Origin of the sequence: Kitasatospora papulosa (genome assembly GCF_000717245.1) — a bacterium.
Classification (GTDB): Bacteria; Actinomycetota; Actinomycetes; order Streptomycetales; family Streptomycetaceae; genus Streptomyces; species Streptomyces papulosus.
Genome location: NZ_JNYQ01000004.1, coordinates 1 through 57,671, shown reverse-complemented (window position 1 = coordinate 57,671; position 57,671 = coordinate 1). Strand labels below are relative to the sequence as shown.

The following is a 57,671-nucleotide window of genomic DNA, read 5'->3' as shown; positions in this document are numbered from 1 at the left end:
AAGAAGCACCCGGCGCTCAACGGCAACGGCATCCCGTACGACGGGATCGCGGTCGAGGGCGAGAAGGTCGTCCTGACCTTCAAGGAATCGCAGTTCGTCAACCAGAACAAGATCATCACGACCTTCGTCGTGCCCAAGCACGTCTGGGAGAAGGTCGAGAACCCGGAGACCTGGCCCAACCGCACCCCGGTCGGCTCCGGACCGTACAAGCTGAAGACCTTCACCCCGCAGACGACCACCCTGACCGCCACGCCCACCTACTGGAAGGGCGAGACCAAGGTCAAGGAGCTGCGCTACACCGCGTACAACGACAACAGCGCGGCGACCACCGCTCTGGCGAACGGCAAGCTCGAATGGTCGTTCGTCTTCATGCCGAACTACAAGCAGCTGTACATCGCCAAGGACGCCAAGAACCACAAGCTGTGGTTCCCCTCCGGCCTCGGCATCCACGGCCTGTGGTTCAACACCGCCCGCAAGCCGTTCGACAACCCGGCCCTGCGCAAGGCGATGGCCATGGTCGTCGACCGCAAGGCGATCCACGTGCAGGCCCAGGCGACGCTCTACCCGGAGATCAGCAACCCCACCGGCATCCCGCTGCCCGCCGGTGCGCCCTTCCTCGCGCCGGAGTACAAGAACGCGACCACCAAGCCCGACGTGGACGGTGCCAAGGCGCTCCTCATGGACGCCGGGTTCAAGCTCAGCGGCGGCGTCCTCAAGGACCCCAGCGGCAAGCCGGTCGAGCTGACCTTCACCGACCCGGCCGGCTGGAACGACTACATCACCGGGCTGTCCATCATCAAGGACAACATCAAGCAGATCGGCATCGCGGCCAAGGTCAAGACGCAGACCGCCGAGGCCTGGGGCACCGACGTGGCCACCGGCAACTTCGACGCCACCCTGCACTGGACCAACAGCGGCGCCACGCCCTACGACATGTACCAGAACATCATGGACGGGGCGATCCTCCAGCCCGTCGGCAAGACCTCCCAGCTCGGCAACTTCGGCCGCTTCAAGAGCCCCGAGGCCACCGCCGCGCTCAAGGAGTACGCCAACGCCACCGACGACGCCGCGCGCACCAAGGCGATGAACACGCTCCAGAAGATCATGGTCGAGCAGGCGCCGGTCATCCCGACGGCCGCGGCCCCGATCGGTGCCGAGTACTCCACGAAGAACTGGAAGGGCTGGCCCACCGCGGAGGACCCGTACGCAGCACCGCAGCACACCCAGCCCGACGCGCTGGAAGTCGTGCTGAACCTCGAGCCCGCCAAGTAAGTACAGGGAACCGGCCATGACCACCGAACAGTCCGCAGACGTGCGCACCGGAACCGATGTGGTGCTGGAAGCACGCGGAGTCACCAAGCACTTCCCCGTGCGGCGCACCGCCGGCGACCTCGTCGCCCGCAGGCACCGCACCGTCCACGCCGTCGACGACGTCACGCTGGAGCTCCGGCGCGGCACCGTCACGGCCCTGGTGGGGGAGTCGGGCTCCGGCAAGTCCACCGTCGCACGGCTGCTCGCCCAGCTGTACCCGCTCACCGCGGGTGAGATCCGCATGGGCGGCACGGCGGTGAAGGCCGGGCGTGGCCGGTCCTTCCGTACGTACGTCAAGCAGGTCCAGCTGATCTTCCAGGACCCGTTCGCCTCGCTCAACCCGGTGCACACCGTGCGCTACCACCTGACCCGCGCCCTCAGGATCCACGGCCGGGCGGGCAGCGGGGACGCGGAACTGGAGACGAACCTGGCCGCCCTGCTGGAACGCGTCCAGCTGACTCCTCCTCATCAGTTCCTGGACAAGTTCCCGCACGAGCTGTCGGGAGGGCAGCGCCAGCGCGTCGCGATAGCGCGCGCGCTCGGCGCCGACCCCCAGGTCCTGCTGGCCGACGAACCGGTCTCGATGCTCGACGTGTCGATCCGGCTCGGCGTCCTCAACCTGCTCCGCGACCTCAAGGAGCGGCTGAGCCTCGCGATCCTCTACATCACCCACGACATCGCGTCCGCACGCTACTTCGCCGACACCACCCTGGTGATGTACGCCGGCCGCATCGTCGAGGGCGGTGACAGCGAGACCGTCACCCAGCACCCCGCACACCCCTACACCCAGCTGCTCATCGCCTCGGCGCCCGACCCGGACCGGGTCGCGGACGAGGCCGACCAGGGGGAGACCGGGAGCGGCGAGCCGCCCTCCCTGATCACCCCGCCGGCCGGGTGCCGCTTCCACCCCCGCTGCCCCAAGGCCATGGAGCGCTGCCGTACCGCACTCCCGCCGCGCTTCGACCTGGCCGACGGCCAGTGGGCGGCCTGCTGGCTGTACGACGGCGCGACCGTCCAGGCCGCGGACGCGCCCGAGAAGGAGGCGGCGAAGTGAAGTACGTCCTCCAGCGCCTCGCCTTCTACGCGGTCACCGCGTGGGCCGCGATCACCATCAACTTCCTGATCCCCCGCCTGATGCCGGGCGATCCCGTCGAGGCCCTGATGAGCCGGTACCAGGGCCAGCTCGACACCACCGCGATCGCCTCCCTGAAGGCGCTGTTCGGGCTCGACGAGAACAAGTCGCTCTGGGCGCAGTACACCGACTACTGGGCGCACCTCCTCGACGGCGACCTCGGACTCTCGTTCACCTTCTTCCCGACCCCGGTCGGCGAGGTCATCTCCCAGGCGCTGCCCTGGACGCTGGCCCTCGTCGGCATCACCACGCTCATCAGCTTCCTGCTCGGCACCGGGATCGGCGTCTACAGCGGCTGGCGGCGCGGCTCCTGGCTGGACGGGCTGCTGCCCGTCACCACCTTCATCTCGTCCGTGCCCTACTTCTGGCTCGGCCTCATCGCCATCGCGGTGTTCGCGGTGAAGTGGCCGCTGTTCCCCTTCGAGGGCGGCTACGACAACTCCCTGGTCCCGGCCTTCGACTGGCCGTTCATCTCCAGCGCCCTCTACCACGGGGTGCTGCCCGGGGTGACGATCGTGCTCAGCGCGGTCGCCGGCTGGATCCTCGGCATGCGCAACATGATGGTGACCGTCTCCTCCGAGGACTACGTCATGGTGGCGCAGGCCAAGGGGCTCTCCGAGCGGAGGGTGATGTTCGCCTACGCCGCCCGCAACGCGGTCCTGCCCAACATCTCCGCCTTCGCGCTCTCCCTGGGCTTCATCGTCAGCGGCACCCTGCTCGTCGAGATGGTCTTCAACTACCCCGGAATCGGCTTCCAGCTCCTCCAGGCCGTCGGGGCGAAGGACTACCCGCTGATGCAGGGCGTCTTCCTGATCATCACGCTCTCGGTGCTCGCCGCGAACCTCCTCGCCGACATGGCGTACGCCCTCCTCGACCCCCGCACCCGCAAGGAGGCCTGACACCATGTCCGTCGCCGCCACCGACCCCGCCGCCCTGGACGAGGTCCCCGCCCCCGCCCCGGCCGGCCGGGCCAGACTCCGCTTCCTGCGCGGCGGGAAGACCCGCACGGGGCTGCTGATCCTCGCGTTCTTCGCCCTCATCGCCGTCATCGGGCCCTGGATCGCCCCGTACGACCCCGACGCGATGAGCGACCAACTGCTCCAGCCGCCCTCCGCCGACCACTGGTTCGGCACCACCCACACCGGTCAGGACGTGCTCTCCCAGATCCTGGTCGGCACCAGGGGCGTGCTCCTGGTCGGCTTCATCGCCGGGTTCCTGGCCACGGTGCTGTCCGTGCTCATCGGGGTCAGCGCCGGATTCCTCGGCGGTGCGGCCGACGAGATCCTGTCGATGTTCTCGAACGTCTTCCTGGTCATCCCCGGACTGCCGCTGATCATCATCATCGCCAGCTTCGTCGAGAACACCACGGACCTGGTGATCGCCTCCGTCATCGCCCTCACCTCCTGGGCCTGGGGCTCACGCGTGCTGCGCGCCCAGACCCTGTCCCTCAGGCGCCGCGACTACGTGGAGGCGGCCCGTGCCACCGGCGAGTCGACCTGGCGGATCATCATCTTCGAGGTGATGCCGAACCTCACCGCCGTCATCGCGTCCGGTTTCGTCGGCACCGTCATCTTCGCGATCCTCTCGGAGATCACCCTCGCCTTCATCGGTGTCGCCGACATCTCCCACTGGAACTGGGGCACCGTCCTCTTCTGGGCCCAGTCCAACCAGGCCCTGGCCCAGGGCGCCTGGTGGTGGTTCGTCCCCGCCGGCCTGTGCATCGCCCTCCTGGGCACCGCCCTGGCGCTGATCAACTTCGGCATCGACGAGTTCGTCAACCCGAGGCTGCGGACCGCGAGCGGCGCCTCGCGGAAGGTCCGGATGCGGGTCGGCTTCACCCCCGTGGCCCGTACGGGCACGCCCACGCAGTCCGGAGTCCCCGGCACGCGCAGCAAGGAGCAGTCCGAATGACCGGCGAGCCGATCCTCACCATCAGCGGCCTCAACGTCGACTACGGCACCGGCACGAGCGGCGTCCACGCGCTGCGGGACATCGACCTCACCCTGCACCGCGGTGAGGTCCTGGGCCTGGCAGGAGAGTCGGGCTCGGGCAAGTCCACCCTGGCGTACGCGGTCACCCGGCTGCTCTCCCCGCCCGGTGTGATCACCGGCGGCGACGTCCGCTACCACCGGCCCGGCGCCGAACCCGTCGACATCCTCTCGCTCACCCCGGACGAACTGCGTGCCTTCCGCTGGCAGGAGCTGTCCATCGTGTTCCAGGGAGCCATGAACTCCCTCAACCCGGTGCACACCGTCCACAGCCAGCTCACCGACGTCCTCAGGGCGCACCGCCCCGGCATGCGCAAGGCCGAGCGGACGGCGCGCGCCGAGGAACTGCTCAACCTCGTCGGCATCTCCGCCGACCGGCTCGCCGCCTACCCTCACCAGCTCTCCGGCGGGATGCGCCAGCGCGTGATGATCGCGATGGCGCTCGCGCTGGAGCCCGAGATCGTCATCATGGACGAACCCACCACGGCCCTGGACGTCGTGATGCAGCGCCAGATCCTGCGCAAGCTCGTCGAGCTCAGGGAGCGGCTCTCCTTCTCGGTCGTGTTCATCACCCACGACATCTCCCTGCTGATCGAGTTCTCCGACCGCATCGCGATCATGTACGGCGGCCGGATCGTGGAGCAGGCGGGCGCCGCCGAGATCTACGCCGACCCCCGGCACCCCTACAGCGACGGCCTGCTGCACTCCTTCCCCGCACTGCACGGCCCCCGGCGCGAGCTCACCGGCATCCCCGGCTCGCCCCCGCACCTCTCGGCGATGCCCGCGGGCTGCGCCTTCCACCCCCGCTGCGGCAAGGCCTTCGAGCCCTGCTCCCAGCGGGTCCCGGTCCTCGCCGCACCGGACGCGGGCCAGGGCCGCGAGGTCGCCTGCTGGCTGCACCACTGACCGGCCACCGGTCGCTCATCACACCCCACAGCACAGGAGTCACGGAGACCCATGAACCTCGTCACGCCCCGCAGCAGCCTGCAGCCCGTTGCCGTCCAGGGACTCCCCGCCGGCTTCCGCTGGGGCGTCGCGACCTCCTCGTACCAGATCGAGGGCGCCGCCTCCGAGGACGGCCGGACCCCGTCGATCTGGGACACCTTCTGCCGTGTGCCCGGTGCCGTGCACCACGCGGAGCACGGCGACGTCGCGTGCGACCACTACCACCGGATGCCCGAGGACGTGGAGCTGATCGCGGGCCTCGGCGTCGACACGTACCGCTTCTCGCTCGCCTGGCCGCGCATCCAGCCGGGCGGCCGGGGCCCCGCCAACGCCAAGGGCCTCGACTTCTACAAGCGGCTGGTCGACGAGCTCCAGGGGCGGGGTGTCACCCCCTGGGTCACGCTCTACCACTGGGACCTGCCGCAGGAGCTGGAGGACGCGGGCGGCTGGCCGGCCCGTGACACCGCCCTGCGGTTCGCGGACTACGCCATGCTCGCCTACGAGGCGCTCGGCGACCGGGTCGAGCACTGGACGACCCTCAACGAGCCGTGGTGCTCGGCGATGCTCGGCTACGCCTACGGCGCGCACGCCCCGGGCCGCACCGACATGGGCGACGCCATGGGCGCCGTCCACCACCTGCTCCTGGGCCACGGGCTGGCCGCCCGGCAGATGCGGGAGGCGGCGGGCAGCGACCCGCTGGAACTCGGCATCACCCTCAACCTCGGCACCGCCACCCCGGAGACCGGCAGCGACGCCGACCGGGAGGCCTGCCGCCGCGCCGACGGCATGGGCACCCGTCTCTACCTCGACCCCCTCGTCCACGGCCGCTACCCCGAGGACGTCGTCGACGACCTCGCGGCCCAGGGCATCGAACTGCCCGTCCGGGAAGGCGACCTGGCCGCCATCGCCACCCCCCTCGACGTCCTCGGCGTCAACTTCTACCGCGGCGCCCTGTTCTCCGGGGTGACCGAGGACGGATCGCCGACCGACGCCGACGGCCTCCCCGTCGTGCGCGGCGTGGAACGCGACCTGCCCCGCACCGCCATGGACTGGGAGATCACCCCCACCGAGCTCACCGACCTGCTGCTGCGGCTCCAGCGTGACTACGCGCTGCCCACCGTGATCACGGAGAACGGGGCCGCCTTCGACGACACCGTCGCCGCCGACGGGTCCGTCCCCGACTCCGACCGCACCGCCTATCTCGCCGACCACATCGAGGCCGTGGCCGAGGCCCGCCGGCAGGGCGCCGACGTCCGCGGCTACTTCGCCTGGTCCCTCATGGACAACTTCGAGTGGGCCTACGGCTACGACAAGCGGTTCGGCATCGTCCGCGTCGACTACGACACCCAGCTGCGGACGCTCAAGGACAGCGCCAAGTGGTACCGCGACACGATCCAGCTCACCCGGAACGCCCGCACCGACTGACGTGCCGACCTGTCACCGGACCAGAGAAGAGCCGTAGATGCCCAGCATGCCGCACCACCGCCCACGTCACCGCGCGAGACCGGCCACGGCCGCGCTCGCCGCCGCCACCGTCCTCGCCTCACTGCTCGCCGGGGCCGTCCCCAGCGCGGCGGCCGGCACCGAGGACCCCGCACCGGTCCTCGTCGACCGCTTCGAGGGCGAGGTCCCGTTCGGCAACCCGCCCGCGGACTCCCTGTTCACCTGGGGCGGCGACGCGGACGACCACCCCGCCCTGACGTTCGAGGAGCGCGCCGACGCCCCCGAGGGCGGCAAGGTGCTCCAGGGCACCTACGACATCAGCGCCTGGGGCGGGCTCAGCCATGAGTTCGCCGTCGACCAGCCCCCGAAGGACTGGACCGCCCACAAGGGCATCCGCTTCTGGTGGTACGGGCAGAACAAGGCGCCGCTGCCGCCCGGTTCGGGCAAGCGGATCAACTTCGAGATCAAGGACGGCGGAGCCAACGGCGGCGCCTCCGAGCTGTGGACCACCTCCTTCACCGACGACTGGGAGGGCTGGCACCAGGTCGAGATCCCCTTCGCGGACTTCGTCTACCGGGCCGACTACCAGCCCGTCGGCGGCATCGACCAGGTCCTCGGCCTGAACGAGATGTGGGGCTACGCGCTCACCCTCCCGCCCGGCGCCCCCGGCTCCTTCGCCATGGACGCCGTCGAGCTGTACGGGAAGGCCGACCCGGCCCTGAAGTCCAGCGTCGTCGTCGACTCGGCCGTGCACACGGTCAAGGAGGGCGGCCGGGCGGACATCAGGATCTCCGTCGCCACCACCGGCTCGGTCCCCACCGAGGAGCCCGTCACGGTCGCGTACACGACCAAGGGCGGCACCGCCGGGGCTGGCAAGGACTACACCCCGGTCACCGGCACCCACACCTTCCCCGCGGGGACCGCGTCCGGCACCACGCACACCGTGACCGTGGCCACCACCAAGGACAAGGGGGCCGAGTCCGCGGAGACGATCCCGCTGGAGCTCACCGTCACCGGGGCCAAGGCGCCCAAGGAGAACCCGCTGGTCGTCATCGACGCCCACGGGCTGCCCTACCAGAACGCGAAGCTGCCCGTGAAGCAGCGCGTCGCCGACCTGCTGGCCCGGATGTCCCCGGCGGAGAAGGCCGGCCAGATGACGCAGGCCGAGCGCAACGCGCTGAAGTCGCAGGGCGACATCGCCGCCTACGACCTCGGCTCCCTGCTCTCCGGCGGAGGCTCGGTGCCGACCCCGAACACGGCGGCGGCCTGGGCGAAGATGGTCGACGCCTACCAGCTGCGCGCGCAGGCCACCCGCTTCCAGATCCCGCTGATCTACGGCGTGGACGCGGTGCACGGCCACAACAACGTCATCGGCTCGACGATCATGCCGCACAACATCGGCATCGGCGCGGGCCGCGACCCGAAGCTCGCGGAGAGGACCGGAGCCGTCACCGCGAACGAGGTGCGCGCCACCGGCATCCCGTGGGACTTCGCGCCCTGCGTGTGCGTCACCCGCGACGAGCGCTGGGGCCGGTCCTACGAGGCGTACGGCGAGGACCCCGCCCTGGTCGAGGCCATGGAGACGGTCATCACCGGCATGCAGGGCAGCCCGTCGGGCAAGGACCTGGCCCGCAACGACAAGGTGCTGGCCAGCGCCAAGCACTTCGTCGGCGACGGCGGCACGGAGTTCGGCTCCTCCACCACGGGGTCGTACACCATCGACCAGGGCGTCACGAAGGTCACCCGGCAGGAACTCGAAGCCGTCCACCTCGCGCCGTTCGCCGAGTCCGTGAAGCGCGGCGTCGGCACGGTCATGCCGTCCTACTCGTCGCTGGACGTCCTCGGCGACGACGCCGGGCCGGTGAAGATGCACGCCAACGCCGAGATGATCAACGGCGTCCTCAAGGACCGGATGGGCTTCGAGGGCTTCGTCATCAGCGACTGGCAGGCCATCGACCAGATCCCCGGTGACTACGCGAGCGACGTCCGCACCTCGGTCAACGCCGGACTGGACATGATCATGGTCCCGACCGCGTACCAGGACTTCACCAGGACGCTCCAGGCCGAGGTCACCGCGGGCCGGATCAGCCAGGCCCGCATCGACGACGCCGTCGCGCGGATCCTCACCCAGAAGTTCCGCCTCGGACTCTTCGAGAAGCCGTACGCCGACACCTCGAACCTGGACAAGGTCGGCTCGGCCGAGCACCGCGCGGTCGCCCGTGAGGCGGCCGCCAAGTCCCAGGTCCTGCTGAAGAACGACGGCTCGGTGCTCCCGCTGAAGCCGTCGCAGAAGGTCTACGTCGCCGGTTCCAACGCCGACGACCTCGGCAACCAGGCAGGTGGCTGGACCATCAGCTGGCAGGGCGCCTCCGGTGCCACCACCCCGGGCACGACGATCCTGAAGGGCATCGAGAAGAACACCTCGTCCGCCACCTTCTCCAAGGACGCCTCCGCCCCGACCGAGGGCTACGACGCCGGAGTCGTGGTCGTCGGCGAGAAGCCGTACGCCGAGGGCGTCGGGGACGTCGGCAACGGGCACGACCTGGAGCTCACCGATGCCGACAAGGCGGCCGTCGACACGGTCTGCGCCGCGATGAAGTGCGCGGTCCTCGTCGTCTCCGGCCGTCCCCAGCTCGTCGGGGACCGCCTCGGCGACATCGACGCCCTGGTCGCCTCCTGGCTGCCGGGCACCGAGGGCGACGGCGTCGCCGACGTCCTCTACGGCAAGCGGGCCTTCACCGGGCAGCTCCCGGTGACCTGGCCGAAGTCCGAGTCGCAGCTGCCGGTCAACGTCGGCGACGCGACGTACGACCCGCAGTTCCCGTACGGCTGGGGACTGACCACCCTGAGGAAGGCCCCCTCGGGCGGCGAGGCCACGCTCACCGCTCTCGCCGTCGCCGCGCAGCTCGCCGAACGCGCGGGTCTCGGGAGGACGGCTGCGGGCAAGGAGATCGTGGACCGGGCCAGGCTCCTGGTCCAGCAGCGGACCGGCGGAAAGCTGACCGCGGCGGTGTCCAAGCCGTTCGCCGAGGCCGACCACCTGCTGCTCACCGGCGATCTCACCGGTGCGGTGGCCAAGCTGCGGACGGCGTACCGCGCCGTGTAAATGCGGAAACGGAACCCGGGCGGGCGACGCACTCGTCGCCCGTCCGGGTTACTTTCGGAGTATGCGGAAGAGGCTGTTCGCTCCCCTGTGGGCCTGCCTGCTGCTGATACTTTCGGCGGCTGTGCTGGCGACGACCCCCGCTGCCCAGGCCGCCCCCTCCACGATCGGCGACGCGGCGAGCGCCCTGCGCCAGGGCCCCGTGTACGTCGACCCGGCGGCGGCCGGACAGCTCTCGGCGTCCCAGGAGGCCGCCCTGGAGAAGAAGATCAAGGACGCCGACAAACCGGTCTTCGTGGCCGTGCTCCCGGCGACCTCCCAGTACCCGCCGGAGAACCTCCTGCAGAACCTGCGCACGGACACCGGGGTCACCGGCGTCTACGCGGTCCGCCTCGGCGACGGCTTCGACGCGGGCGCCGACCCGCAGGTGATGCCGGTCCGTGCCGTCGACAACCTCGTCACCGCCGTGAAGGCGCCCGGCACGGACACGGACGCCGTACCCCAGCTCAACGCCTTCGTCGACCGGGCCGTCGAGCAGGCCAAGGGCAGCGCCCCGGCCTCCTGGTCCGGCGGCAGCGGCGGTGACGGCTCCGCGAACGGGGCCCCGGTCACCGGTCTGGTCGTCCTGGGAGGCCTGGTCCTGCTGGGCGGAGGCACCGCGTTCGCGGTCGCCCGCCGCAACCGGACGCGCAGGGAGGAGGAGGAACGGGCCGCACTGGAGAGGCTCCGGGTCGTCGTCGACGAGGACATCACCGCGTACGGCGAGACCCTGGACCGGCTGGACTTCCATCCCGGGGAGAAGGGCGCCGACGACGCGATGCGCATCGACTACGAGCGCGCTCTCGACTCGTACGAGGACGCCAAGTCCCGGATGGGCAACGCCCGCCACCCCTCCGACGTCCGCGGAGTCACCCAGGCGCTGGAGGACGGCCGCTTCTCGCTCGCCGTCCTGGAGGCCCGCCGCACGGGCCGCCCGCTGCCGGCACGCCGTCCGCCCTGCTTCTTCGACCCGCGGCACGGCCCCTCGGTGGCGGACGTCCGGTGGACGCCGTCCGGCGGGGCGGCCCGCGAGGTCCCCGTCTGCGGCGCCGACGAGGTCCGGCTGCGCGAGGGCGAGGACCCCATGAGCCGCACCGTCGACGTCGGCGACGGGCGCCGGCGCCCCTACTGGGAGGCGGGCCCGGCGTACGGCCCCTGGGCCGGGGGCTACTTCGGCGGCGGCCTGCTCCCGGGCCTGCTGGTCGGCACCATGCTCGGCTCGATGCTCTCCACCCCGGCGTACGCGGCGGAGTACGGCGGCGGCGACTTCGGCGGAGGCGGAGGCGGCGACTGGGGCGGCGGCGACGTCTCCGGCTCCGACTTCGACTCCTCCGGCTTCGGCGGAGGCGGGTTCGGCGACGGCGGAGGGTTCGGCGGCGGTGGCTTCGGGGGCGGCGGCGACTTCGGGGGCGGCGGCTTCTGAGGAGGTGCTACCGGGCCGTGCCGCCCGTGCCCTCCCACGTCTTCGGCGCCCACATCCCCGAGCGCTTCAGGGACGCCGGGCAGTGCAGATAGATCTCGTCGATGTCCACGACCAGCGCCAGGTCGGGGCGCCGGCCCTTCACCGTCATCTCGTCGAAGAGGGGCGCGTCCGTGAGGATGCGGGCCCGCCCGTTGATCCGCAGCACGGTCATCGCGCCGGGTATCAGGTACAGCAGGCCGACGTGCGGGTTGGCCAGGATGTTGTGGAAGCTGTCACCGCGGCGGTTGCCCGGCAGATCGGGCATCACGAGGGTCCGGGAGTCCAGGACCCGGGTGAAGCCCGGTTCGCCGCCGCGCGGGGAGGTGTCGCAGTTGCCGGCGGCGTCGGACGTCGAGACGGCACAGAACGGGGCACGGGCCAGCAGGTCCAGGTCGTCCTCCGTGAGCTCGTCGTGGACCTTGTCGATCACGAGCGGCCAGGGCGTGCCGAGGATCTCGCGCAGCTGCTCCGCGTCCCGCAGGGGCACCGCCCCGGCCAGGGGGTCGCCGGCGGGGGAGGGCGCGTCGGCGGGGGCTGCCACGGGCGCGGCGTTCGACAAGGGGTTCTCCGAACCTTGCGGGGCACTGCAGCGGATCGCTGACCTGGCACTGTTAGGCTAACCTTACTTATGCTCGCCGGTGCGCCCCGTCCCGGGGGCGACAAGCAAGGGTGAGGAACAGTGCACGACCGCATGTCGCCGCCTCGGGTGCACCGGCTGTGAGCGGCCCGGCTCTCCGGGCGACGAAGGAACCGACGGAGGCGGCCCCCGGACGCCGCCGTGTGCGCAGCCGTCCCGTGCTGGCCCTCGGCCTGCTCGTCGCCGTGGCCGTCCTGCTCCTGACGGTGCTGGCGAGCCTCGCCGTCGGCTCGGGGGACGTGGCCCTCGCCGACGTGCTGGACGGCGTGTTCCACCCCGACCTCGGGGTCAAGGGCCAGCTCATCGTCCAGGAGGTGCGCGTCCCCCGCACCGTGGCCGGACTGCTGGCCGGCGCGGCGCTCGGCCTGGCGGGCACGGTGATGCAGGGCGTCGCCCGCAATCCGCTCGCCGACCCCCAGCTCCTCGGCGTCAACGCGGGCGCCTCGGTCGCCGTGGTGTGCTCCATCAGCTTCTTCGGTCTCACGGCCGCCACCCAGTACATCTGGTTCGGCTTCCTCGGCGCGCTCCTGGCCGCCCTCCTCGTGTACGGCGTCGGCTCGCTCGGCCGCGAGGGCGCCACCCCGGTGAAACTCGCGCTGGCCGGAGCGGCGACGAGCGCCGTGCTCACGTCCGTCACCAGCGCGGTCCTCCTCCAGGACCGCGAGAGTTACGACCGCTTCCGCTTCTGGCAGCTCGGCGCGCTCACCGCCAGGGACGCGGACGTGCTGTGGCAGGTGTCCCCGTTCGTGGTGGCCGGAGCCGTCCTCGCGCTGCTGCTCGGCCCGCAGCTCAACGCCCTCTCCCTCGGCGACGACCTGGCCCGCGGCCTCGGCCAGCGCGTCGGCACGGCCCGGCTGGTCTCGGCGCTCGCCGTGGTGCTGCTGTGCGGCTCGGCGACCGTCGTCGCGGGCCCGATCGGCTTCGTCGGTCTCGCCGTTCCGCATGCCGCCCGGCTGATCACGGGCCCCGACTACCGCTGGGTGCTCCCGTACAGCATGGTGCTCGCCCCGGTCATGCTGCTCGTCGCCGACATCGTCGGCCGGGTCGTCGCCCCGCCGGGCGAGGTCCAGGTGGGCGTGGTCACCGCCGCGATCGGCTGCGTCCCCTTCATCTGGCTCGTCCGGCGCAGGAAGCAGGTGGAACTGTGACCGGCACCCGGCTCCGGGAGGCCCCAGACCCCCGGCTCGCGGACGCCGTGCGCACGGTGGCACGGGTGCGCGGCAGGGGACGGCGACGTTCCGTGGTGGTGGCGGGAGGGCTGCTGGCCGCTGTGGCGACGGTGTTCGCCGTCTCCCTGAGTCTCGGCGACATGGTGCTGCCGCTCCGCACGGTGGTGGACACCCTGTTCGGGGGCGGTGACGGCGGTTCCCGGTTCGTCGTGCTCGAACTCCGCCTGCCCCGCGCTCTCCTGGCGGTCCTCGTCGGCGTCGGCTTCGGGCTCTCCGGCGCCGTATTCCAGTCCCTGCTGCGCAATCCGCTCGCCAGCCCCGACGTCATCGGGATCAGCGCCGGAGCGAGCGCGGTCGCGGTCACCGCGTCGCTGCTCTTCCAGGTCAGCGGCCTCGCCCTGTCCGGGAGCGCCCTGTCCGGGGCGGTGGCCGCCGGCGCGGCGATCTATCTGCTCGCCTGGCGCCAGGGCGTCGCCGGCCAGCGCCTCGTCCTGATCGGCGTCGGCTTCGGCACCGGACTGAGCAGCGTGGTCTGGTACGTCATGGCACGCTCCGACACCGCCGACGCGCAGGAGGCGTACCTCTGGCTGACGGGCACCCTCAACGGACGCTCCTGGGGCCAGGTCTGGCCGCTGCTGACCGCCCTCGCCGCGCTCGTCCCGCTCACCATGCTCGCCGCCCGCGCGCTGGGCCCGCTGCGGCTCGGGGACGACGCGGCGGCGGGTCTCGGGACCCGGGTCGAGCCCGCCCGGCTGGCGCTGCTCGGCTGCGCGACCGCCCTCGCGGGCGTCGCGACCGCGGCGGCGGGGCCCGTCGGCTTCGTGGCCTTCGTCGCCGGGCCGATCGCCCGCCGGCTGGTTCCGGGCCGAGGCGCCGCCCTGCCCCACGCCGCGCTGACGGGAGCCCTGATCGTCCTGGTCGCCGACCTCGGTGCCCAGCACCTGCTGCCGTCGGTCCAGCTGCCGGTGGGCGTCGTCACCAGCATCATCGGCGCCCCCTACCTGCTGCTGCTCCTGGCGCGCGCCAACCGCGGGGGCAGCAGTGGCTGACCCGAGGGCGTCCGGGACGCACGAGAGACGACCGACGACAGGAAAGGCGGGCCGCGCCGTGGCCGAGCACACTCTCCGGGCCAGGGGCGTCCGCCTCGGCTACGGCGACCGGGAGATCGTCTCCGGGCTGGACGTGACCGTCCCGCCGGGGCGGATCACCGTCATCGTGGGCCCGAACGCCTGCGGGAAGTCGACCCTGCTGCGGGCGATGGCGCGGCTGCTCGCACCCTCGGAGGGCGCCGTCCTGCTGGACGGCCGGAGCATCCAGGACATGCCGACGAAGGAGGTCGCCGCGGTGCTCGGCATCCTGCCGCAGAGCCCGTCCGCCCCGGAGGGCATCACGGTCTCCGACCTCGTGGGGCGCGGCCGCTATCCGCACCAGGGCTGGTTCCGGCGCTGGGCCGCCGAGGACAACGAGGCGGTCGCCCGGGCGCTGCTCTCCACCGGCACGCTGGACCTCGCCGACCGGCCGGTGGACGAGCTCTCGGGCGGGCAGCGCCAGCGGGTGTGGATCGCCATGGCGCTCTCGCAGCGCACGGACATCCTGCTGCTGGACGAGCCGACCACCTTCCTGGACGCCAGCCACCAGTTGGACGTCCTGGACCTGCTCACCGACCTGAACCACGAGCACGGCGTCACCATGGTGGCGGTGCTGCACGACCTGAACCTGGCCTGCCGTTACGCCGACCACATGATCGCCATGAAGGACGGGCGGATCGTCGCCGAGGGCCGGCCCTCGGACATCGTGACGGAGCCGCTGGTCGGTGAGGTGTTCGGGATGCGCTGCTCGGTCATGGAGGACCCGGCGTCCGGCACGCCGATGGTGGTGCCGCTGGGCCGCCACCACGTGAGGGAAGCGGGCGTCCACCCCGCCGCCCGCTCATGAATTAGGTTAGGCTAACCTAACTGACATGAACGATTCCGCTCCACGTGTCCGCCGCGTCCGCCGCACCCGTCGCACCCCGGTCCTGATGGCCGGAGCCGTCGCGGCCCTCCTCGTCGGCCTGGCCGCCTGCGGCTCCTCCGGCGACACCGCCGGTTCCGGCTCCTCCGCCTCCGGAAAGGCAGCCGAGGGCGGCTTCCCTGCGAAGGTCGCGACGAAGTTCGGCGAGATCACCGTCGACAAGGCCCCTCAGCGCATCGTCGCGCTCGGCTGGGGCGACGCCGAGACGGTGCTCGCGCTCGGCGGTCAGCCCGTCGGGGCGAGCGACTGGCTGGCGTTCGGCGGCGAGGGCGTCGGGCCGTGGGCCGAGGGCAAGTACGACAAGAGCCCGCAGCTGATCGGCACCCTGGAGCCCGAGTACGAGAAGATCGCGGCGCTCCGGCCCGACCTCATCCTCGACACGAAGTCCAGCGGGGACCGGACGCGGTACGACACGCTCAGCAAGATCGCTCCGACCGTCGGTGTGCCCGAGGGGGGCGAACAGTACAAGCTCTCCTGGGAGAAGCAGACCGAGATGGTCGCCGCCGCCATGGGCGTCCCGGAGAAAGGCGAGAAGCTGATCGCCGGCACCGAGGCGAAGTTCGCCGCCGCCGTGAAGGCCCACCCCGAGTTCAAGGGCAGCACGATCACCCTCGGCTCCCGCACCTCCGAGGGCTACGGCGCGTACGTCTCCGGCACCGGCCGGGTCGACTTCGTCGAGCGCCTCGGCTTCGAGAACAACCCGGCGATCGAGGCCAAGGCCGGTAAGGGCTTCTCGGTCTCCGTCTCCAAGGAGAACCTGGACCTGCTGGACGCCGACCTGACGGTCATGGCCCCCATCGGCATCCCGGCCACCGACATCAGCGACGACCCGCTGTACCAGGCGGTCCCGTCGGTGAAGGCCGGTCATTCCCTCGTCTTCGACGACAAGCGCATCAGCACGGCGTTCGCCACCGACTCGGTGCTCTCCACCGGCTACGCGCTGGGGAAGGTCGTCCCGCTCTTCGCGGAGAAGATGAAGTAGTCCGCCCCGCATCCCTCATCGCGCCCCTGCCTCCGGTTTGCACGGGCGCGATGAGGTGACAGGCTTTGTATGGTGAATCGTGACCGGGTGGAGAAGGAACTCCTGCACGGCCTGACCGTCGACACCAGCAGGCCGGAGCAGCCGATCCTGCTGGACGAGGACGGCAGGCCCATAAAGACCTGGCGGGAGAACTACCCGTACGACCGCAAGATCCGCCGCAGGGAGTACGAGCGGATCAAGCGCATCCTGCAGATCGAGATGCTCAAGCTGCAGCGGTGGACCAAGGACACCGGCGCGCGCGTCGTCGTGGTCTGCGAGGGGCGTGACGCGGCCGGCAAGGGCGGCACCATCCAGCGCTTCACCGAACGCCTCAACCCCCGTGGCGCCCGCATCGTCGCCCTGGACAAGCCCACGGACCGTGAGCGGGGCCAGTGGTACTTCCAGAGGTACGTCGCCCACCTGCCGGCGCCCGGCGAGCTCGTCTTCTTCGACCGTTCCTGGTACAACCGGGCCGGAGTCGAACGCGTCATGGGCTTCTGCACCCCGCCCGAGTACGAGCTCTTCCTCAGGCAGTGCCCCGACTTCGAGCGGATGCTCGTCGACGACGGGATCATCGTCGTGAAGTTCTGGTTCTCCGTCTCCCGTGCCGAACAGCGCACGCGCTTCGCCATCCGCCAGGTCGACCCGGTGCGGCAGTGGAAGCTCTCGCCCACGGACATCGACTCGCTCGACCGCTGGGACGACTACACCACGGCGAAGATCCACATGTTCCGTGCCACCGACACCGGTCACGCGCCGTGGACCGTCGTGAAGAGCAACGACAAGCGCAGGGCCCGTCTGGAGGCGATGCGCAGCCTCCTCGCGCGCATCGACTACGCGGCGAAGGACGCCGACGCCGTGGGGGAACCGGACCCCCTCATCGTCGGCGCCGCCGCCACCCTGCTGGAGGCGGGCGAGGAGGACACGGCCCTCTCGCCCACCCGCCTGGCCTCGAACCCGGACGGGCCGGGGGAGCACCCGTAGACCCGCTCCGTCAGCCCTGGGCGGCGGTGACGTCCCCGTTGACGCTGCCGAGGGTCATGCTGTGCCGCGCGTTCTGCGTGTCGGTGGGGACGGTCACCGAGGTCCGGCCGTTCTGTGTGGTGGCGGTGACGTCGTAGGAGGGGGTGCCGGAGGGCAGCGTCACGCGCACCGAACCGTTCTCGGTCGTGGCGGTCAGGCGCGTGGGCGAGGTCGCGCTGCCCAGGCTGACGTCGCCGTTGACCGTCGCGGCCCGCAACTCCCCGGAGCGCAGGCCGCTCGCGCGGACGGATCCGTTACGTGTGACGAAACGGACGGTGGCGTCGTCCCCGCCGGACCGGTTCACCGTGATGTCCCCGTTGACGGTGGTCAGATCAAGCCCCGCCGACAGGCCGGCCGCGTCGATGCCCGCGTTCCGCGCGGTGACGGAGACGGGGACGCCGTCCGGGACGTCGACCGCCGGCATGCGGGGGCACCGCTCGTCGTGGTCCCGGCAGGACAGGTCCAGCGTCCAGGTGTCCTCCCGGTGCGACCACCGGCTCACGATCCGCGGATCGGTGACGGCCCGGCCGTCGTCGGAGGGCCGCAGCCGCACGCCGTCCCCGGTGGTGACCACCAGACGCTGTCCACGGGCCAACTCCGGTGGTCCCGCGTCGAGTCGCCCGTCGGGGTCCCCGCCGCCGCATGCCGCGACGAGGGGTACGGCCATCAACAGCGCGGCCGGCCGCCGTCCTCGCGTGAAGGTTCCTGAACTCATACCGGCTCGCCTTCCCGGAGCCGGGCCGTCCATGGGGGCGACCACCGACTTCCCCCGTTCCCCTGCGGGACCGGCCCTGCGGCACGAGGCGGCCCTCACCGGCGGCTGTAGTCCCGGGGCGCGGGAGCGAACGGGTTGTCGTCGTGAGTTCGATGGGGCCCGCGCCGTACTGGACGGCGTCGTCGATGTCGATCGGCCGGCCGGCCGACGTGCCCGCGGGTGCCCGGCTGGACCTGCGGCGACGGCTGCGGCTGCGCTCCCGACGGGGTTCGAGTTCGATGGGGCCCGCGCCGTACTGGACGGCGTCGTCGATGTCGATCGGCCGGCCGGCCGACGTGCCCGCGGGTGCCCGGCTGGACCTGCGCTGGCGGCTGCGGCTGCGCTCCCGCTCGGGTTCGGGCTCGAACGGCCCCAGGTCCACCGGCCGGCGGCTCCGGCTCCTGCGTCGGGACGGCCCCTCGTCGGCGGATTCCACGACGTAACTGGGGGCGCGGCTGCTCCGGCGGTGACGGTGACTACTGCTCTCGGCCTGCTGACTGCCGAAGATCTCGTCCTCGTCCTCCACCGCCGCGTAGTTGACGGGGGCCGCGGTGTGACGGCGGCCTGTCGTAGTCAGAGGCGGCCTGGACGACTTGCGGCGGCGCGGGGGGGCCGGAGCGCGGCTCTTGCTCTTGCTGCGGCTCTTGCTCCGGCTGCGGTACGAAGGATCAGGATCCTCCTCGGGGCTGTTGCTGCGCCGGTCCGGCTCCATGCGGTAGGTCTTCCGGCGGTCGGCCACGGCGGCACCCACGTCCTTCGTGGACTGCCGGTGGCCGTAGCCGTACTCCTCCAGGTCCGCGTCGTCGTCGGAGTGCTCACCGGCGAGCCTCATGCCCTCCGGCACGGCCTTCCGGTTCTCCAGGCCGTAGAAGCCGTTGTGCGTCCCGGACTTCGAGTACCTGGAGGGGTGTGGTGTCGTGACGCTGACCGTCACGTCGTCGCGGCCCGCGCGTCCGGGAAGCCGGCCGGTGTCCCTGATGAGCTCCTGGGTGGAGTAGCCGCGGGTTCCCCGTGGCACGCGCGGCATCTGGAAGTGCATGTTGGCGTTCGGACCGACGTCACGGAAGCGTTCCGCAGCCTCGGGCCGGCTCAGGTCGACGTTGTTGAGGACGGGAACACCGAGGCGCCGCAGATCCTCGCGGTTGTTCTCGTACTCCTCGTAGTCGGGCCGTTCCTCGTAGGTGGTGGCGGCCATCCTGTGTGCCTGGGCCGGGTCCCGGCGCACCCGCGCCCGCGCCCCGGACAGGTCGGCCTCGGACAGGAGGATCTGGTCCCGGTCGCGCAGATTCTGCTCGGGCGGGCGCGTCCGGCCCTCCGGGTGGAGGCCGCCCACCGTGGCCCGGGGGCCCATGATGTCGGTGGGGTACACCGCTATGCGCTCTCCCTGCGAGGTGTCGAAGACCTCCGTACCGTCCGGCTGGGACCTGACGTACCGGGCGATGAGCGGGCCGCGGGCGCCCATGATCTCGAACATCTGGCCGCGGTCCTTCTTGTGCATCCTCCGGCCGCCGCCGGACGGCATGCGCGCCACCGTGAGGCCCCCGCTCCCGGCGGTCGTGGCCGTCGCCGAAGCGCCGGAACCGGGACCCGACAGGTCGGGCATGCCTCCCTGGGCCATCCTCCGGCCGTTCGCCGACGCACTGCGCTCGAAGGGATCGCCCTGGCTGGAGACCGCCACCCCCGACCCGTTGTCCGTCCCCGCGACGGGGCCCAGGGACTGCTGGCGCACGTGGTCGAGCTCGTGGAACATCGTCTCGTCGTCCGCGCCCTGGGGGCCGACGACGATGTCATGGCCGGTGGTGTAGGCGCGGGCGCCGAAGGCCGAGGCGGAGCGCTGGGCGGTCGGGTCGCTGTGCACCCGCACGTGACGGAAGGACATGCCGTAGCCCTGCTCCGCCTTCTCCATGATGCGCGGGTCCAGCGGACGGCCCGGCGAGCGGACGGCATCGACCACGGACGACGGCTGCGCGGACGGGTTCTCGACGAGGGGCTGTCCGGTGGTCTCGTGGCCGCACGCGGCTCCGTGCTCGTGCCGTTCCTCCTCGACGGCCCTGGCCACGACCGCGTTTCCCGCCGAGCGCTGGAGAGCCAGAACGCGTTGCGCGAAGGTGGGCAGCACCTCCGCGCGACGACCGCTCTCCCGGCCATGGGCATGATCGGCCTGTGCTCTGTACGCGCGCACGCTACTCCTCGCCACGAAACGCCTGATCAGACATGGTCACCCGTCTCCTACGGGCGACGGGAGGGCCGGGAGGGCAGGATCCAGGGTGCGGGCGGGTGCGCGGGAGGACCGCGGGGGCAACGCCCGCGGCCCGGCTGCGACGCCCTGCCGGGCGGACGGGCCAGGCCCCCGGCCCCCGAGCGAACGAGTCGTCAAGTGGCTTTGTCCGTAACGCTGTTCAGGGCTTCGGGGAGATCCGCCCTGCGCCGTATCCCGAGCTTCCGGTAGGTGCTGGTCAGATGGGTCTCCACGGTGCGGCGTGCCAGGTGGAGCAGTTCCGCGATCTCCGCGTTCGTCCGTCCGTCGGCGGCCAGCGTCGCGACGCGGCGTTCGCCGGCGGTCAGTGAACCGCTGCCCGTGAGGGAGGTGGTCCTGCGACGGGCGCCGCTCGCGCGCAGGGCCAGTTCCGCGCGGCCCGACAGCCGGACCGCGCCCAGCCGTTCGGCCGCCGTCGCGGCCTCCCGGAGCAGCGGACGCGCGCTGCGGGGCTGTCCGGCTGCCGTGAGCTGGAGCCCGTGGGTGAGGAGCGCGGGGATCAGCTCGACGTCGAGCGACGTGCCGCGCAGGACGTCGACGGCCTCGGCGGTGAGTTCGAGACCGCGCCGGCCGCCGGTGGCCGCGCCGAGTACGCGCAGGGCACGGCCCCGGACCCGGGGGGTGTCCCACACGGCGGCGTACCGGCTCTCCTCCTCGGCGAGCGCGAGGGCCTCCGGTGTACCGCCCAGCACGAGATGGCACTCGGCGGCGGCCGAGCGCCACGGGGTGACGACCGGGCTCAGCACGTCCCTGCCGGTCTGACGCCTGCCGCACTCCAGGAAGTCGGCGAGGGCGCCCGCCGGATCGCCCGCCGACGCACGCAGTACACCCCGCGCATAGAGGAATCGATTCTGCTCCCAGCCGTCCTGTGCTTCGGAGACGTCGACCCCGGCGACGAGCCGTTCGGCCTCCGCGGGACGACCGCACTCGACGAGTGCGAGGACGCGGTGGGCCAGGAAGTTGTTCGCACCGACGCGGGACGAGCCGTCCGGCGTCCGGAGCCTTCCGGCGGTCTCCTCCAGCACCCACCGGTGACGGCCTCGCGCGGCGGCGGTGTCCACCCGTGTGTTGAGCAGCGACCGGTGGACGGGGTGCAGCGGCGACACCCAGTGCTCGGTCAGCCCGCTCCTGACGAGGCGTTCGGCGTCGTCCGTCGCGTCGGCCCACTGGGCCACGGCCGCAGCCGTACTCAGCAGATAGGGCCGAAGAAGGGGATCCTCCGGCATGGTCAGCAGCCGCCGTACCTGCCGCACGGCCGACTCGGCGGACAGCAGCCCGGCCGTCGACTCGTACCGGATCAGCAGGGCACGCAGCGCCGGGCTGATCCATTCCGGCGAGCGCTCGGCGCGCTCGCGCAGCCGGGTGTAGACGGCCCGCCGGATCTCGTGGTCGTGGTCCGAGAAGAACGCCGAGGCCGTCTCGATCGTGCGGGCGAGGACGGGCTCCCCGTCCAACGGCCCGAGCTCGCGCAGGACGTCGAGTGCGGCACGCGGCTTGCCCCGATGGGCCAGGGCGTTGCCCAGACTGACCGCCGCCAGCACCCGCTCCCTGGGCTCCTGCCGAAGGCGCAGCGCCTCGGCCAGGCGGGGTATCCCACCCGTCCGTAAGGTGCCGAACTCCAGTTCGCCCAGTTCCGTGAGTACGGCGGCCCGGCGATCGGGCGGCAGCGGTTCGTCCAGCGCGCGGCGCAGGTAGTGCGCGGCGGCGCCGGTCCTGCCTGCCCTGGACGCGTCGGCTGCCGCGTCCAGCAGGGCCTTGGCGACGCGCGCCGTGCCACCGGGAGTGGTGCGCAGCAGATGTCCGGCCACCGCCTCGACCCCGTGGCCGCGGCGTTGGCGCAGCTCGGCCGCACGGAGGTGCAGCGCCTGCCGCTGCGAGCGAGGCCAGCCGTCGAGGACCGCTCCGCGCAACAGGGGGTGCGCGAAGCGCGGAACGCCGCCGGGGGCCCGGCGCAGCAGTCCGAGCCGGATCATCGCGGTGACCCAGCCTCCGACGCGGTCGGGGTCGGCGCGTGTCAGCTCGGAGAGGAAGTCGGTGAACTCGTCGCCCGGGCCGTGGACTTCGTGCTCGGGATCCGGCCGGGCGCCGTGGGCCCCGGAACCGCCCACGGCCCCGTGCCCCTCCTCGTCGTACTGTGCGGAGGCCTCCAGTTCGGCGAGCGCGCGGGCCACCGCGGTGCTTCCGGTGCCCGCGCACCTCAGCCACCAGGAGACCGCCGCGACGAACGCCCCCGGGTAGAGCTCGGCGCAGTCCTCCGGCAGCACCGGCTCCGGGCCGCCTCCGGAGGCGGCCCGGCCCCCGTGCGGGAAGACCGTCCGCAGATCGTCCAGCAGGGCGCGCAGCAGCAGCGGATTCCCGCCGCTCGCCCGCACGCAGCCGTCCACCCAGGCGTCCCCGGTGTCCGGGCCCAGGGTGCCGCGTACGAACTCCTCGGCGGCGCCACGGCTCAACGGGCCCATCGCGTGCACCCGCACCACGGCGGGCGGCAGGGAGAACGCGAGGCCCGGAGCCGGCGCGGCGATGTCGTACTGCCCGCGCTCGGTCACCACGACGAGGACCGGCAACCCGGTCAGCCGCCGCGCCCCCTCGGTCAGCCAGCGGAGGGAGGCCTGATCGGCGAGGTGCGCGTCGTCGACGGCGACCAGCAGGGGCGACGCCGCCGCGTGCGCGCGCAGCATCTGCCACAGGCGGGACGCGTGACCGAGGGGGCGCGGGCTCCCCGGGGTGTCCTCGTGGACGCCGCCCATCTCGTGCGCCGGATCGAGGAGCTGACTGACGAGCGCGAGCGGGACGGCGGAGCTCTCGGCGGAGGCATGGGCCCGCAGGACCCGCATGCCCAGCCTCACCCCCAGTTCGGCGGCGGCCTCCAGCAGGGCGCTGCGGCCCGTACCGGTGGGTGCGCGCAACAGGACCATCCGTCCGGACCCGGCCACGGCCCGGCCGGCCTCCGCGGCAAGCAGTTCCAGCGCGGACCCGCGTTCCAGCAGTGCGACGGAGGCGGGGCCCTGGCCCGCCGGCGGGCAGGGCGGTGGCTGACTCGCTAACGCCGTCATCAGGACGTGCCGCCGATCTCGTGGTCGGTCTCGTGGTGAGCCACGTTGTTCTCGTCCGGTCCGCGCAGGAAGGATGGGAAAGGCAGGAACGGGTTGTCCCGTTGAGGCGTAACACGAGGACGTACAGGCATGGTTGTCCGAACTCCCGTCAGGATCCCCGTGGAGGTCCACGCGTCGGACCCGCTCTCCATGGACGGAGCGGTCAGCCAGCTGCGCCGGCACTCCGAGGTGGAACTGTTCGAGGAGGGCGCGGGGCGGCCGGGCACGGTCGCGGTCCTGCTGGCCGAGGCGCTGGACGAACCCACGCTGACCCGGCTGAGGCGGCTGACACGCGCCGACGGCACCAAGGCCGTCCTCGTCACGAGCCTGATCCGCGAGGCGGAACTGCTCCAGGTGATCGAGTACGGCGTCGGTGCGATCGTCTGGCGGCGCGAGGCCACCGGCCACCGCCTGCTCCGAGCGGTCCTCGCGGCCTCCCGGGGCGACGGTGACCTGCCGTCGGACCTGCTGGGACGGCTGATAGCCCAGGTCGGCACGCTGCAGCGCGGGACCACCAGCATGTCGGGTGCCACGGCGTCCGGCCTGGCACCACGCGAGGTCGATGTGCTCAGGCTGGTGGCCGAGGGGATGGATACCGGGGAGATTGCCAGCAAACTGTCCTACTCCGAACGCACGGTCAAGAACGTGATGCACGGTCTGACGACCCGGCTGCAGCTTCGCAACCGTGCCCATGCCGTGGCATATGCCTTGCGGGAAGGCTACATCTGACGGGCTGTCGGCCGCGGCAAGGGCCCCGGGTACAGGAGTTGGGCGCCACGAGGGCAGCGGAGGTGCCCCGTGATCGTCCCCGCGGTGCCTCGCGGGCCGGACGGCCGTACGGCGACGATGGAGTGGGGCGCTCCGTGCCGGAGCGCCCAAGACCGTACGGACCACCGACGGTTCGGCCGGGCGCGATGCCGGGGCGACCCACGACAGGTCGATACATGACAGGTCGTTCCGTGACGGTCCGTTCGCCGACGAGCGCCCGTGACGGCGACCGTGAAGGGCAGGGCGACCGTGATCCACGAGGTGGATGACATCCTGCGAGGGCTGCTCGTCCGCGGCGCCTTCGCCGGCTCCGACGTCGAAATCACCTTCGACGCCCCTACGCGCGACTGGGCGGCCCGGCGCAACGCCCCGACCATCGACGCGTATCTCTACGACATCCGCGAGGACACCAAACGGCGCCAGCGCGGCAAGATGTCCCTCCGTGACGAGCAGGGCATCACGCTCAAGCAGCACCAGCCACCACGCTGGTTCCGGCTCTCGTACCTCGTCACGGCCTGGACCAAGCGCCCGCAGGACGAACACCGGATGCTCTCCGCCGTGCTGCACACGCTGCTGCCCAAGGAGATCCTCCCCCCGGAGGACCTGACCGGCACACTCGCCGGGCTCGGCCTCTCCGTCCCGCTGACCGTCGCGGGACTGCACACCGAGGCGCGCTCCCTCGCGGACATCTGGTCCGCGCTCGGCGGTGAACTCAAGCCCTCGCTGGACGTGGTCATCACCGCACCCTTCCTCGCGTACCCCGAATACCAGGTCGGCCCGCCCGTCACGGAGGGCCTCGGCGTCCAGATCCGCGGGGCGGACGGCCCGCCCGACGACGGCGCCACGCGGTACCACGACGCGGAGAGCGTCCAGGCCGCCAAGGAAGCCTTCGGGAAGAAGCACGGCACGACGGGAACCCTCCAGGAGGAGCGGAAGTGAGTGACTCCTCCTCCCCGCTGCTCGAACGGCTGGCGAGGCTGCGTGAGCGGGTGGCCGACCTCGTCGAGCACCGCAGCGCCACCGACCCGACGGCCGACGATCCGATGCGCGGGATGTATCTGACGGACGACGCGGTACGCCACCTCCTGTTCGGCGGGGCCCAGGACACGGCACCTTCCCCGGGCCCGGACACGGCACCTTCCCCCGGCCCGGACACGGCGGACACCCCGGACCGCGCGAAGGAACCGGCCGGCGCGGGGGAGCCGGACCCGGCGGAGGAGCCGGCCGACGACGACCGTCTCCACTGGCTCGCCCACTGGCTGCGCCTGAGCCCCCTCGACACCCAGATCCTGCTGATCGCGCTGGCCCCCGACCTGGACCGCACGTTCGAGTCGCTGTACGCCTACCTCAACGACGACGTCACGCGCCGCCGGGCGACCGTCGCGCTCGCGCTCGACCTGTGCGGGGTGCCCACGCACTCCGCCGCGGGACGGTCCCGGTTCCATCCCGCCGCACGGCTGATCGCGCGCGGGCTGCTCGAGGTCGAGGAACCCGAACGCCCGTTCCTCAGCCGCTCCTTGCGCGTCCCCGACCGGGTCCTGGCCCATCTCCTCGGGGACGACACCCCGGACCCCGCGCTGGGCGGGACCGTACGCCTGCTCCCGTACCTCCCAGCGGAACAGAACGCGGAGGACGCGCAGGACACCACCGGCCCGCTGGCACGGAGGCTGGCCGGGGAACTGTCGGCGCACCCGCTCACGGTCTACCTGCGGGAGCACCGCGACGGCGACGGGCTCGCCTTCGCCACCGCCGCCCTGGGCGCGGCCGGTCTGCCCGCCCTGCACCTCGTCCCGGCGGAACGCCGGGGGGAGCACCGCCCCGAGGAACACGCACCGGTCGAACGCGCGGCGGGGGAGCACCCGCCCTACCGGGAGCTGCTCCGCGAGGCCCGGCTGACGGGCCGCGCGATCGTGGTGACCTCGCTGCCCGAGAGGCCGGAGGAACTGATCCGGGCCCTCGCGGTGAACGACGTCCCCGTGCTGTTCACGGACCCCCGCCCGTACGACCCGCAGTGGTGCGACACGGGACGCGACCCGATCGTGCTCGACGCGCCCCGCCGGCGGGCCGGCGACCTCGACGCCTGGCGGGCGGCTCTAGGCCCCGAGGAGCCGGATTTCGACCTGGCCCCGGTCGTCGCCGCCTACCGGCTCGGACCCGGCGGCATCGACCGTGCGTCCCGCGCGGCGCGGGAACTGGCCGCGTTCCACGGCACGCCGCTCTCCGCCGCCCACCTGCGGCTCGCCGCCCGGCAGCAGTCCGCGTCGGGCCTGGAACGGCATGCCCGCCGCATCCGGCCCGACGTCGGCTGGAACGATCTCGTCCTCCCCGAGGGGCCGCTGGCACAGCTGCGGGAACTGGTCCTGCGCGCCCAGCACCGCGACCGCGTGCTCGGCGACTGGCGGCTGAGCGCGGGCGGCGGACGCGGCCGGGGCGTGGTCGCGCTCTTCGCCGGCGACTCCGGTACCGGGAAGACGCTCTCCGCCGAGGTGGTGGCGGGTGAACTCGGCCTCGATCTCTACGTCGTACAGCTGCCGTCGGTGGTGGACAAGTACGTCGGTGAGACCGAGAAGAACCTGGAGCGGATCTTCACCGAGGCCGACCGTACGGACGCGGTGCTGCTCTTCGACGAGGCGGACGCGGTCTTCGGCAAGCGTTCCGAGGTCAGCAGCTCCAACGACCGCCACGCGAACATGGAGAGCGCCTACCTCCTCCAGCGCCTGGAGTCGTTCGACGGCATCGCCCTGCTCACCACCAACCTGCGCTCGAACATCGACGACGCCTTCACGCGACGGCTGGACCTGGTGGTCGACTTCCCCTTCCCCGACGAGGAGCAGCGCCTCGCGCTCTGGCGGCACAGCCTCGCCCACGTCCCGTGCGCCGACGACGTCGATCCGGCGTCCTGCGCGGCGGACTTCGAGCTGGCCGGCGGCTCCATCCGCAGCGCCGTCGTGACGGCCGCGTACGCGGCGGCGGGGCGCGGCGACGGCGTGTCGACGGACGATCTGCTGGCGGGCGCCCAGCGCGAGTACCGCAAGGCGGGCCGGCTGGTCCTGGACGACGCGTCCTGGTGACCCGGTCGCGCCGCGGGCCCGTGGCCTACCAGGACGGTAGGCCACGGGCCCGCGGGGGCGCCGTCCGCGACGGCTACTCCATCGGTGCGGGCAGCCAGTCCTTGGCCACCACCGTGCCCGGCGCGTCCTGCCCGTTGATCCAGCCCAGCTTCGTCTTGTTGAGCGTCGTCTCGTCCATGACCCCGGTCTTCTCGGCCACGAACAGGCCCTGGTACTCCTTGATCCTGTTGAAGAGGCCCTGTGACGGCTGCTCCTTGAGCTGGCCCTGACCGCGCAGGTAGTCGATGTTGGCCTTCGTGCACGCGACGGTGATCGCCAGGTCGCCGTCGTCGATCTCGGCCTGCGTGCCCCAGAGCAGGACGTTACGCACCCACGGAACCTCGGGGCTGGCCACGTCCGCGTCCAGCGGCACCGTCTTGGCGGCGACGAAGTGGGACGCCAGGAGCGCCGTCATCGTGGAGCGGCCCAGGTTGCCGAGCCCGTCGTTCTTCCCCAGCTGGCTGAAGGCCCCGTACTTCGAGTCGTTGGACTCCTGGAAGCACTTCAGCGCCTTCTGGGTGGCGTCGTCCAGCTTGCCCACCGTGTGCGCGGCGGTCAGCTTGCAGCCCCCCGCCCCCGCGACGAGGCGTACCTGCGCGAACTGCACGAAGAGGTTCGGCTTGTCCTCCGACGTGATGGGGAGCGGGCCCCGCTCGACCTTCTCCTCCTCCTCTTCCGGCTTCTCCTCCCCGCCTCCGCCTCCGCCTCCGCCGCCCGAGGCCTCCGGCTCCTCGGAGGGCTCGGGCTCCTCCTTGGGCTTCGGGGCCGGCTGCTCCGGCGGCTCCTCCGGCAGGGCGGTCGCCGCCGCCTGTTCCATCTTCGGCAGCGCGAGGGTGCGTACCGGAGCCTTGTAGGTGAACCACAGCACGAGGCCGGTGATGGTAAGGGCCAGCAGCAGACTGAGCGTGGTCATCATCCACATCGGCAGCAGGCTGCGCTGCACGTACGTCCCGTTCACCGGAAGAGGCTCGAACCCCGAGCGGCGCACGGACAGTTCGTAGGGCCGCTCCTGCTTCTGCCCCACCCAGGTGATCTGCCGGGGCTTGAGCGTCGCGTCGACGAAGGCGGCACGGCCGGGCTGGATCTGGACGTTGGACGGGACGATCTCGTACGAGAGGTCGTCGCTGGCCTTGTCGCCGCCGCCGATCGACGCCGTGAGCGGGGTGTTGCCGAGGTTGTCGACGGCCAGCTTGGGCCGGCCCCTGAAACGACCCTTGACGGTCTGCGGGACCAGCTCGGCCCGCACCTCCATGAAAGTGGTGAAGGTGACGTTGCCCTCCGCGACCGTGGTGGTCTCGGGGTGCTCGGTGGGCAGGATGCGCACACCGTACGGGTGCGGCCCAGCGGTCGCGTCCGGGGTTCTGGGCGGGGCGAAGGTCAGCTCCACGACCCCGGTGGTACCTGGAAAGAGCCTGATCGACGGCGGTTCCACCGAGACGTACGGCGCGACGTCGCCGACCGGCTCGAAGCGGTACTCGTCGACGACGTCGCCGGTGTTGCGCAGACGCAGTCGCACGGTGGTGCTGCTGCCCGGGTCGACCGTGGTCGAGGCGGGTTCCAGAGATGTCCAGGTGGTCACCCGACGGACGCTACTGCGCGCGGGAAGGGCGATGTCAGAGGCGGCCGGGTAGTGCCACTGCCCGAAAGGTAACGCCCGCTGCCCCCGCGGCCCTTCGTGCGCGACTCCGGCCGAGGGGCGCCGGGCCGTGCCCCCGCGCCGTACTCCGCCACGCGGGGCCCGGTGCCGTACGCCGTGTCCCCTCGGTGGCCCTGGTGGCGCGAGAACACCCGGTGGCCGGAGCCCGGTTGCCCCTGAGGGCACGACAGGTGCCCTCGACACGGCACCGGAGGACGTTTACGCGCGTGCGACCGTGCGGCGAGGGTGAGCCTGGTCTTGTATCGGTACCCCGAGGAGAGCAGAGCATGCCGTCATACCTGTCGCCGGGCGTGTACGTGGAAGAGGTGGCGAGCGGCTCTCGTCCGATCGAGGGGGTCGGCACCTCGGTGGCCGCATTCGTCGGGCTGGCGCCCGACGGACCTCTGAACGAGCCGACGCTGGTCACCAACTGGACCCAGTACGTCGCCTCCTTCGGTGAGTTCACCGACGGCTACTTCCTGGCCCACTCGGTGTACGGGTTCTTCAACAACGGCGGATCCGCCGCCTACGTGGTCCGCGTGGGCGGGGCGCCCGGCGGAGTGGCCGGGGCACCGGGCGAGGGCACCGACGCGGTCGGCGGACAGCGTGGCCGGACGGCCGTCGCCGGCGGTGCGGCGGCGCCCGCCGCTCTGACGGCCGGGGAGCCCGCGGCTCTGGGCACGTTCAAGGTGTCGGCCGTCGCGCCCGGCGAGAGCGGCACCCTCAGCGTCGAGGTCACGGACGCGGAGGGCGAGGGCCCCGCCGAGCGTTTCCGGCTGGTCGTCAAGGACGGCGCGAAGGCCGTCGAGACCTTCGACGTCTCGGCGAAGAAGAGTGCCCGCAACTACGTGGTGACCCAGGTCAAGGAACGCTCCAAGCTGATCTCCGTGCAGGAGGGGGCCGCGGCCTCGCAGCTGGCCCGCCCCGACAACCAGACGGTCGCGCTCGACGTGCCTGCCGCCGCGCAGGCCCCCGCCGTCCCGGACGCCTCCGAGGGTGAGTCGGTCGGCATCGCCGAGTACCTGGGCGACTCCTCGGACCGCACCGGCTTCGGCGGTCTCGAAGCGGTGGACGAGATCTCCATGGTCGCCGTCCCCGACCTGATGGCCGCCTACCAGCGCGGCGCGATCGACCTGGAGGCCGTGAAGGCCGTACAGCTCGGTCTGATCGCCCACTGCGAGCTCATGGGCGACCGGCTGGCCATCATCGACCCGCCGCCCGGCCTCAACGCCCGGCAGATCCGGGTGTGGCGTCAGGAGACGTCCAACTACGACTCCAAGTACGCGGCTCTCTACTACCCGTGGATCAAGGTCTTCGACCCCGCGGGCGGCCAGACCCGGCTGATCCCGCCGAGCGGTCACGTCGCCGGCATCTGGGCCCGCAACGACTCCGAGCGCGGCGTGCACAAGGCCCCCGCCAACGAGGTCGTACGCGGCGCCGTCGACCTGGAGATGCAGATCACCCGGGGCGAGCAGGACCTGCTCAACCCGATCGGCGTCAACTGCATCCGCACCTTCCCCGGCCGCGGCATCCGCGTCTGGGGTGCGCGCACCCTGTCCTCCGACCCGGCCTGGCGTTACCTCAACGTCCGCAGGTACTTCAACTACCTGGAGGAGTCGATCCTCAACGGCACGCAGTGGGTGGTGTTCGAGCCGAACGACCAGGCCCTGTGGGCCCGGATCAGGCGGAACATCTCCGCGTTCCTGGTGACGGAGTGGCGCAGCGGCGCACTGTTCGGCGCCACGCCGGAGGACGCCTACTACGTGAAGTGCGACGCCGAGACCAACCCGCCGGAGTCGGTGGACCTGGGACGCGTCATCTGCCAGATCGGCGTCTCGCCGGTCAAGCCCGCCGAGTTCGTGATCTTCCGGCTGGCCCAGTTCTCCGGCGGCAGCGGCGAGCTGGAGGAGTAGACGTCACAGCCTCCGGCCCCCGATCGACTTCGCGTACAGCCACAGGTCCCAGCCTCAGTAGAAGGAACGGCTTTTCATGAGTCTCTCCCAGGGTGACGCCCTCACTACCCACAACTTCGGCCTCCAGATCGACGGAGTCATGGTCGAGTACCTCCACGCCGTGGGCGAGGTGGGAATGGAACAGGACGTCATCGAGTACCAGCAGGTCTCGGCGAACGGCCAGCCGATCACCAAGAAGATGCCCGGCGTGAAGAAGGCCGGTGAGACCACCGTCACGCGCGGCATGGAGCAGTCCACCGCGTTCAACGAGTGGATCAACGCCTCGCTGCGCGGCGACATGGGCTCGGCGCGCAAGAACGCGAGCATCATCTACATGGACTACCAGTACAACCCGGTCCGCCGTCAGCACCTGCGCAACGCCTGGTGCACCAAGGTGATGGGCGCGGCGGCCACGGCCGGCGAGGCCTCCGTGATGACCGAGACCGTCACGATCGTCTACGAAGAGCTGGTCACCGAGTAATGCGCCGCGGACCTGCCAGGCCCGCCACCGACGCCGCTGCCGCCACGTCCGCTCCCGCGGACGTGGCGGCCCCGGCCGTCGCCCCGGCGGAAGCACAGCCCGTACGGCAGCAGTTGCGGACCGAGTTCGCGTTCGAGCTGCCGCGCGGATACGTGGACGACATGGGCACGGTGCACCGCGAGGGGGTCATGCGACTGGCGACCGCCCGGGACGAGCTGATCCCGCTGCGGGACATGCGGGTGCAGGAGAACCCCGCGTACCTCTCGGTGGTCCTGCTCGGCCGGGTCATCACCCAGTTGGGCACCGTGGCACACATGCACGACGGGGTGGTGGAGAACATGTTCGCCTCCGACCTCGCCTTCCTCCAGGACTTCTACCGTCAGGTCAACGCCGAGGGCCACACCAGGGCCGGCGTGACCTGCCCGCACTGCGAGCAGCCGTTCGAGGTCGAGCTCGGCGGGAGCCGCCTGGGGGAATCGTGACGTACGCGACCGACCGTATCCATGAGGAGATCGCGTACATCGCCTACCACTTCCACTGGAACCTCGACGACATTCTGGACCTGGAACACCGTGAGCGGCGGCGGTACGCCGAACAGATCGCCACGCTGGTGACGCGTGCTGCTACGGAGCGGTGATGGGGATATTCGACCGGCTCAAGGGCCGTGGACGAGGCGCTGACCAGCAGGGCGGCGGCCCGGAGCGGAACGAGGGCGGGGGCGGTACGGTACCGGCCCCCACCCCCGAGCCGCCCACCCGCGACGCCGCCGGCACCACCGCGGCCCCCGTCCGAGGGCGGGAATGGGCCGGTCTGCCGCCGATCCGGCTCGTGACCCTGACGCCGGCGAAGCAGACGGTCGCATCCTCGGAGTTCGGGGGTTCGCTGACCGCGTGGCAGAACCCGTCCTTCTCGGGGACGCTCTCGCACGCCGTGCTCGCCGATGCTCCGACCGGCCTGATCAAGGACACCCAGTCGTACCCCCCCGGGCCTGGGCCCGCACGCCTCGACGAGCCCAGGCTCTCCCTGCCGGCCGCTGCCCCCGAGGGCGGCGCGGATGCGGGCGCCGCCGCCGTTGACGGTGGCGTTGGCGGTGGGACCGTCGGTCAGGGCCCCCGGGGCGCTTGGCAGGGCCCTTCGGTCCAGCGCGCCCAGGGGCCGCGAGTCGCTCCCGTACAACCCCGGAGGCGACCCGCGCCCTCCGCGCTGACACGGGCCTCCGCGCCGAACACGGTGCAGCGCAGGGCACTTCCCGCAGCGGTGCCGAGCAGGACGGCGCCCGCGTCCGCGGCGAGCGGGGCGGGTACCGCGCCCTCGCCTTCGGCGCCCGCGTCCGCGGCTTCGTCTGCGCCCGCGTCCGCGGCGTCCGCGCCCTCTTCCTCTACGCCCGCCACCCCTTCTTCGGCGCCTACGCCCCGAACTGCGCCTCCCAGCCCCTTGCGGTCCTCTGCGGCCCCGGCCCCAGCCCCGGCCCCGACCGCGGCCCCGACCGCGGCCCCGACCTCGGCTCCCAAGGCTGCCCCGCCCTCGGCCCCGGTCACAGCTCCGGCTCCGATTCCGGCCCCGGCACCGGCTGTTCGCGTCCAGCGCTCGGAGGCAAAGCAGGGCGGACCCAGCAGCGGCTCCGCGCGCACCGAGCCTTCGGCTCCCCGGCGACCGGGTCCGGCAGGGGGGCCTGCGGCGGCGCCCCCGCCGGGCCGGACGCCTCCCGCTCCCGCTCCCACACCCTCGTCCTCGTCCTCACTCCCCGTACAACGACGCGGGGTGAGCGCTCCCGTCCGGACGACCGGACCCGCGGGAACCGCGCCGGTCCGCCGCTCGCCGCTCGGGCCCCCGTCGTCAGGGCCGGTCGTTCCCCCGACCCCACGGACACCGCGGACCGCGCCGGAGCAGCGTGGCCGTGGCACGGACGGCCCCCTCGGGCGGCCGTCGTCGCAAGGTCCGGCAGCACCCGGAGTCCCGCCCCCGGGCCCTTCCGGGGGCGGAGTGACGTCGGGGCGTCCGGCGGCGTCCGCCGACGGGAACGGTGTGACACCGCCGGCGCGCAGGACACCGGCGGCCGCACCGGTGCCTGCCGCACGCCCGGCCGCCACCTCCGGGACAGATACACCCGCACCCCGTACGCCCGAGTCCCGTCCGGTCGTCCGGCCGGTGTTGGGCGCTCCGTCGAGCAGGCCTGTCGGCAGTCAGGCGGTCGCCCCCGGGCCCGCCCCCGCGGTGCGCCGGCGGCCGGGTGCCCCGGCCCCCGGCCGGGCCCCCCGCGTGCAGCGTGCACCGGCGACCGGTGCGTCGCCGAGCACCCGGACCGGATCCCTCAGCGATTTCGGCACTTCCGGTTCCGCCCCCGCCGTCAGGCAACCGGCCGTTCCAGCAGGTGCGTCCGATATCGCTACCGGTTCGACGCACCCAGCGGCGCCCTCCGTGCCCGGTCCCGGTTCCGTGTCCGGGCACGGCCCTGGTGCCGTGGAGCGGGGGCCGGTTCAGGCCACCGGGTACGACGCATCCGTACCCGGCCCCGGCCCCGGCCGCCCTGGCGGTGCGCTGTCTGTGCAGCGGTCGCCCCAGCCCCGGAACGCACCCCACGACCCGCCCCGGAACGCACCCCAGGGCTCTCCCCGGAACGCTCCCGGGGCCTCGCTCCCGCGCCCTCCCCGACCTACCGCCCGGGCCACCACCACCCCAGCCCCAGCTCCTGCCCCCGCCACCACCTCCGTTGCGGCCCCCGGGACCCCCGTGGCCCCGGCGAGTGCCCTGCCGTCCGTGTTGCGGTCGCCCGCCGTGTCCCTCGGCCCCGCTGACGCCCCGCTGACGTCGACCGACGTGCCTCCGGTGTCGCGGTCCCTGCCGGTCGCCCCGCTGGTGGGTTCGTCGCGGCCGGTGACGGCTGCGGGCCTCACGCCGCAGCCGGTGGGGACGGGGCCCGCGGCACCTGCCGCGGTGGCGGCCGGTGCGCCGGCAGCCGTCACCCGACGAGCCGGCCCCGCGCCTGCGGCCGGAGCCTCTCCTGTCGCGGTGCAGCGGGCCGCCGCGCCCGGGGCACCCGCGCTCCCGGGCGTCCGTGGCGCCGTGCCACGGCCTTCGCAGACGCCGGCCCCCGCGCCGACGCCCAGGAGCGTCCCGGCCCCCGTGCGCCTGCACCGCGTCCGGACCGGTCCCACGTCAAGTGCGGCCCCCGGGAACAACGGCGCCGGCGAAGCTCAGCGCCGGCCCGCGGTGCAGCGTTCCACTGCGCCGTCGCCGTCGCCGTCGCCGTCGTCCACTGCCGCGCGTCCGATTCCTCGCACCCCTGCCCCCGCGCCGGCACCGGCCCCCGCTCGTAGCGCCGTGGTCCCCGCCCCCGCACCGGCCCCCGCCCGTCCTGCGGCTGCCCCTGCTCGTAGCGGAGTGGCCCCCGCCCCCGCACGCCCCGCACCGGCTCCCGCCCGTCCCACACCCGCCCCCGCTCGTCCCACACCCGCCCCCGCACGCCCCGTCGCCGTTCCCACCACGGCGTCCGCGCCCGCAGGACCCGGTCACGAGGGGCACCGTTCCAAGGACGCGCCCGCCCCCGCCCCCGTCGTCCCACGCGCCGTGCCCCTGTCCGCGCCGGCACCTCGGTCCCCGGTCGTCCAGCGCTCCGTGGCCACGCCCCGCCACGGGGGCGCGCCGCCGTCGGCACCTCGCGACCGGGGCGTCTCCGTGTCGGTGCCGTCCGCCCCCACCGGGATCGCTCGTACGCCGTCGACGTACAACCCCGCCGGCCCCACACCCGCGCGCACGCTCACACCCGGGCACACGAGCGCACCCGGACACGCGCTCGCACCTGGGCACATGCCCACAGCCGCGCCCGCCCCCGCGCTCCCGCCCGCATCCGGGCACACGCCCCGCACACCGGCCGCCCCGGCTGCTCCGGTCGCCTCCGCCCCCGTGGCCCGGCCCGTCCGGAGTCCCGTCGTGTCCCTGGCGCCGGCCCGGTCCGTTCCGGCTGCCGCGCTTCCCGTGCAGCGGGCGCCCGAGGCCCAGGCCGCCCGGCCTCCCCAGCCCCCGATCGCGCCCCCGCCCCCGGTCCGTACACCCGCGCCCGCGCCCGCCCCCGCGCGCGTGACCTCGCCGCCCCGCGCCACGTCGGTCGCGGTGCAGCGGAGCAGCAGCGGCTCCAGCGCCGCGGACAAGCCTGCGCCCTCGGTGACGAGCCAGTTGAAACCGCGTGACCTGAAGGAGGACCAGGTGGCGGAGCTGGTCCACAGGCTGATCGGGCCGATGACCCGGATGCTGCGCGCCGAGCTACGGCTCGACCGCGAGCGGATCGGCAAGCTGCGCGACCCACGCCACTGACCGGCCCCGCGAGAACGCCCGTACGTCCCATCCCGGCGGAACCCCGTCGGAACCCCAGCCCCCGACCGCACGTGGAACCGCAGGAAGGCCCCACCCGATGCCCCAGGAACTCGACGCAGGCTCCACCATCTTCTTCAACCTCACCATCGACGGTGAGAGCCTGGGCAACTTCAACGGTTGCGAAGGGCTCTCCTCCCAGGTCGAGATCGAGCAGCGGCAGGAGGGCGGCAACAACGGCTTCGTCTGGCAGCTGCCCTCCCGTGTCACCTTCTCCAACATCACGCTGACCCGGCCCCTCACCGAGGAGACGGCGAAGGTGGCGGAGTGGATCTCCTCCGTCACCACGGGGGTGACCCGGCCCACCGGACAGATCGCGGCGCTGCGCGCGGACGGCTCGATGGTCGCCCAGTGGGGGCTGATCGACGTACTCCCCGTGAGCTGGCGCGGTCCTTCCTTCGACCCGGCGAGCCCCGCCGTGGCCACCGAGGTCCTGGAGATCGCGCATCACGGATTCACCGACGCGGGGGAGGCGTAGCCGATGAACCTCTCCAGTTTCGGTATCGGCGACAGCCTGGTGCGGGCGACGCTCGCCATCCACCAGCCGCCGATCGGCAGCAGCACCAGTCCGGGTGCGCTCATGAAGACGTTCAACTTCGACTTCAACCCGTCCCAGTTGTCGCTGACCCGCAGGGCCCAGTGGAAGACCACGCCCACCGCCGCCGTACGTGACGGGGCGGTACCGGAGTTCATGGGGCCCGAGCCCCGGGAGATGACGGTGGAGATCTTCCTCGACCGCTCCGACGACCCGGACAGCAACGACGTGCGCAAGAAGGTCGAAGCCCTCTTCTCCTGCTGCGAGACGACCACGGCGAGCATCGCGGCGAACCAGCCGTCGACCCCGTGGGTGGTCTTCGAGTGGGGGGCATTTTCCACGGCCCGCTTCAACGCGTACGTCAGCTCCGTGGAGGCCCAGTACACCCTCTTCAACACCAACGGAATGCCGATCCGGGCCGTCTGCCAGGTCAACCTGCACGAGATCCCGAGCAGCACCCTCGGCCAGAACCCCACCTCCGGCGCGCTCACCACCCGCCGGGTGCACCGGGTCGTGGCCGGCGACACGCTTCCGCTCCTCGCGTGGCGCGAGTACGGGGACGCCACGGTGTGGCGCACGATCGCCGAGGCCAACGACATCGACGACCCGAAGATGCTGACGCCCGGTACCGAACTGATGCTCCCTGCCGCTGAAGAGGTCGGCGTCTGATGCCCGACATCGGTTTCTCCAACATCCTCACGGTGCAGATCGCCGGCACGAAGCTCAAGTCCCCGGAGAACACCAAACTGGTGGCGGGCCGGGTCGACTTCGGCGCTGGAGTGCCCGGAGCGTTCCATCTCACCTTCCGTGACGACAAGAAGGACATCCTCGCCAAGCTGAACGTCGAGATCGGCGCGCCCGTGGTGATCACGCCCATGTCCGACGGCAAGGGCACGCCGCTGATCACCGGTGAGGTCACGGCGCTGGAGACCGACTACGACCGCACCGGGACGTTCACCGTCATCCGCGGCTACGACAAGGGCCACCGCATGCTCCGGCAGCGCAGGGTCGCGGCGTACAGGAACAAGACCGCCACCGAGATCGCTGTCGAGCTGGCGCGCAAGAGCGGCATTCCCCTGGGGAAGACCCAACGGACCAAGGGGCAGTACGAGTTCATCAGCCAGGCCAACGTCACCGACTGGGACTTCGTCCAGAGGCTCGCGGACGAGAACGAGATGGTGATGTCCATCAACTCGAAGGGCCGGTTCCAGTTCGTCAAGCGGCAGCAGGCGGCATCGGCTCCTCCGGAGAGCATGCCGAGCTCGCAGAGCGCCCTCCTGCTGAAGGGCGGCGAGGAGATCCTGCGCTGCCGCGCGGCGGTGACCTCGGCCGACCAGGTGACCGCGGTCGAGGCGCGAGGCTGGAACGTCACGACCAAGCAGCCTCTCGTCTCCAAGGCACCCGCTCTGGACAACACGGGCTTCGCCATCGGTACGACACCCTCCGAGGTGTCCAAGACGTTCGGCAAGGCCGAACTCGTCGTGACCGACACGCCCTACGACAAGCTGGACGAGGTCAAGCACGCCGCCGACGCCGTCGCGGACGACGTGACGTCCTCCTTCGCCGAGGTGGAGATCACGGCCCGGGGCAACACCGAACTGCGCCCCGGGGTCGCCGTCACCCTGAAGGACGTCGGCAAGCCGTTCCAGGGCAAGTACACGGTGACGGCGGCCCGCCACACCTTCGGTGACCAGGAGCACTACGAGACGTTCCTGAACGTCAGCGGACGTCAGTGGCGCTCGTTGTTCGGGCTCACCTCCGGAGGCGGCGGGGCGGGCTCCGCGGGGCTGCCGAGCGTCGCCAACGCCCTGGTCACCGACATCAAGGACCCGCTGAGGCAGGGCAGGGTCAAGCTGAAGTTCCCGTGGCTGGACGACATGTACGTCAGCGACTGGACCCGGACCGTGCAGTTCGGCGGGGTCAAGGGCGGCAGCATGATCTCCCCGGACGTCGACGACGAGGTGCTGGTGGCGTTCGACCGCGGCGCCCTGGACCACCCGTACGTCATCGGCGGCCTCTACAACGGCGTCGACAAGCCGGACCCCGTCGACGTGCCGGTGTACGACCCGACGCGCGGCAAGGTCACCCGCCGCACCGTGTCGGACCGCAGCAACAACCGGCTCGACCTGCTCGACCAGAGTGTCGGCCTCAAGCGCGGGGTGCGGCTCTCCACCGGTGACAACCGGCTCACCATCAACCTGGACCGGACGAAGACCGAGATCGTCGTGGACAGCAAGGGGAAGGTCTCCATCAGGGGGACCGGAGCCGTGGCCATCAACGCGGGCGGCAACCTCTCGCTGAACGCGGTGGGCTCCATGACGATCCGCAGCGGCGGACCCATGAACATCAACTCCAGCGCCCTGTCGGTGCAGGCGGGCACCACGTCCGTGAACGCGAGCGCGCTGAGCGTGTCGGCCGGTGCCGCCATGACGCTGACCGCAGGACTCGCCCTGAAGATCAACTCCGGTCTGGAGATCGGCCTGAACGCTCCCCTGGTCCTGTCCAAGATGAAGCCGGTGCTGACGGTGGGAGGCATCTGATGGCTGAACGATTCGTCGGCTCCGGATGGGCCTTCCCGATGCGGATCAGCCCCACCGGCGGCATCGCCCTGGTCAGCGGGGAACGCGAGGTCGAGGAGGCCATCCGCCTCGTCCTCTCCACGGCCCCCGGTGAGCGGCCGATGCGCCCCGAGTTCGGCTGCGCCATCCACGACATGGTCTTCGCCCCCGTCAACGAGGCCACCGCCGGCCGGATCCAGCACGAGGTGCACAGCTGCCTGGACCGCTGGGAACCGCGCATCGAGGTGGACGACGTCGCGGTGACGGCCGGCGCGGAGGAGGGTGTCCTCTTCATCGACGTCCGCTACTCGATCACCGGCACCAACAACCCGCGCAGTCTGGTCTTCCCGTTCTACGTGATCCCCTCCCACGACGGGCCCGAGGGGTCCGGCACCCCCGACGAGCACTTTGGAAGCGACCGCTGATGGCCCTGCCCTCCCCCAACCTCGACGACCGGCGCTTCCAGCAGTTCGTCGACGACGCCAAGCGCTACATCCAGCAGCGCGCCCCCGAGTGGACCGACCACAACGTCTCCGACCCGGGCGTGACCCTCGTCGAGACGGTCGCCCACATGGCCGACCAGATCGTGTACCGGCTCAACCGGGTGCCCGAGAAGAACCACCTCGCGTTCCTGGACCTCATCGGGATCACGCTCTTCCCGCCGTCCGCGGCGCGCGCCGACGTCACGTTCTGGCTGTCGGCGCCGCAGCAGCAGCCCGTCGTGCTGGCGACGGGTACCGAGGTCGCCACGGTCCGCACCCAGACCGAGGACGCGGTGGTCTTCGCCACCGAGCGCGAACTCACCGTGATCCCGTGCGAGTTGTCGTACCTCGTGGTCCAGCCGACCGGTCAGGAAGCGGTCGACCGCACCTCGGACCTCGCCGAGTCCAAGGACGTCAACTGCTTCACGGAGGCTCCGCGCCCCGGGGACCGCATGCTGTTCGGGCTCAGCGCCGCCGTGCCGGAGTGCGTGGTCGTCCTGGAGCTCGACAGCCAGGTGGACGGCGTCGGCGTCGACCCCAGGCAGCCGCCGCTCGCCTGGGAGGCGTGGACCGCCGACGGCTGGGCCGTCTGCGACGTCGACCGGGACACCACCGGCGGACTCAACCGCCCCGGCGAGGTCGTGCTGCACGTCCCCGCCGGCCACGCGCTCTCCCGCACCGGGCGACGCGAGGCGGGCTGGCTGCGCTGCCGGGTCACCGAGCCGGAACCGGGCCAGCCCTTCTTCACCACCTCGCCCACCATCCGCTCCGCCGAGGCGTTCAGCATCGGCGGCACCACCGGCGTCGTACACGCCGAGACCGTGCGGGACGAAGCGCTCGGGGAGTCCACCGGACTGCCCGGACACCGGCTGCGGCTGGCCAACAGCCCCGTCGTCGGCGACGCGCAGCCGCTGCTCCTCCAGGTCGCCGAGCGCGACGGCTGGGTCGACTGGGAGACGGTCGGCCACTTCGCCGCCTCGGGCCCCGACGACCGGCACATCACCCTGGACGCGACCACCGGCGAGATCGCCTTCGGCCCGTCCGTCCGCGAACCGGACGGCACCCTGCGTCAGTACGGGGCGGTACCGCCCAAGGGCGCACCGATCCGGGCCCGCCGCTACCGCACGGGCGGCGGAAAGGCCGGCAACGTCGCCAGGGGCGCCATCCAGGTGCTCCGCGACTCCGTTCCGTACGTCTCCGACGTCGTCAACCGGGAGGCGGCGCGCGGCGGGGTCGACGGGGAGACCGTCGAGGAGGCGAAGCGCAGGGCGCCCATCGCGCTGAGCGCGCAGGACCGCGCCGTGACCCTGCGGGACTACGAGGAACTCGCGCGCCGCGCCGCACCCGAGACCGCGCGCATCACCTGCCTCGCCGCCGAGCCGGACGAGCACGGCGCGCACGCCGTGCGGGTGCTGGTCGTCCCGCAGGCCGTGTCGGACCCGGGCGGCCGGCTGCGCTTCGAGCAACTCGTCCCCGGGGACGACCTGCTGGGTCGCATCACCCGGTACCTGGACGAGCGGCGACTGATCGGCACCCGGCTCGCGGTCGGGCCGCCGTTCTACCAGGGGGTGACGGTCGTCGCGACGGTGCACGCCTTCCGCGGCACCGACACCGACCGGGTCAGGCGGGATGCGCACGACGCCCTGTACCGCCACCTCGACCCGCTGACCGGCGGCGCGCACGGCACGGGATGGCCCTTCGGCCGCCCCGTCCAGGCGGGCGAGGTGTTCGCGGTGCTGCAACGGGTCCCCGGCGTCGAGCTGGTGGACGAGGTGCTGCTGCATCCCGCCGACCCGCTCAGCGGGAAGCGCGGCGACCCCACGGAGCGGATCGATCTCGAAGCACCCGCGCTCGTCTTCTCGTTCGACCACCGCGTCCGGGTGATCGGGGACGCCTCGTGACCACGGGCGGGAGCACACGCGGCTCCGTCGACGGACTCGCCTCCTCGGCACCGCTCGGCGTCATGCTGCCGGCGGTCTTCGCCGACGACGACCTCGCCCAGCGCTTCGTCGGAGGTATCGACGAGGTCCTCGCGCCGCTCCACAACGTGCTCGACTGCCTGGACGCCTACTTCACCCCGTCGCTCGCACCGGCGGACTTCACCCGCTGGCTCGGCAGCTGGGTGGGCGCGGAGACCGAGGCACCGGACACGGCGGGCCACGCCGACGACCCCGTCACGAAAGCCCCGCTCACCGCTTCGTCCTCCGGGTTCCCGCAGGACACGGAGGAGACGGCCGCGCTGCGCGCCGCGGTGACCGCCGCCGTACGGCTGCACCGCATCCGCGGCACCCGGCGCGGACTGGCCGAGGCGGTACGGCTCGCCTTCGGCGTGGAGCCGGAGATCACCGAGAGCGGCGCGGCCGCCTGGGACGCGAGGCCCCTGGGCCCGGTTCCCGGCGAGCCCCGCCCGCATCTGCACGTCACCGTACGGCTGCCGGAGCCGGGCCCCGCCGCCGAGCACCGGCTGGAGCGCCTCGTAGCGGCAGCTCGCCCCGCCCATATGCCTTATACGGTCCATGTGACCGCCGCCGAAAGGACTTCCGACAGGTGACCAGTCACCAGGCCTCCCCCTCCACGCCGTCTTCCTCCGCCACCACCGGAGACACGGGGGACCGGACACGTCACTGTGCCGAGTGCGGCACGCCGACCACGCCGGGACAGTCCTTCTGCGACGACTGCGGCGCGGTACTGAGCTGGACGCCGAGCACGCGGGAACGGGGGGCCGGCGCGGCGGGACGGCAGCCCGGCGCCGATACCCCGGGCGACCCGGGCACCGGGCCTGCGCCGGTCGCGCGGGCCGGCACGGAGCCCGGTGCCGGGGACACGGACCCGGTGCGCGAACCCGTACGTGCCGATCCGACGCCGGCGGTGCCCGAGGAGGACGACGACACCCTCACCTCGATCCCGGTGATCTCCGCCACGCAGCCCACCCCGCAGGCCGCTCCCGCGACCACGGGCCCGGACCCGGGCCCGGACGCGAGCGCGCGGGCCAGGGCACTGCTCGTTCCCGTCGCCGACCAGCGCGCCCCCGAACCGGCACCGGACGTGGCCCCGGTCCTCCCCGGCATGCCCGCGGCGGCCCGCCCCCGGGTCCAGGCCCCCAGCGGGGAACCGGCCGACGAGACGGGCCCCCCGTGCCCCTGGTGCGAGGTCGGCAACCGCCCCGACCGTCACTTCTGCCGACGCTGCGGCATGTCCCTCGCGGAGCGCCCCGGCGTCCCCGAGGCCCGGCGCCCCTGGTGGCGCCGGATGCGGGACTTCGGCAACGGCCCGACACCGTGGGCGGGCGAACGCCCGAGGCTGCGCCGGGGCATCGGCCGCATCTTCACCTGGCTCGCGTACGGCCTCGCGCTCGGGCTGGTGATCTACGCGGCGTTCAACGTGAGCACGGCGTGGAACGCCGCACGCGACCACTTCGCGAAGCGGGCCCAGATCAGCCCGGACGCCGCCGACGCGTCACGCTCCTTCAAGGACCACCCGCCGAAGGCCCTCTTCGACAAGATCAACAACAGTTGGTGGGGTCCGGGCGTCTCGCAGTCCGGCGAGGGTGAGTGGGTCGAGGCGCGCTTCCAGGAACCCACGCGGCTGCTGGACATCCTCATCACGTCCGGCATCTCCACCAAGCCCTCCGACCTCTCCGAGGCCGCGCTGCCGCACCGTATGGACGCGGTCGTCACCACGGCCGACGGGAAGAAGACCACGCGCCACCTCAAGCTCGACCAGGTGAGCGGCCCTCAGCAGCGGAAGTTCCGGGCGCAGAACGTCGTCAGCGTACGGTTCATCATCCGCTCCGCGTTCAACGTGGGCGCCGACAAGCAGGTCTCGATCGCCGAGATCGAGTTCTTCACCCGCGCCACGACCAGCGGAACCTAGAGGTCGTCCGTACGCGTCCGCCCCCTCGACGGGCTCCCCGGAGCCCGGTGTCGAGGGGGCGGACGCGTGTCCCGCGCGAAGCTCCGCGTCCTCAGAGGATCAGGCCCTTGGCCCGCAGATACGGGACGGGGGAGAGGTCGGACCCGAACGCGGGGCCGGTGCGGACCTCGAAGTGCAGATGCGGCCCGCTGGCGTTACCGGTCTCGCCGGACCAGCCGATCAGGGTGCCGCCCTGGACGCTCTGGCCGACGACCGCCTTCACCTCGGAGAGGTGGGCGTACTGGCTGAACGTGCCGTCCTCGTGCCGGATGACGACCTGGTCGCCGTAGTCCCCGCCGGGCCCGGCCGTGACGACCTCGCCGGGCCCGATGGCCTTGACCGGCGTTCCGGTGGGGACCACGAAGTCGACCCCGGTGTGGAGACCGGTGGACCACGAGGAGCCCCGCTGGTGGTACGGGGTGCCGGCCGGACCGTCGACGGGAAGGGTCCAGCCGCCGGACACGCCGCCGACCGGGACGACCATCTTCGGGTAGGACTTCATGACGGCCTTGACGTAGTCGTACGTCTCCCCGTCCGCCCCGCTCGCCCGCGGCAGACCCCCGTACTCCTCGACCGTCCTCCAGCCGAGGCGGTAGCCGGCCAGAGCCAGTTCCAGAGGGGTGCCCCGGTAGCCGGGACGCTCCTTGGCGGTCCGCAGGAGTGCGCACATCTTCTTGCCCTGCGCCGGTATGGCGTCCGCCGGGTCCAGGACGTCCTTGACGCCGTCGTTGTTGCCGTCGACGCCCTCGGCCGCCCAGTCGGCGTCGGTGAACTGCGCGATGCCCCTGGTGACGGGCCGTTCGGCCTGCGCCACGTCGGGCAACTCACCGCCCGGGGAAGCGTCCTCGGAGCCGGAGCCGGAGGCGGAGGCGGGTTCGTCGCCCGAGAGGCCTTCCTCGGCGGGCTTCCCGCCCGCATTCCCGTCCTCGGCCCGCTGTTCCGCGCTCCGCGGGTCCGTCAGCGAGCCCCCGTCGTCCGCCGGCTCGTCGGTCGCGAGCGATCTGGCCCTCGCGTTGAAGTTGCTCTCCCGCTTCAGCTGTGCGGCCAGCACGGGCGCGGTGAGCAGCTTGTCGTCGCAGTCGTCCGCCGCGTCGCGTATGAGCTTCGCGTACATGACGGGAACACCCACGTCGCCCGCCTTCAGCTCGGTGCCCACCGACGCGGGGACGTCCCCGCCGGCCGCCTCGCTGTCGTCGGAGCCCAGTAACAGGGTCCCGATCCCGATGGATAACGGCGTCACCACGCCCACGGCAATGACCGGCACCAACCAGCGAGCGATCTTCACAGACCCGGCTCTCCCCCACTCGACCGTCGCGATGAGGATCACTATGCCATCCGGGGTGGAAGCCCCTGCCGGGCCCTGGCCAGGGCTCCGGCACGGCCCCGGCCAGGGCTCCGGCCGTGGGTCCCGGCCGGAGCCCTGGCGGCGGGTCAGCTGGTGGGGAAGCTGTCGGGCGTACTGATGCGGGCCTTCAGGAGAGCTCCGGACTCCGTGAGCACGCCGCTGCTGCTGTAGTCGCCGCCGCCGCACGTACCGGGGCGGAGCGCGGCGCTGCTCTCGGGAGCGTCGGAATAGGTCCAGTTCGCGTAACTGATCTTCAGCTGGTCGAGCAGGTTCAGCCAGGCCGTGGTGCTCGCCACGTCCATCGCGCCGCCGCCGGTGGCGCTCACCGTGCCGAACTCCGTCACGAAGAGCGGGAGCCGCGAGGCCGCCCGGCTCAGTGTGGAGCGGTAGGAGTCCTTGTGGCTCGCGGCGTAGAAGTGGAACGCGTACATGAGGTTGGTGGCGTTGACGGGGTTGTTCACGACCTCGTTCTCGTCGGAGCCGTCCGACACGCCCAGCGAGGACCAGCCGCGGGTGCCGACGACGACGACGCCGTCCGGGTCGGCGGCCCGGACGACCGGGATGACCTGCTCGGCGTAGCTCTTGACGGCCGACCAGCTCACGCCGTTGGGCTCGTTGGTGATCTCGTAGATCACGTTCTTCTTGCCGGCGTTGCGGGCGGCGACGGCCGCGAAGAACGTCTTGGCGCGGGCGAGGTTGTAGTTCGGGTCGCCCGGCGTCAGGGTGTGGAAGTCGATCAACGCGTACATGCCGCGGGCCTCGGCCATGTCGACGAGCGCGTTCACGCGGTTGGTGAAGCCCGCCGGGTCGGTCTCGTAGCCGTCCTCCTGTACGTACATGGAGATGCGCAGCAGGTCCGACTTCCAGTCGTTCGCCAGCGCGTCCAGGGACGCGGCGCCGTAGCACTGGTCGAACCACTGGATGCCGTGCGTGCTCATGCCCCGCAGCTGCACGGGGCGGTTGTACTGGTTGCACAGGTTCACGCCGCAGACGTGGAGTTGACCGTTGACCTCCACAGGAGTGCCGGCGACGGGGTCGGGGTCGGGGGTGGGCTCGTCGACGGAGCCTGTGCAGGCGACGCCGTTGAGGGTGAACGCCGTGGGCTTCGGGTTGGCGCCCGTGAGGGTGCCGGAGAAGCCCAGGTCGGCCGCCGCGCCCGTGGCCAGCGTGCGGTTCCAGTCGACAGCGACGGCGCTGACCGCCGAACCGGACTGCGACCAGGTGGCGTTCCAGCCCTGGGCGACCCTCTGCCCGGCGTCCGGCATGGTGAAGCGGAGCGTCCATCCGCTGACGGGGGCTCCCAGATTGGTGACCTTCACTCCGGCCTGGAAGCCGCCCTGCCACTGGCTGGCGACCGTGTACTCGACCTTGCAGCCGTTGGCGGCCACGGCCTGGGGGCCGAACGCCCCCATCAGGCCCAGGACGGTCGCGAAGGCCGCCAGTAAGGCGAACAGGCGTTTCATGGTGTTCCTCCTCATGCGAAGCGGAATCAGGAGTGGGAGCGCTCCCAAGGTCTGTCGGGCCGAGACCGTACACCGGTGGGCCGATGCGCGTACAGAGATTCGACAGTCATTCGACGAAGAGTGGTCCGGGACCGGGCGCCGGAGCCCGCGCCGGCCGGGACCCGGCCTTCTGCGACGGATCTGCACACGGTGTGCGCAGGCTGCGGGATCCGCCCCGCCGCTCTCCGCGCGCGGCCCGGTTCCCTCTCGTCCGCAGCCGACTATGTCCCTTTCGCGGCGGATCAAGGATTCGGTCCGCGGGACATCCGTCGGTCGGACGGGTGAAGAAGATGTACCGGTCCGGAGGGCGATGTGACCGCTTCTGCTCCTCGGTGTCGGATAACCGCAGGCGAAAGAGCTGGAGGGTGGCTTCGTCACGTCCTCGCGTGCTTACATCCCTCACATCGCGAAAGCCGCAGGGAATTCCGACGCCTCCGGGCGGACGACGGAACTCCACCCGGTGGATGCGACCACGACAGCGGCGAAGGCCATTCCCCACTGCGGATTCGGCCCCGTCATTCTGCATTGCTGCGAAGGGAATCCATCTCATGAGCTCCACCCCCCAGATACAGACCCAGGAAATCTCCGACGCGGACCTGGACGTCGTGTCCGGTGGCATCGTCGGCGCTGCCTCCGTCGAGGTGCCTCTCGTCGGTGGTGTCGCGGGTGGGGTCGACGCCGACCTGCTCTCGGGCAGCGTCTCGGGCGCCCTCGGCGCCACCGTGCTCGGTGTCGCCGGGCTCGGCTCCGCCGCCACGCTCTCGGTCTGATCCGACGCCGAGCCCGTACGCCCCGTCGCCTGACCTGCCAGGTCGCCGGGGCGTACGGGCCGTCGGGCACCATGGCCGACGTGCACCGGACCCACGGACCTGAAACCACGGACCGGAGGCCTTGAACGTGAGCGACCCGCGTACCGCCCGCCGGGCAGGCGGCCCGGGCAACCGGTGGGAGCTCGTCTGGCGTCACCGCGACGAACTGCTGGAGATCGCGCGCAGCCGCTCGTCGAGCGCCGAGGAGGCCGAGGACGCGGTCCACGAAGCGATGATCCGTGCCGTGGAGGACCCTGACGTCCCGTACGGACGGGTGCGTTCGTGGCTCAGGCGAGCGACCGTACGCGCGTGCGCCGACCGGCACCGCGAGGTCGCCCGGGACCGGGAGCTGAGCGCGGTCCTGTCCGCCGCCCCGGCGGAGTCCTTCCCGGTCGAGGAGGGCGCGTGCGACCGGGCGGAGGCCCGATGGCTGGCCGACCGCACCACGGAACTGCTCCCCGCCCGCCAGGCACAGGCGCTACGGCTCCAGGCGCAGGACCTCGACGTCGGACAGGTGGCCCGGACGATGGGGCTGAGTTACCGCGCGACCGAGTCACTGCTGGCCAGGGCCAGACGGTCCGTGCGCGACGCCTTGGCCGCGACCCTCGCGGTGGCCGCGGCCGTGTGGATGTGCGTACGCAGGTTCCCTCGTACGGGTCTCGCCCAGTCCACGGGGGCGACCTCGGCGGCGGTGACCCTCGCGGTGGTGGGCGCGGCCGTGCCCGCCGGTCCCTTCGACCGGCCGGACGGCCGGCCTCCGGAGAGCAGGTCCGAGTCCTCGGCTCCCCGTGCCGCCCCGGCCGACCGGTTCCCCGTCAGCCGTGCGACTCGGACGCGCCCCCACCCAGCATCCCCCTCTCCGGACCCGCACGGCGCCGACCGGTCACGCCAGGGCGTTTCGCGGTCCGTGCCGGAGCGGCCACCGAGGACCTACGAGCCGCCGGTCACGGTGGCCCTGCGGATATCGATCGATTCCCGTTCACCGGTGGAAATTCCGGTGCTGGAACTTCCACCGGTTTCGGAACTGGCGCCGATTCCTGAACTGTCGCCGGTTCCGGAACCCCGGCCGGTGGTAACGCCGACGTCCATACCGTCGTCGCCGATGGACCCGTCAGGGATCCGGGGTCCGGAATTGTCCTCGGTGCCGGCCGAAATCTCTGTGGGCGGGCGTGGCGTCACGGTCGATCCGCCTCGGTCGTCATTTCCCTGAACAAGGCTTTCCCGCCGGTGAACCCGGTCGCTCCTCGGCCCGACTTCCTTTCCCCTGACGGGAGTTCCGTCCGGGGTGAACGGGTCGTGGAAGGTGAAGGCGTGCGGCGCGGCGCCGTGGTCCTGGAGATGCCGCAGCCGGGAAACCCCGTCCTGCCAGGTGGGTATCACGCCGTCGGAGACCCACCAGAACACGTAGTTCGGGTTTCCCGTCCGCTCGAACCAGTCGTAGCGCCTGTTCAGCGCCCCACGGTGCAGACCGGTGTAGACGGCGTCGAAGGCGGGGCGCAGGCCGGTCCAGAGCGAGAGGGTCGTGGCCAGGGCGGTGGTCTCCGCCGTGCGGCCCTTGTCGTACCAGGCCGGCACGGCGAACTCTCCCCACGCACCCCAGTCCGCCCCGAAGAGTTCGCCCCGGCCACCGTTCACCGCTTCGGCGCGCGCCACGAATCCGGGGTGCTGACTGAACTTCCGGTAGACGGCCTCGCCGATGTCGTAGAACTCGCGCGTGAGGGGTGCGGCGTCGGACAGGGGGGATTTCAGGACGCCGAACGTGTACAGAGCAAGCTGGGGCATGCGTGTCTCCCTGGTCGGGGCCTGGTGCGGACCCTGCTCGGTGGCCGAGGACCAGGTGAAGGTAGCTGCCTTCGCGGACCATGTCGAAGTTGTGTTTTCTCGCTCCAAATGGCTTCTGGAATATGGCAGTTGGCCCTTGTAGGTGCGGGGCGGCCGGCCCGGCGTCCGGGCCTGGGCGTGTGGGGGGGGAGGTCGAGGGGTGCGCTTCGGATCGAGGGGTACGGCAGCGGAGCGGAACCCCGGGAGGGCGCCTGGTGTGAGTTTGCCGTATCGGCAAGCAAACTTGTCGAACCAGGGGCTCGCGCGCACCATCTTCCGTAACAGGAGGTGATCCGCATGAGCGAGCTGAACCAGCGGTACGACGTCGTGGTGATCGGCGGTGGAGCGGCAGGGCTGAGCGGTGCCCTGGCACTGGCCAGGGCGCGGCGTTCCGTGCTGGTGGTCGACGCCGGCAGTCCGCGCAACGCGCCCGCGTCCCACGCCCACAACTACCTGGGCCGGGAGGGCATCCCGCCCCTGGAGCTGCTGGCCATCGGCCGGGCCGAGGCGGCGGACTACGGCGCCGAGACCGTCCGCGGCGAGGTCGTCTCGGCCACGCGGCTGCCGGACGGCGGATTCCGTGTCGTACAGGCGGACGGGGGAGTGACCGAGGCTCGTCGGCTGCTCGTGACCACGGGAATCGTCGACGAGCTGCCCCCGGTGGACGGCCTCACCGAGCGCTGGGGCAAGGAGGTGCTGCACTGTCCGTACTGCCACGGCTACGAGGTGCGGGACCGGCCGGTCGGGATTCTGGCGCTCAGCCCCATGGCCGTCCACCAGGCCCTGCTCTGGCGGCAGTGGACCGACGACGTGGTGCTGTTCCGCCACGAACAGGCCGATTTCGGTGACGAGGAGTACGAGCAGCTCGCCGCCCGTGGCATCTCCGTGGTGGACGGCACGGTGACCGGACTGGAGGTGGCCGACGACCGGCTCACCGGGGTACGGCTGGCCGGGGGGACGGTCATTCCGCGCGAGGCGGTGGTCGTCCAGCCCCGCTTCACCGCACGGTCGGCGGTGCTGGAGAGCCTCGGTCTGGCGCCCAGCGAGATGCTGATGGGCGACCACGTCGTCGGCAGCTACATCGCGGCGGACCCCTCGGGAGCCACCGACGTGCCCGGCGTGTGGGTGGCCGGCAACGTCGCCAACCTCATGGAGCAGGTCGTCGGAGCCGCGGCCGCCGGGCTCAAGGCCGCGTCGATGATCAACATGGACCTCGTCACCGAGGACACCCGCCGCGCGGTCGACGCCCGCCGCGCACCCTTCTCGGCCGAGGCCGAGCGCCTGGTCACCGAGCGTGTGCTCGGGGACCGCCGTCACGGACTTCAGGAGATTCGATGACCACCGACAGCACCCGGACCGACGCGGAGATGTGGGACGACCGGTACCGCGAGAGCGACCGGATCTGGAGCGGCAACCCCAACGTCGTCCTCGTCCGCGAGGTGGAGGGCCTCACGCCCGGCCGCGCCCTGGACCTTGGCTGCGGGGAAGGCGCCGACGCGGTCTGGCTCGCCCGGTGGGGCTGGAAGGTGACGGCCACCGACATCTCGCGCGTCGCACTGGAACGCGCGGCGGTCCACGCGGCCGAGGCGGATGTCGCGGACCGGATCGACTGGCAGTGGCACGACCTGGGGGCCTCGTTCCCCGAAGGGGAGTACGACCTGGTCTCCGCCCAGTTCCTGCACTCCATGGGGGACCTGCCCCGCGAGCGGATCCTGCGACGGGCGGCCTTGGCGGTCGCGCCCGGCGGTGTGCTGCTCGTCGTCGGGCACGCCGGCTTCCCCTCCTGGGATCACGACCACCCGGACATGGAGCTGCCGACGACGGACGAGGTGCTCGCCTCCCTCGAACTCCCGGAGGGGGAGTGGGAGGTGCTGCTCAGCGAGGAGCACGAACGCGTCCAGAACGACCCCGAGGGCAACCCCACCACGCGTACGGACAACGCGCTGAAGGTGCGCCGTACCGGCTGACGTGTGCCGGCCCCGGCCGGGAACGCCGAGCACCCGCCGTCCTCCCCCGAAGGGAAGGACCGGCGGGCGCGCTCGGTTCCGGAGGGTCAGGCCTGCGGGGAGGCCTTGATCGCGGAGATGTCGAAGTTCAGCTTCACCTTGTCGCTGACCATCACGCCGCCGGTCTCCAGAGCGGCGTTCCAGGTCAGGCCCCAGTCGGAGCGCAGGATGTCGGTGCTTCCCTCGAAGCCCACGCGCTCGTTGCCGTAGACGTCGGTCGCCGAACCGTTGAACTCCAGGTCGATGGAGAGCGGACGGGTGACGTCCTTGATCGTGAGGTCGCCGGTGACACGGTAGGTGTCGCCGCCGAGCTGCTCGGCCTGCGTCGAGCGGAAAGACATGAGGGGGAACTTCTCGGCGTCGAAGAAGTCGCCGCTGACCAGGTGGCCGTCCCGGTCGGCGATGCCGGTGTCCACGCTGGCGATCTTGACGTCGATGGAAGCGGAGGAGTTGGAGGGGGCGGAGCCGTCCAGGACCAGCGTGCCCTCGTGCTCGCCGAACGAGCCGCGCACGTTGGTGACCATGGCGTGGCGCACGGTGAAACCGATGCTGCTGTGCGCCGGGTCGATCGTGTACGTGCCGGTCAGCGCGGCCAGCGCCGGGTCCACGGCGAGGGTCGCGGTGGTGGAGGGGGTGTTGTTCTTGCGGTTGAACAGAGCCATGGCTCCTCCTCGGGGACGTGTTCCGGCGCGTTCCGAAGAGTGGACCGCCGAACGTTTGGTTTAACCTTCAACGAGATTGACTGTAGACCCTTTTTGTTCAAAGTTCAACATCAAGGGTCCAGGCCGGTCCGAAAGTCGCGGGGGAGTCGTGCGGCGCCCCGCCGCACCCTGGCGGACGCGCGTAGAGCTGGGGCACTATCTCCCTGCCCGTAATTGTCATGAGCAGGAGGACATCCCCCCATGCTGACCCGCCCCAGAGTCCGCTCGGCCCTCACCGCACTCGCCCTCGTCCTCGGTGCGCTCTTCGCGCCCGGCGTCGGCGTCCTCGGCGGCGGCGCCACCGAGGCGCACGCCGTCACCAAGCTGACCCACTCCCAGGCGACCTCCCGCTTCTCCTCCTCGGGCATCACCTGGTCCTCCTCGGGAGGCTGCTCCAACCGCAACGTCTCCACCTGCACGTCCTTCGACCAGCTGAACCTGACCAGCGCCCAGGGAGCCCAGACGCTGAAGAGCGCCACGGGCTGCGCGCTCAACATCACCGGAGGCACGGAGACGGGGCACGCGAGCGGCACGTACTCGCACTGGAACGGCTACAAGCTCGACTTCGCCAAGACCACCTGCCTGACGAACTACGTGAAGGGCACGTTCAGTTACATCGGCCTGCGCGGCGACGGCGCCCCGCAGTACAAGTCGGGCTCCGGGAACGTCTACGCCGACGAGGGCAACCACTGGGACGTGACGTACTACAACTGCGGCGGCTGCTGACCGCACGGCGAGATCCGGCCACACCGGACCGCCCGCGCTCCGCGCGACGAGGTGCCCCCGCCCACCCGGACCCGGTTCCGGACGGGGGCACCTCAGTGCTCCTACGCTCCCGCGGACCTGTGGATCCGCGGCCTCCCCGCTGCACCGGTTCAGGGGCAGAGCGCCGGCAGGACGCCTTCGCCGAGGACGCCGCCGCGGTCGACGGCGATCCGCCCCTCCTTCACCACGGCCAGGATGTGGGCGGGATCGCCCAGCGAGGCGATGTCGGACAGGGGGTCGACGTCCGTGACCACCAGGTCGGCCGCCTTGCCCGCCTCCAGGGTGCCCGTGACGTCGTCGACGCCGCACAGCCGCGCCGCGTCGCCGGTCGCGGCCACGATCGCCGCCATGGGCGACAGTCCGGCGACGCCGACCAGCAGTCCCAGCTCCTGGAGGTTCCTGCCGTGGCCGACGGCCAGCCCGCTGTCGGTCCCCATCGCGATCCTGACCCCCGCGGCGGCGGACAGGGCCACCGACTCCTGGGCGATCCGGTGCCAGCGCACCCCCTTCTCGTACGCCGAGGGGGAGGTGCGCGCCGGATCCAGGTCCTGGGTCGTCTCCAGCAGCGTCGGCACCAGGAACTGGCCCCGTTCCACCATCTCCGCCCGCAGCGCCTCGTCCAGGGCGTAGCCGTGCTCGATGCTGCTCACGCCCGCGAGGACGGCGGCCTCGATGCCGGGACGCCCGATGGCGTGCGCCGCGACCGGCAGACCGCCGTAGGCGCGGGCCTCCTCGACGGCCGCCGAGATCATCTCCGGGCGCAGCCCCAGCCACTCGGGCCGGTCGTGCGGGGAGGTGACGCCGCCGCTGGTGGCGAGTTTGATGCAGTCGGCCCCCGCCGCGACCAGGTCGCGCACCCGCGCCCGCATGTCGTCGACGGAACCGACCAGGCTCCGGGGGCTCTCGGGAAAGGTGACGGCGACGGCGAGCCCGTCGATCCCGCCGGCGAGGGTGAAGTCCGCGTGCCCCGCCCGCTGGCTGAGCATGGTAACCGAGACCAGCAGCCTGGGGCCGGGGATCCTCCGCTCCGCCACGGCCTGCCGGAACCCCGCGTCCAGCCCCATCAGGTCCCTGGCGGTGGTGACCCCGTTCTCCAGGGTGGTGCGCAAGCGGTCCAGGACCTTCAGGGTGCGGTAGCTCGGCAGCTCGTACAGGCCCTGGAGCGGATTTCCGGCAGGTCCCGGCAGGGCGAAGTGCACATGGGTGTCGATGAAGCCGGGGCAGAGGGTCCGGCCCGCCAGGTCCAGGCGTCGCACCGGTCCGAGGTCCGCGGGAAGCCGTGCCGCGTCGCCGGCCCAGCCGATGACCTTACCCTCGATCAGCAGGGCGGCGTCCGGCACCGGAGGGCGGCCGGTGCCGTCGATCAGCCGCAGGCCGTGGAGGAGGACCCGCTCACCGGGGGCGCCGACCGGGGTCTCACCGAGGGAGGACATCTGTCAACGATCGGCCCCGGGGGCCCGCGGCGCAGGCCGGGGTGGGCCGCACGGGTGCACGCGGCTGTGCCCGCCCGCCGCGGACCGGCGGCGGGCGGGCACGGTGTCACGGGCGGGTCAGGAGCCCACGCTCACCGTGAAGCGCCGGGGGTTGCCGTCGTGGGCCGCCCCCGACACGTCGGGCTCTCCGTCCGGGCGTACGTCGTCGTAGGGGAACGCGTAGCCGATCGGGGAGTTCGCGTGGACGACCCGCGACCAGTGGTTGGTCACCCCGCCCTTGTAGTAGTCCGCCACCGTGGTGCCGTTGGGCTGCTGCGGGTGGCTGAGCATGATCGAACGGTTGAAACCCGCCGCGATCCGTGCCAGCAGCGCCTTCTTGTCGTCGGAGTCGGCCGGGTCGTTCGCGAAGGGCCCGTGGTTGCAGGTGAAGATGTCCTTCGACGTCGGCTTCACGAAGGTGTGGCCACCCTCGAAGGTGAGCGTGTCACCGCTGACCCGGCCCGACAGCGTGCCCCGGCCGCCCTGCAGGTCGATGCGCAGGTCGGTGGAACGGTACTTCTCCCAGACCTCGTCGATCTGCGCGGTGAACAGGTCCCGGAAGGGCATCTGGTCCGGCCGGTCGAAGAACGGCGCCATCAGGTTCTGCGGTGAGACGACCCGGAGCACCTGGCCGTCCGAGCCGCGGGTGACCAGCTTGTCCCAGGGCTGCCCGTCCGACGCCGCCTGGGCGGTGAGGTCGTCGGCGATGCGCTGGACCGCGCCGTCCGGGAGCGGGGCGACGGAGTGCGTGGAGTCGCCCTCCAGGGTCAGCCCGATCGGCAGCGCCGTCACCAGGTCGACGTAGCTGATGTTCGCGTACAACTGCTGCGGGTTGAAGGTGAACTCGCAGAACGACCAGGTCCTGCCGTAGTTCGGGTCGGTGGGCGTCGCGAAGGCCGGCTCGACGAGGGACGGGCCCGGGTTGAGGTAGAAGTCCAGCTTGTCGTCGCGGACGAAGTAGACGCGCGCCCCGTACATCTGGGGCAGGGTCATGACGACGGGCCCGGCACCTGCGCCCTTCAGGGGGATCGCGCAGTCCACCGGCAGTGGGGTCTGCGGGGCGCCGGGCGAGTCGGGGCGGTAGACACTGCCGTCGGGGCGCAGCAGCACCCAGCGGTCAGTGCCCTGCTCGTGGCCGGTGACGTACGCGTGCACCGTGCCGGGCAACGACTTGTTCTCCAGGGCCAGTTCGCAGGTCGCGGCGGCCGCCGACGTGCGCGGACTCAGTGCGGAGCCCCAGAGCGGGTAGCTGAGCGCGGTCGCGGACGCGGCGGCGCCCGTCAGGAACATTCTGCGCGAAATCACGAAGGAACTCCCGAGATGTGGGGGGCGCAGGCAGGAGTCAGGGGGATGGTGTGCGGGGAGGTGGGGCGTTGGGGGGACTGCCTGCGGTGCGGAACACTCTCGCCACGGGTGCGGCGACCGTCAAGAGTTATGACTGAGAGCGCTCTCATCAAGTTGCCGTTCTTCACAACTCGACGCCTCGTAAAGGGTTTTGGCCACTCCTGGTCGATCGTCGCATGCGGGGAGTGAACAGGAGGTGAAGGTGCCCGGGGCTCCCGGCGCGCGGGCACCGGGTGGACCCGCTCCGTCCCGTCGGCCGCCGGACGGGTACTGTCCACCCCGGTCCTTCGGATGCTTCTCCGCCGCCGGGCCCGGAACGCGGAGCGGATCCCGCCGTCGCGGTGGGCCCGGTCGTCCGCTCCGGTGGATCCACGGCGTGGCGTGCGTGCCCTGTGTGGCCGGGAACACAGCTACGGCTTTGTTGGGGATCCACAACGCGCAGGCCCTGTGAGCTGGCAGATGGGCTGCATGATGCCCGGCTTCTGTCAGGTGCCACCAGGAAACGGGGCAGGAGACTGTCCGGAGTGAACGGCAGGGTTTTCTGGATCGGGTTCGTAGGGTCGACGTATGACCGTTGTGGACGAAATCCCGGGCGAGCCGAGCGACACGCGTGGCCGGGTGGCCGAACTGCTGGCGCTGCGTGAGCAGGCCCGGCGTGGACCGAGCGACCGGGCGACCGAGGCGCAGCACGCCAAGGGCAAGCTCACGGCGCGTGAGCGCATCGCGCTGCTGCTGGACGAGGGATCGTTCAAGGAGGTCGAGCAGCTGCGCCGCCACCGGGCGACCGGCTTCGGCCTGGAGGCCAAGAAGCCGTACACCGACGGTGTCATCACCGGCTGGGGCACGGTCGAGGGCCGGACGGTCTTCGTCTACGCGCACGACTTCCGGATCTTCGGAGGGGCGCTGGGCGAGGCCCACGCCACGAAGATCCACAAGATCATGGACATGGCCATCTCGGCCGGTGCCCCGCTGGTCTCGCTGAACGACGGCGCCGGCGCCCGTATCCAGGAGGGCGTCTCGGCGCTCGCCGGCTACGGCGGGATCTTCCAGCGCAACACCAGGGCCTCCGGAGTCATCCCGCAGATCAGTGTGATGCTCGGCCCGTGTGCGGGCGGCGCGGCCTACAGCCCGGCGCTGACCGACTTCGTGTTCATGGTCCGTGAGACCTCGCAGATGTTCATCACCGGACCGGACGTCGTCAAGGCGGTCACCGGCGAGGAGATCACCCAGAACGGCCTCGGCGGCGCGGACGTGCACGCCGAGACCTCGGGCGTCGCGCACTTCGCGTACGACGACGAGGAGACCTGCATCGCCGAGGTCCGCTACCTGATCGGGATGCTGCCCTCCAACAACCGCGAGAACCCGCCCGTCGTGCCGAGCGACGACCCCGCCGACCGGCGCGGCGACGTCCTGCTGGACCTGGTCCCGGCCGACGGCAACCGCCCCTACGACATGCACAAGGTCATCGAGGAGCTCGTCGACGACGGCGACTTCCTCGAGGTCCACGAGCGCTGGGCCCGCAACATCGTCTGCGCGCTGGCCCGGCTCGACGGCCAGGTCGTCGGCATCGTGGCCAACCAGCCGCAGGCCCTGGCGGGTGTCCTGGACATCGAGGCGTCCGAGAAGGCCGCGCGATTCGTCCAGATGTGTGACGCCTTCAACATCCCCATCATCACTCTTCTGGACGTACCCGGCTTCCTGCCCGGCGTCGACCAGGAGCACGGTGGGATCATCCGGCACGGCGCGAAGCTGCTCTACGCCTACTGCAACGCCACCGTGCCGAGGATCTCGCTGATCCTGCGCAAGGCCTACGGAGGTGCGTACATCGTCATGGACAGCCAGTCCATCGGTGCCGACCTCACGTACGCCTGGCCCACCAACGAGATCGCCGTGATGGGCGCCGAGGGCGCCGCCAACGTCATCTTCCGCCGTCAGATCGCCGACGCCGAGGACCCCGAAGCCATGCGGGCCCGCATGGTCAAGGAGTACAAGGCCGAGCTGATGCACCCCTACTACGCGGCCGAGCGCGGCCTGGTCGACGACGTCATCGACCCCGCCGAGACGCGCGAGGTGCTGATCGCCTCGCTCGCGATGCTCCGCAACAAGCACGCCGACCTGCCGTCCCGCAAGCACGGCAACCCCCCGCAGTAGTCGCAGCCGCGGCGGCGGCCCCGGCCGACCGCCCACGTTCCGCGACCACCTGCCCCAGAAGACGGAGACATCCATGAGCGTCACTCCCGCCGATTCGGTCCTGCGCGTCGAGAAGGGCCAGGCCGGCCCCGAGGAGCTCGCCGCCATCACCGCGGTCCTGCTCGCCCGCGCCGCCGCCCAGCCCGACGCGCCCGCCCACCGGGGCCGCAGCACCGCCGGATGGCGCCGCCTCGAGCGCACGCCCGGCTTCCGCGCCCCGCACAGCTGGCAGGGCTGAGAACCGGCACCCGGGCCCGGCCAGGGCCCGTGAGGACGAAAAGGCCCCGTACTCCTTCGAGGAGTACGGGGCCTTCGCCGTGCGACGGACTGTCAGCGCAGCCGGGCCATCAGTGCGTGCTCGACCAGGGTGATCAGCGCGCTCTTGGCGTCCGCGCGGTGGCGGGCGTCCGTCGTGAGTATCGGGGTGTCCGGGCCGATCTGGAGTGCTTCGCGTACTTCGTCGGGTGTGTAGGGCTGGTGTCCGTCGAAGCCGTTGAGGGCGATGACGAACGGGAGGCCGCTGTT

45 protein-coding genes and 3 pseudogenes (1 of these 48 running past the window's edge) are annotated in these 57,671 nt (G+C 71.9%); 35 read left to right on the top strand and 13 right to left on the bottom strand.

From position 1 onward, the window contains the following. The 8 genes from IA22_RS0111530 to IA22_RS0111495 form a co-directional block, all read left to right on the top strand. Positions 1–1,272, top strand: partial view of an ABC transporter substrate-binding protein gene (locus tag IA22_RS0111530; protein WP_014153905.1) — the 3' portion only. The gene continues 408 nt to the left of window position 1, outside the view; only the last 1,272 of its 1,680 coding nucleotides appear in the window; its start codon lies off the left edge, out of view; its stop codon occupies positions 1,270–1,272. A 16-nt stretch (positions 1,273–1,288) separates the two neighbouring features. After that, positions 1,289–2,365, top strand: a complete 1,077-nt coding sequence (locus IA22_RS0111525) for an ABC transporter ATP-binding protein (protein ID WP_014153904.1) — start codon at positions 1,289–1,291, stop codon at positions 2,363–2,365. Then, positions 2,362–3,342: an ABC transporter permease gene (locus IA22_RS0111520; protein WP_014153903.1), complete on the top strand. Its 981-nt coding sequence runs from the start codon at positions 2,362–2,364 to the stop codon at positions 3,340–3,342. The genes IA22_RS0111525 and IA22_RS0111520 overlap by 4 nt, the downstream gene beginning before the upstream one ends. A gap of 4 nt (positions 3,343–3,346) precedes the next feature. Further along, positions 3,347–4,354, top strand: coding sequence for an ABC transporter permease (locus tag IA22_RS0111515; RefSeq protein WP_014153902.1), 1,008 nt, complete (start codon positions 3,347–3,349; stop codon positions 4,352–4,354). Beyond that, positions 4,351–5,337, top strand: coding sequence for an ABC transporter ATP-binding protein (locus IA22_RS0111510; RefSeq protein ID WP_014153901.1), 987 nt, complete (start codon positions 4,351–4,353; stop codon positions 5,335–5,337). The genes IA22_RS0111515 and IA22_RS0111510 overlap by 4 nt, the downstream gene beginning before the upstream one ends. A 51-nt stretch (positions 5,338–5,388) precedes the next feature. Next, on the top strand, positions 5,389–6,801 hold the full coding sequence (locus IA22_RS0111505; RefSeq protein WP_030123560.1) for a GH1 family beta-glucosidase: 1,413 nt from the start codon (positions 5,389–5,391) through the stop codon (positions 6,799–6,801). A gap of 37 nt (positions 6,802–6,838) precedes the next feature. Next, positions 6,839–9,925, top strand: a complete 3,087-nt coding sequence (locus tag IA22_RS0111500; protein ID WP_030123559.1) for a glycoside hydrolase family 3 N-terminal domain-containing protein — start codon at positions 6,839–6,841, stop codon at positions 9,923–9,925. Between the two features lie 61 nt (positions 9,926–9,986). Next, complete coding sequence (locus tag IA22_RS0111495) at positions 9,987–11,384, top strand: hypothetical protein (protein ID WP_030123558.1); 1,398 nt, start codon at positions 9,987–9,989, stop codon at positions 11,382–11,384. Positions 11,385–11,391: 7 nt separating this feature from the next. On the opposite strand, the gene IA22_RS0111490 is transcribed toward IA22_RS0111495, so the two are convergent. Then, positions 11,392–11,982, bottom strand: coding sequence for an MSMEG_1061 family FMN-dependent PPOX-type flavoprotein (locus IA22_RS0111490; RefSeq protein ID WP_030123557.1), 591 nt, complete (start codon positions 11,980–11,982; stop codon positions 11,392–11,394). Positions 11,983–12,140: 158 nt separating this feature from the next. On the opposite strand from IA22_RS0111490, the gene IA22_RS0111485 reads away from it, so the two are divergent. The 5 genes from IA22_RS0111485 to ppk2 all read left to right on the top strand — a co-directional run bounded on the left by IA22_RS0111485 (position 12,141) and on the right by ppk2 (position 17,247). Then, positions 12,141–13,208, top strand: coding sequence for a FecCD family ABC transporter permease (locus IA22_RS0111485; protein ID WP_030123556.1), 1,068 nt, complete (start codon positions 12,141–12,143; stop codon positions 13,206–13,208). Continuing rightward, positions 13,205–14,278, top strand: a complete 1,074-nt coding sequence (locus IA22_RS0111480) for a FecCD family ABC transporter permease (protein WP_030123555.1) — start codon at positions 13,205–13,207, stop codon at positions 14,276–14,278. Before IA22_RS0111485 ends, IA22_RS0111480 begins: the two co-directional genes overlap by 4 nt. Before the next feature lie 58 nt (positions 14,279–14,336). Continuing rightward, entirely contained in the window at positions 14,337–15,164 is an 828-nt protein-coding gene (locus tag IA22_RS0111475) for an ABC transporter ATP-binding protein (protein ID WP_030123554.1), read from the top strand. Positions 15,165–15,189: 25 nt separating this feature from the next. Next, positions 15,190–16,224, top strand: coding sequence for an iron-siderophore ABC transporter substrate-binding protein (locus tag IA22_RS0111470; RefSeq protein ID WP_030123553.1), 1,035 nt, complete (start codon positions 15,190–15,192; stop codon positions 16,222–16,224). 69 nt (positions 16,225–16,293) lie between these two features. After that, on the top strand, positions 16,294–17,247 hold the full coding sequence (ppk2, locus tag IA22_RS0111465; RefSeq protein ID WP_030123552.1) for a polyphosphate kinase 2: 954 nt from the start codon (positions 16,294–16,296) through the stop codon (positions 17,245–17,247). 10 nt (positions 17,248–17,257) lie between these two features. Here ppk2 and IA22_RS37560 read toward each other — a convergent pair whose 3' ends face one another. The 3 genes from IA22_RS37560 to IA22_RS0111450 all read right to left on the bottom strand — a co-directional run bounded on the left by IA22_RS37560 (position 17,258) and on the right by IA22_RS0111450 (position 23,350). After that, positions 17,258–17,710 carry a DUF4097 family beta strand repeat-containing protein gene (locus IA22_RS37560; protein WP_245229564.1) on the bottom strand — a complete coding sequence of 151 codons (453 nt, stop codon included), beginning with the start codon at positions 17,708–17,710 and terminating at the stop codon, positions 17,258–17,260. Beyond that, positions 17,619–20,222 (bottom strand): eCIS core domain-containing protein, encoded by a 2,604-nt coding sequence (locus tag IA22_RS34740; RefSeq protein WP_245229563.1) that lies wholly within the window; start codon positions 20,220–20,222, stop codon positions 17,619–17,621. Before IA22_RS34740 ends, IA22_RS37560 begins: the two co-directional genes overlap by 92 nt. 191 nt (positions 20,223–20,413) lie before the next feature. After that, positions 20,414–23,350, bottom strand: a complete 2,937-nt coding sequence (locus IA22_RS0111450; protein WP_030123550.1) for a LuxR C-terminal-related transcriptional regulator — start codon at positions 23,348–23,350, stop codon at positions 20,414–20,416. A gap of 129 nt (positions 23,351–23,479) precedes the next feature. Here IA22_RS0111450 and IA22_RS0111445 point away from each other — a divergent pair, with 129 nt between their 5' ends. The 3 genes from IA22_RS0111445 to IA22_RS0111435 all read left to right on the top strand — a co-directional run bounded on the left by IA22_RS0111445 (position 23,480) and on the right by IA22_RS0111435 (position 27,228). Then, positions 23,480–24,118 (top strand): helix-turn-helix transcriptional regulator, encoded by a 639-nt coding sequence (locus tag IA22_RS0111445; protein ID WP_015578863.1) that lies wholly within the window; start codon positions 23,480–23,482, stop codon positions 24,116–24,118. Between the two features lie 288 nt (positions 24,119–24,406). Further along, positions 24,407–25,096, top strand: coding sequence for a Pvc16 family protein (locus IA22_RS0111440; protein ID WP_030123549.1), 690 nt, complete (start codon positions 24,407–24,409; stop codon positions 25,094–25,096). Next, the gene (locus tag IA22_RS0111435; protein ID WP_030123548.1) at positions 25,093–27,228 is read left to right on the top strand and encodes an ATP-binding protein; all 2,136 of its coding nucleotides are present in this window, start codon (positions 25,093–25,095) and stop codon (positions 27,226–27,228) included. The genes IA22_RS0111440 and IA22_RS0111435 overlap by 4 nt, the downstream gene beginning before the upstream one ends. Before the next feature lie 73 nt (positions 27,229–27,301). Here IA22_RS0111435 and IA22_RS0111430 read toward each other — a convergent pair whose 3' ends face one another. Then, the gene (locus IA22_RS0111430) at positions 27,302–28,846 is read right to left on the bottom strand and encodes a COG1470 family protein (protein ID WP_030123547.1); all 1,545 of its coding nucleotides are present in this window, start codon (positions 28,844–28,846) and stop codon (positions 27,302–27,304) included. Positions 28,847–29,190: 344 nt separating this feature from the next. Here IA22_RS0111430 and IA22_RS0111425 point away from each other — a divergent pair, with 344 nt between their 5' ends. The 12 genes from IA22_RS0111425 to IA22_RS0111365 all read left to right on the top strand — a co-directional run bounded on the left by IA22_RS0111425 (position 29,191) and on the right by IA22_RS0111365 (position 43,152). Further along, positions 29,191–30,816, top strand: a complete 1,626-nt coding sequence (locus IA22_RS0111425; protein WP_014153884.1) for a phage tail sheath family protein — start codon at positions 29,191–29,193, stop codon at positions 30,814–30,816. 76 nt (positions 30,817–30,892) lie between these two features. Continuing rightward, positions 30,893–31,336 (top strand): phage tail protein, encoded by a 444-nt coding sequence (locus IA22_RS0111420; protein ID WP_014153883.1) that lies wholly within the window; start codon positions 30,893–30,895, stop codon positions 31,334–31,336. Next, entirely contained in the window at positions 31,336–31,818 is a 483-nt protein-coding gene (locus tag IA22_RS0111415) for a hypothetical protein (RefSeq protein ID WP_014153882.1), read from the top strand. The genes IA22_RS0111420 and IA22_RS0111415 overlap by 1 nt, the downstream gene beginning before the upstream one ends. After that, entirely contained in the window at positions 31,815–31,973 is a 159-nt protein-coding gene (locus tag IA22_RS37100) for a DUF6760 family protein (protein WP_014153881.1), read from the top strand. Before IA22_RS0111415 ends, IA22_RS37100 begins: the two co-directional genes overlap by 4 nt. A gap of 3,293 nt (positions 31,974–35,266) precedes the next feature. Beyond that, on the top strand, positions 35,267–35,647 hold the full coding sequence (locus IA22_RS34050) for a hypothetical protein (protein ID WP_038272183.1): 381 nt from the start codon (positions 35,267–35,269) through the stop codon (positions 35,645–35,647). Between the two features lie 97 nt (positions 35,648–35,744). After that, on the top strand, positions 35,745–36,182 hold the full coding sequence (locus IA22_RS0111395; protein ID WP_014153878.1) for a phage tail protein: 438 nt from the start codon (positions 35,745–35,747) through the stop codon (positions 36,180–36,182). Positions 36,183–36,185: 3 nt separating this feature from the next. Further along, positions 36,186–36,908, top strand: a complete 723-nt coding sequence (locus tag IA22_RS0111390; protein ID WP_014153877.1) for a CIS tube protein — start codon at positions 36,186–36,188, stop codon at positions 36,906–36,908. After that, positions 36,908–38,779, top strand: a complete 1,872-nt coding sequence (locus IA22_RS0111385) for a VgrG-related protein (RefSeq protein ID WP_030123545.1) — start codon at positions 36,908–36,910, stop codon at positions 38,777–38,779. Before IA22_RS0111390 ends, IA22_RS0111385 begins: the two co-directional genes overlap by 1 nt. Then, positions 38,779–39,222 carry a GPW/gp25 family protein gene (locus IA22_RS0111380; protein ID WP_014153875.1) on the top strand — a complete coding sequence of 148 codons (444 nt, stop codon included), beginning with the start codon at positions 38,779–38,781 and terminating at the stop codon, positions 39,220–39,222. Before IA22_RS0111385 ends, IA22_RS0111380 begins: the two co-directional genes overlap by 1 nt. Further along, the gene (locus IA22_RS0111375; protein WP_030123544.1) at positions 39,222–41,180 is read left to right on the top strand and encodes a putative baseplate assembly protein; all 1,959 of its coding nucleotides are present in this window, start codon (positions 39,222–39,224) and stop codon (positions 41,178–41,180) included. The genes IA22_RS0111380 and IA22_RS0111375 overlap by 1 nt, the downstream gene beginning before the upstream one ends. Then, entirely contained in the window at positions 41,177–41,830 is a 654-nt protein-coding gene (locus IA22_RS0111370; protein ID WP_030123543.1) for a phage tail protein, read from the top strand. Before IA22_RS0111375 ends, IA22_RS0111370 begins: the two co-directional genes overlap by 4 nt. Next, on the top strand, positions 41,827–43,152 hold the full coding sequence (locus IA22_RS0111365) for a zinc ribbon domain-containing protein (RefSeq protein WP_030123542.1): 1,326 nt from the start codon (positions 41,827–41,829) through the stop codon (positions 43,150–43,152). The genes IA22_RS0111370 and IA22_RS0111365 overlap by 4 nt, the downstream gene beginning before the upstream one ends. Positions 43,153–43,243: 91 nt before the next feature. Here the strand turns inward: IA22_RS0111365 and IA22_RS0111360 are convergent, their stop codons facing one another. Together IA22_RS0111360 and IA22_RS0111355 are read right to left on the bottom strand one after the other, a co-directional pair. Then, positions 43,244–44,518, bottom strand: coding sequence for a M23 family metallopeptidase (locus IA22_RS0111360; RefSeq protein ID WP_030123541.1), 1,275 nt, complete (start codon positions 44,516–44,518; stop codon positions 43,244–43,246). 104 nt (positions 44,519–44,622) lie between these two features. Then, positions 44,623–45,999, bottom strand: a complete 1,377-nt coding sequence (locus IA22_RS0111355) for a cellulase family glycosylhydrolase (RefSeq protein ID WP_030123540.1) — start codon at positions 45,997–45,999, stop codon at positions 44,623–44,625. Positions 46,000–46,586: 587 nt separating this feature from the next. Here IA22_RS0111355 and IA22_RS0111350 point away from each other — a divergent pair. Both IA22_RS0111350 and IA22_RS38240 read left to right on the top strand, forming a co-directional pair. Continuing rightward, positions 46,587–46,808, top strand: coding sequence for a hypothetical protein (locus IA22_RS0111350; RefSeq protein WP_030123539.1), 222 nt, complete (start codon positions 46,587–46,589; stop codon positions 46,806–46,808). 127 nt (positions 46,809–46,935) lie between these two features. Continuing rightward, positions 46,936–47,382, top strand: a pseudogene (locus tag IA22_RS38240) (RNA polymerase sigma factor); the annotation flags it as partial. Between the two features lie 2 nt (positions 47,383–47,384). Here IA22_RS38240 and IA22_RS38000 read toward each other — a convergent pair. Then, the gene (locus tag IA22_RS38000) at positions 47,385–47,519 is read right to left on the bottom strand and encodes a hypothetical protein (RefSeq protein WP_266369987.1); all 135 of its coding nucleotides are present in this window, start codon (positions 47,517–47,519) and stop codon (positions 47,385–47,387) included. Between the two features lie 558 nt (positions 47,520–48,077). Beyond that, a pseudogene (locus tag IA22_RS0111335) lies at positions 48,078–48,629 on the bottom strand (DUF3291 domain-containing protein); the annotation flags it as partial. Between the two features lie 336 nt (positions 48,630–48,965). Between IA22_RS0111335 and IA22_RS0111330 the strand changes: the two are divergent. Further along, positions 48,966–50,006 (top strand): NAD(P)/FAD-dependent oxidoreductase, encoded by a 1,041-nt coding sequence (locus IA22_RS0111330; protein WP_030123536.1) that lies wholly within the window; start codon positions 48,966–48,968, stop codon positions 50,004–50,006. Then, on the top strand, positions 50,003–50,635 hold the full coding sequence (locus tag IA22_RS0111325) for a class I SAM-dependent methyltransferase (RefSeq protein WP_015578876.1): 633 nt from the start codon (positions 50,003–50,005) through the stop codon (positions 50,633–50,635). The genes IA22_RS0111330 and IA22_RS0111325 overlap by 4 nt, the downstream gene beginning before the upstream one ends. Positions 50,636–50,721: 86 nt before the next feature. Here the strand turns inward: IA22_RS0111325 and IA22_RS0111320 are convergent, their stop codons facing one another. Beyond that, entirely contained in the window at positions 50,722–51,336 is a 615-nt protein-coding gene (locus tag IA22_RS0111320) for a YceI family protein (RefSeq protein ID WP_030123535.1), read from the bottom strand. A 240-nt stretch (positions 51,337–51,576) separates the two neighbouring features. On the opposite strand from IA22_RS0111320, the gene IA22_RS0111315 reads away from it, so the two are divergent. Beyond that, positions 51,577–52,101: a hypothetical protein gene (locus tag IA22_RS0111315; RefSeq protein WP_014153864.1), complete on the top strand. Its 525-nt coding sequence runs from the start codon at positions 51,577–51,579 to the stop codon at positions 52,099–52,101. 149 nt (positions 52,102–52,250) lie between these two features. Here IA22_RS0111315 and IA22_RS0111310 read toward each other — a convergent pair whose 3' ends face one another. Both IA22_RS0111310 and IA22_RS0111305 read right to left on the bottom strand, forming a co-directional pair. Then, positions 52,251–53,573 (bottom strand): metal-dependent hydrolase family protein, encoded by a 1,323-nt coding sequence (locus IA22_RS0111310; protein WP_030123534.1) that lies wholly within the window; start codon positions 53,571–53,573, stop codon positions 52,251–52,253. Positions 53,574–53,690: 117 nt separating this feature from the next. Continuing rightward, complete coding sequence (locus tag IA22_RS0111305; RefSeq protein ID WP_030123533.1) at positions 53,691–54,902, bottom strand: glycoside hydrolase family 64 protein; 1,212 nt, start codon at positions 54,900–54,902, stop codon at positions 53,691–53,693. A 621-nt stretch (positions 54,903–55,523) separates the two neighbouring features. Here IA22_RS0111305 and IA22_RS0111300 point away from each other — a divergent pair. Beyond that, the gene (locus IA22_RS0111300) at positions 55,524–57,107 is read left to right on the top strand and encodes an acyl-CoA carboxylase subunit beta (RefSeq protein WP_014153861.1); all 1,584 of its coding nucleotides are present in this window, start codon (positions 55,524–55,526) and stop codon (positions 57,105–57,107) included. Positions 57,108–57,180: 73 nt separating this feature from the next. Further along, the gene (locus IA22_RS0111295; RefSeq protein WP_014153860.1) at positions 57,181–57,384 is read left to right on the top strand and encodes an acyl-CoA carboxylase subunit epsilon; all 204 of its coding nucleotides are present in this window, start codon (positions 57,181–57,183) and stop codon (positions 57,382–57,384) included. 92 nt (positions 57,385–57,476) lie between these two features. On the opposite strand, the pseudogene IA22_RS0111290 reads toward IA22_RS0111295, so the two are convergent. After that, positions 57,477–57,671, bottom strand: a pseudogene (locus IA22_RS0111290) (ATP-binding protein); the annotation flags it as partial.

Bases quoted from the DNA above. Each gene is read 5' to 3' on its own strand.
- IA22_RS0111525 (WP_014153904.1), top strand. From the start codon at position 1,289: ATGACCACCGAACAGTCCGCAGACGTGCGCACCGGAACCGATGTGGTG.
- IA22_RS0111515 (WP_014153902.1), top strand. From the start codon at position 3,347: ATGTCCGTCGCCGCCACCGACCCCGCCGCCCTGGACGAGGTCCCCGCC.
- IA22_RS0111510 (WP_014153901.1), top strand. From the start codon at position 4,351: ATGACCGGCGAGCCGATCCTCACCATCAGCGGCCTCAACGTCGACTAC.
- IA22_RS0111505 (WP_030123560.1), top strand. From the start codon at position 5,389: ATGAACCTCGTCACGCCCCGCAGCAGCCTGCAGCCCGTTGCCGTCCAG.
- IA22_RS0111500 (WP_030123559.1), top strand. From the start codon at position 6,839: ATGCCCAGCATGCCGCACCACCGCCCACGTCACCGCGCGAGACCGGCC.
- IA22_RS0111495 (WP_030123558.1), top strand. From the start codon at position 9,987: ATGCGGAAGAGGCTGTTCGCTCCCCTGTGGGCCTGCCTGCTGCTGATA.
- IA22_RS0111470 (WP_030123553.1), top strand. From the start codon at position 15,190: ATGAACGATTCCGCTCCACGTGTCCGCCGCGTCCGCCGCACCCGTCGC.
- ppk2 (WP_030123552.1), top strand. From the start codon at position 16,294: ATGGTGAATCGTGACCGGGTGGAGAAGGAACTCCTGCACGGCCTGACC.
- IA22_RS37560 (WP_245229564.1), bottom strand. From the start codon at position 17,710: ATGCCGGCGGTCGACGTCCCGGACGGCGTCCCCGTCTCCGTCACCGCG.
- IA22_RS0111450 (WP_030123550.1), bottom strand. From the start codon at position 23,350: ATGACGGCGTTAGCGAGTCAGCCACCGCCCTGCCCGCCGGCGGGCCAG.
- IA22_RS0111445 (WP_015578863.1), top strand. From the start codon at position 23,480: ATGGTTGTCCGAACTCCCGTCAGGATCCCCGTGGAGGTCCACGCGTCG.
- IA22_RS0111425 (WP_014153884.1), top strand. From the start codon at position 29,191: ATGCCGTCATACCTGTCGCCGGGCGTGTACGTGGAAGAGGTGGCGAGC.
- IA22_RS0111420 (WP_014153883.1), top strand. From the start codon at position 30,893: ATGAGTCTCTCCCAGGGTGACGCCCTCACTACCCACAACTTCGGCCTC.
- IA22_RS0111415 (WP_014153882.1), top strand. From the start codon at position 31,336: ATGCGCCGCGGACCTGCCAGGCCCGCCACCGACGCCGCTGCCGCCACG.
- IA22_RS0111395 (WP_014153878.1), top strand. From the start codon at position 35,745: ATGCCCCAGGAACTCGACGCAGGCTCCACCATCTTCTTCAACCTCACC.
- IA22_RS0111390 (WP_014153877.1), top strand. From the start codon at position 36,186: ATGAACCTCTCCAGTTTCGGTATCGGCGACAGCCTGGTGCGGGCGACG.
- IA22_RS0111385 (WP_030123545.1), top strand. From the start codon at position 36,908: ATGCCCGACATCGGTTTCTCCAACATCCTCACGGTGCAGATCGCCGGC.
- IA22_RS0111380 (WP_014153875.1), top strand. From the start codon at position 38,779: ATGGCTGAACGATTCGTCGGCTCCGGATGGGCCTTCCCGATGCGGATC.
- IA22_RS0111375 (WP_030123544.1), top strand. From the start codon at position 39,222: ATGGCCCTGCCCTCCCCCAACCTCGACGACCGGCGCTTCCAGCAGTTC.
- IA22_RS0111355 (WP_030123540.1), bottom strand. From the start codon at position 45,999: ATGAAACGCCTGTTCGCCTTACTGGCGGCCTTCGCGACCGTCCTGGGC.
- IA22_RS0111350 (WP_030123539.1), top strand. From the start codon at position 46,587: ATGAGCTCCACCCCCCAGATACAGACCCAGGAAATCTCCGACGCGGAC.
- IA22_RS0111330 (WP_030123536.1), top strand. From the start codon at position 48,966: ATGAGCGAGCTGAACCAGCGGTACGACGTCGTGGTGATCGGCGGTGGA.
- IA22_RS0111325 (WP_015578876.1), top strand. From the start codon at position 50,003: ATGACCACCGACAGCACCCGGACCGACGCGGAGATGTGGGACGACCGG.
- IA22_RS0111320 (WP_030123535.1), bottom strand. From the start codon at position 51,336: ATGGCTCTGTTCAACCGCAAGAACAACACCCCCTCCACCACCGCGACC.
- IA22_RS0111315 (WP_014153864.1), top strand. From the start codon at position 51,577: ATGCTGACCCGCCCCAGAGTCCGCTCGGCCCTCACCGCACTCGCCCTC.
- IA22_RS0111310 (WP_030123534.1), bottom strand. From the start codon at position 53,573: ATGTCCTCCCTCGGTGAGACCCCGGTCGGCGCCCCCGGTGAGCGGGTC.
- IA22_RS0111305 (WP_030123533.1), bottom strand. From the start codon at position 54,902: ATGTTCCTGACGGGCGCCGCCGCGTCCGCGACCGCGCTCAGCTACCCG.
- IA22_RS0111300 (WP_014153861.1), top strand. From the start codon at position 55,524: ATGACCGTTGTGGACGAAATCCCGGGCGAGCCGAGCGACACGCGTGGC.
- IA22_RS0111295 (WP_014153860.1), top strand. From the start codon at position 57,181: ATGAGCGTCACTCCCGCCGATTCGGTCCTGCGCGTCGAGAAGGGCCAG.